We start from the raw sequence: 55,899 nt of genomic DNA, 5'->3' as shown, positions 1-55,899 counted from the left end.
CCAGCGCCCCCAGCGCCGCCCGCGCCACAGCAGGGCGAGGCCGATGGCGATCAGCAGCAGCGCCGCGTTGCCGGGCTTCGCCGGGAACCACAGCAGCTTCGAGAGGAGGTAGGTCACATCCTCCACGGGCTAGAGCTCCTCGATCCGGCCCGGCCGCAGCCGGCCGCGCAGCAGGTCGGCGAGTGCCAGCATGTTGCCGCGGAAGCGCCCCCAGCGATCGGCCCACGGTTCCGGCCGTGGGCTGCGGGCGAGGTTCATCGCGCAGTGCCGCGCCATGCTCCGCAGCGCCCGGTTCCAGGGATAGGTCCCCTTGCGGGCGAGATAGACCGGGTTGGCGATCTGCGAGTAGCCGAGCTTCAGCCCCGGCGTCCGCCCGACCTTGGCGCCGAGATGCACGCCCCGCGCCCCGCCGAGCCGGAGGATCGCCCCGTGCCGGCCGATCAGCCGCGTCACATCGAGGTCCTCGTACCAGGCATAGGCCGGCAGTGCCTCGTCGACGCGGATGCCGTGCTCGCGCACCACCGCCATGCGGAAGGCCATGTTGCAGCCATAGCCGTTGAAATGCGGATGCGCGTCGAGCTGCCCGGCGGGCGGCGCATCGGCGGCGAGCAGCGCGCGGCCCTCCTCGACGGTATAGCCCGGCCCATTGGCGCCATCGGCGATGACGGTGCCGGTGGTGACGACCACATCCGGCCGCGCGGCGAAGACCGCCTCGGTCACGGCGCAATAGCCGGGCGCGGCGAGGAAGTCGTCGTCGAGGAAGAGCAGGATGTCGCAATCCGCCGCCCGGTCCATGATGGCGTTGCGCTGCCGCGGCAGCCCGGCCGGCGCGGTGAGGTATTCGATGCCGGGCAGGGGCGCGCCGACATCCTCCGGCGTCACATGGCAGACGATGATGCGGTCGGCCGGCCGCGTCTGCCGCCCGAGCTCGCGCAGCACCTCGGCGAGGATGGCCGGGCGGCCGCGCGTGGCGATGCCGATGGCGAGCCTCATCGCGCCGCCTCCGCCAGGGGCGCCAGCGGCAGGCCGTGATCCGGCCCGGGTGCGGTGAAGCCCGCCAGCCGTCCCCGCAGCGTCGCCCAGTAGTAGCGTGCCGCCAGCACCCGCCCACGCAGCAGGCCGAGCACCGCCCCGCCGAGCGGGCGGATGAGGAAGGGCAGCCAGACCCCCGCCGGCACCCGGTGCCGCCGCAGCACGAAGCCGAGCCCGCGCCCGTAGAGCGTCGCCCGCTCCACCGCGACCGGCGTCAGCCGCTTGTCGGGATGCACGACCTGCTGCCCCGGCTCATAGCGCGCCACATGCCTGGCGCGGATGGCGCGCAGCACCAGGTCATTCCCCTCGGCCGAGCCATAGGACGTGCCCGGACCCAGCCGCTCGTCGAAGCCGCCCATGGCCAGCGCCACCTCCCGCCGGAGAAAGAGGTTGAACTCGATCACGCTGGTCCAGACATTGGCCGGCGTGATCGGCCCGGCCTCCGCACGCCAGCGGCCGGAGCCGAGCCCGCCCTCCGGCGAGGCGGCCGGCCCGGTCAGCACGGAGAGCGCCGGGTCACCATCGAAGGCCGCCGCCACCTGATCCAGCAGGCCCGGCGGGTAGGTGCAGTCGTCATCCGGGAAGCCGACGATGGCGCCTCGCGCCAGGGCCAGGCCGAGATTGCGCGCATGGCAGGCATTGGCCACCGTGGAGCGCCGCCAGAGCAGCGGCAGCCGCCCCTCATAGGTGGCCATGATGGGCGCCAGCCGCTCGTCGGCATTCTGGTCGACGACGATCACCTCGACATCCGCGCGGCCCTGGGCAAGCAGGCTGTCGAAGAACTCGGCCAGCTCGGCATCCCGCCCGCGCGTCGCCACCACCAGGGAGAAGCTCACGGCAGCAGCGCCTCCACATGCGCGCGGAGCGCGGCGCGGAAGGCCTCCTCCGAGAAGCGCAGCGCGTTGGCGCGGCAGGCCTCGGGCGCGATCGGCGCCGGCAGCGCCTCGAAGCGCTCCACCGCCGCCATCACCGCCTCGGCGCTCTGCTCGGGGAAGAGCAGGCCGGTCGTTCCCTCCTGCACGATGTCGCGCGCCCCGCCGCGGCCGAAGGCGATGAGCGGCGTGCCGCAGGCCTGCGCCTCCACCATGGCGATGCCGAAATCCTCCTCGGCGGCGAAGACGAAGGCGCGGGCCGTCTGGGTCAGGGAGATGAGCTCCGCCTGGGGCACCCGGCCGCGCAATTCCACATTCGGCGCGCCGGCGGCGGCGGCCCGCACCATGGGCTCCGACGGCCCGTCGCCCGTCACCACCAGCCTGCGTCCGGGCATGCGGCGGAAGGCCTCGACCACCAGCTCGACGCGCTTGTAGGGCACCATGCGCGAGGCCAGGAGGTAATGCTCGCCGCGCGGCGCCGTCCCCAGCCCGAAGCGCGTGACATCGACCGGCGGGTGGATCACCGCCGCCTCGCGCCGCCAGACCTTGCGGATGCGCTCGGCGATGTAGCTGCTGTTGGCGACCAGGCTGTCGACGCCCGCCGCCGAGCTGCGGTCCCACAGCCGGAGCCGGTGCAGCAGCCAGCGGGTATAGGCGCCCTTCAGCCCGGTCTCGAGCCGTGCCTGGCGGAGATACTGGTGCTGCAGGTCCCAGGCATAGCGCATCGGGCTGTGGATATAGCTGACATGAAGCTGCCCCGGCCCGGTCAGCACGCCCTTGGCGACGGCATGAGAGGAGGAGACGACAAGGTCATAGCCCGAGAGGTCGAGCTGCTCGATCGCCAGCGGCATCAGGCCGAGATAGTTGCGGAACATCCGTCGCGCGAGGGGCAGGCGCTGGATGAAGCTCGTCGTGACCAGCTTGCCGCGCAGGAAGCCGCGCTCCGCCTCCGGCAGGAAGTCGCAGACGGCGAAGACATCCGCCTCGGGCCAGATCAGCAGAAGCTGCTCCAGCACCCGCTCGGATCCCGCATAGCTGTCGAGCCATTCATGGACGAGTGCGACCTTCACGCATCCCCCTTCGGCAGCAGCGCCACCAGCCGCTCCGCCGCCGCCCGCCAGGAGAAGCCGGCGGCGCGCGCCAGCCCTTCGGCGCGAAGCCGGGCGCCGAGGCCAGGCTCCTCCAGCAGCCGCGCGAGCGCGTCCGGCAGGCGGCGCGGACCGTCATTGTCGAACCAGAGCGCCGCCTCGCCGCAGACCTCGGGCACGGCGGCGGCATGGGCGGCGACAACCGGGCAGCCGCAGGTCATCGCCTCGAGCGGCGGCAGGCCGAAGCCCTCGTAGCGCGAGGGGAAGATGAGGCAGAGCGCCGCGGCGTAGAGCGTCCGCAGCTCGGCATCCGTCACCCGGCCGAGCGGCACCACCGCCTGGCCCTCCGGGTCGCCCGCATTGCGGAAGACATTGGCATCCGCCGCCCCGGCGACCGCCAGCACCAGCCCGCGCGCGGCGAGCAAGGCCTGCACCTCGCCGAGGCCGGCGAGTCCCTTATGCGCCGCGCGCGTGCCGACGACGATGGCGAAGCGCCCCGGCTGCAGCCCGTGCCGCGCCAGCACGCCGGCATCCTCCGGCTCGCGCAGGATATGCTCGCCCCCCTCATGCACCACGCCGATCCGCTCGGGCGGGATGCCGAGGTGATGCGCGATCCGCCCGCGCGAGAATTCGGAGACGGTCAGCAGCCGCGCCCCGGCCCGCGGCAGGGCCCAGTGCAGGCTGCGGTACCAGCTGCGGAAGGCGAGGGAGTAGCTCTCCGGCGTGTCGAAGGCGCCGGCATCATGGATGACGACCGCCTGCCGCCCGCCCGCCAGCAGCGGCGCGGTATTGCCGAGATTGACCAGCACCGCGCCCCGCGCCCGCGCCGGAAGCTCGACCTGTTCCCAGGCTTGGCCGCGCAGCCGGCCGAAGGCATCGTCGGCCAGATGCGCGAAGGGGGAGGGTGGGCCCCCCGCCGGGCGCAGCAGCCGCGCGCCGGGCAGCCGCCCTTCCGCTGCCATGGCGTCGAGCGCGCGGGTGATCTCGGCGGCGAAGCGCTGCACGCCGGTGATGCGCTGGGTCAGGAAGCGCCCGTTGACGGCGATCATAGAGCCCCCGGCTTCAGCAGCAGGCGCGGCTGGCGGATCAGCGCGCCGATCCGGCCTCGCTCCTCGATGTCCAAACTCTGTAGCCCGGCGATGGCGAAGACGCCGAGCGCCAACGTCGCCGCGATCAGCAGCGGCACGAGGCCCGGCATCGGCAGCAGCAGCAGCAGGCCGAGCCCGCCGCACAGCATCGGCAGGGCGAGCCGCCGCGCCGCCTCCGCCCCTGGCGGGTAGAGCCGCGCGACCAGCACGAATTTGCCGGCGCAATCGGTCGCGGCCCGCGCAGTCCAGGCCATCGCCGCACCCTCGATGCCGATCAGGTGGATCAGCAGCGCGGCCAGCGGGATGAAGATCACGGCCTGCAGGGCGGCGAATTTCGCCGTGGCATCCGGCCGGCCGATCGCATCCAGAAGCGCATTCGGCGCGAAGGCGACGCAGGAGAAGAAGATGCCGCAGCCGAGCCATTGCAGCACCCGCGCGCTGCCCGCAGCGAAGCCCTCGCCGAGCCAGAGCCAGAGGATCTCCCGTGCCCCGCCAACCAGCACCAGGCAGGCGGGGAAGACCAGCAGCATCACCAGCAGCCCGCCCCGCCGCAGCAGCGCCGCGGTCGGCGCCGGGGCGCTGGCGAAGGAGGAGGCGAAGGCCGGCAGCAGCGTCTGCGCCACGGCGACCGGCAGGATCCAGACCCGCAGCACGAGGTCGAGCGGAGTCGCATAGAAGGCGACGGCCGAGAGGCTGAGCAGCGCGCCGATCAGGAAGCGGTCGGCATAGAGCAGCGCCTGGGTCAGCAGGCCGGAGAAGGTCATCCAGCCGCCGAGCCTCAGCAGCGGGGCGACGAGCGCGATGCGCGGCCACCGCAGCCCGAGCCCCGGCACCAGGGGCCGGATCAGCCACAGGTAGGAGAGGGTATTGGCCAGCCGGCAGGCGACGAGGGCCAGCATCACGCCGATCAGGCTGTCCCAGACCAGCAGCACCAGCACCGGGCCGAGATAGTAGAAGAGGTTCACCGGGATGGTGACGAGATTGGCCGCCCGGAAGCGCTGATAGGCAGCGAGCACGCCCCAGAGTGCCGCATTCAGCACGACCAGCGGGGCCGCCGCGGCCAGGACCCGCATGGCGCCGATCGCCTGGCCGCGCAGCTCGGGCGGCACCTGCAGCAGGCGGTCCACCAGCACCGGCACGAAGAACCAGAGGCCGATGGCGACCACGAGGCTGATGCCGAGCAGCGTCCCCAGCGCCGCCTCCACCAGCGCCGCAGCATCGCCCCCACGGCCGGTGCCGATGCGCTCGGAGATGGCACGCGTCAGCGCCTGGCCGACGCCGAAGTCGAAAACCCCGAAGACGCCCACCATCGCCAGGGCCAGGGTGAAGAGCCCCCAGCGGTCGAGGCCGAGCTGATGGATGAGGACGGGGGTGAGGACCAGGGCGAGGAGAAGCGGCAAGCCGCGCCCCAGCCCGTTCCAGACCACACCCGCGACCATGGTGCGGCCGCGGGTGCGGGACTCTGCCGGATCGGCCATGATGCTGTAGGTCCCGCTGCCTGGGCCGCGCCGTGCCAGCGCGGCCTGGTCAGGTCAAGTGGCGGTTCAGTAGGCGCCGCGCCGCAGCAGCACCGCCGCCGGGGTGCGCAGCAGGATGCGGACATCCTCGAGCAGCGAGGGGTTGGTGGCGTAGCGGACGTCGAGCGCCACGCGCTGGGCATAGCTGGTGTCCGACCGGCCGCTCACCTGCCAGAGGCCGGTGATGCCGGGCCGCACCGCGAGGTAGTGCTCGGCGGCCGCGCCGTAATGCGCGGCAAGCTCGGCGGCGACCACCGGGCGGGGGCCGACCAGGCTCATATCGCCGCGAAGCACGTTGATGAGCTGGGGCAGCTCGTCGAGGCTGGTGGCGCGGAGGAGGCGGCCGATCCAGGTGATGCGGGGGTCATGCCGCAGCTTCCGGGTGGCCTCCCACTCGGCGCGCGCCGCCGGGTCGCTGGCCAGCAGCGCCTCCAGCCGGGTGGCGCTGTCCACCACCATGGAGCGGAACTTGAGGCAGCCGAAGCGGCGGCCGCCGCGCCCCACCCGCTCATGGGCATAGAAGGCCGGGCCGCCATCGGCGCGGACCAGCAGGGCGAGCAACAGGAAGACCGGAGCGCCGAGCAGCAGCAGGGCGCCGGCGCCGGCGATATCGAGGGCACGCTTCAGCCCGGGCTGCAGGCGAGGGGCAGCCTGTTCCATCGGCCGCACCGCAAGGGGGCCGAGGCTCGATTGCGAATGCGTCAGACCGCGATAGGACTCAACGCCAAGCATGGACGACATCTGGCTCTCCTCGGTCCCGGCGCCGTGTGGGGGTTGGCGCCGGTCAGTCCACCCGGGCGGTTGGCGAACCAGACCGTTCCGGGCATTGCGACTATGGGGACCAAGGAAGTGCGGGATTGCGACGCGCTTGCGGCCGGATTGTGGCATCGCACAACAAAACGGGAGCAGTGATCCGGGCCGGCGAAGCGGCCCCGGCGCCTCTCTATCCCGGGGTGGAATTGACACCGGCCACCCCGGGCGATGCCCGAGGCGGCCGGTGGCCGGCGCGATGAGGAGGGGCCGTTCAGCCTTCGGCGGTGGTCACCCTGATATGGATTCGCCCGGCGCCGATCTGGTGCGGCCGCGGCACCAGGGCAGTGATGCGTCCGCGCAACGGCAGGGTGGTGGCGGCGATGAGGTCATCGAGCGCCGCGCGCTCGGCCGGGGGCAGGCGGCCGAGCCGGATGCCCTCGGCCGACCAGGCCTCGATATCGCGCCCGCCACGCCGCGGCCGCAGCTCGATCGGGTCCCCCACGCGGGGGGCAAGCTGTCCCGGAGCGACATCCGCCGCATCCGTCAGATAGGTAAGCAGTTCAGGATCGGCGGAAACGGCAAACTCAGGTGACACGGCGGGAGTCCTTCCTCATTGCGGCGGCCCAATGCGGGAAGGATGCCGATCGATCCATCGCAACGAGATGACAGTAGAGAGAACGGGGTCTTAGAAACCCTTCCTTACATGAATGTGAACCAAGGCGGTCATTCCGCGGCCAGTGTCTCTACCGATAGTTGGGCAAGGGCGAGGGACGCCGTCAGCCCCGGGCTCTCGATGCCGAAGAGGTTGAGCAGGCCCGGCACGCCATGCGCCCGCGGCCCTTGGAGGGTGAAGTCCTGGCCCGGCGCGCCCGGCGGGACGATCTTCGGCCGGATGCCGGAATAGCCCGGCGCCAGCGCCCCATCCTTGAGGTCGGGCCAGTAACGGCGGATGGCGGCGTAGAAGCTCTCGCCCCGGCGGGGGTCCACCTCGTAGTCGATCTCCTCGACCCATTCGACATCCGGGCCGAACCGCGCCTGGCCGCCGAGATCGATGGTGAGATGCGTGCCCAGCCCGCCCGGCACCGGCACCGGATAGATCAGCCGGGAGAAGGGGTTCTTGCCAGTGAGCGTGAAGTAATTGCCCTTGGCGTAATAGGCGGCGGGGACGAGCTGGCTCGGCATTCCGGCCAGCGAGCGCGCCAGCTTCGGCGCATGCAGCCCGGCCGCGTTGACGAAGCTGCGGCAGCGCAGCGCCATCGGCTCCGCCCCGCCGACCTCGAGCTCGACGCCGCTCTCGGTCAGCCGTCCGCCGGTCACCGGGGCGTGGAAGACGAAGATCGCCCCGGCATTCTCCGCGTCGCCCTGCAGCGTCAGCATGAAGGCATGGCTGTCGATGATGCCGGTCGAGGGCGAGAGCAGGGCCGCCGTGCAGTGCAGGGCAGGCTCCAGCGCCAGCGCCTCGGCACGCTCCAGCCGGCGGAGGTCGGGGACGCCATTGGCCGCCGCCCGCGCCTGGATGGAGGCCAGCTTCTCGGCCTCCGCCTCGTCGGTGGCGACGATCAGCTTCCCGCAATTGGCATGCGGGATGCCGCGCTCAGCGCAATAGGCATAAAGCATCCGCTTGCCCTCGACGCAGCAGCGCGCCATCAGGCTGCCGGCGGGGTAGTAGATCCCGGCGTGGATCACCTCGGAATTGCGTGAGGAGGTCTCGGTCCCGATCCCCTCGGCGGCGTCCAGCACCAGCACCTCGCGCCCGGCCAGGGCCAGGGCCCGCGCCACGGCGAGGCCCACAACCCCGGCGCCGGCGACGACGCAGTCGAACTCTTCCATCCCGTCCCTGTCCCGATTCAGTCCCGCGCCAGGATGCGGCCCGTCCCGCCCCGGCGCCAATCGCCTTTGCCGGAGGGGCGCTCAGCGCCCCTGGAAGACCGGCTTCCGCTTCTCCTTGAAGGCCCTGAGGCCTTCGCGCAGATCCTCGCTGGCCTTCGCCTCGGCCATGCGCGCCCCGAGCGCCGCCAGGTCAAGCGCCTGGTGGCCGATCTCGTTGATCGAGCGCTTCACCCCCTGCACCGCAAGCGGCGCCAGCTCCCCAAGGCGGGCCGCGATGGCATCGATCCGCGCATCCAGCGCCTCCGGCTCGACCAGGTCGGTCAGGTAGCCGATGCGCAGCAGCTCCTCCGCGCCCTGCTCCTCGGCCAGCATGAAGAGCCGCTTGGCATGGTTGAAGCCAAGCCGCGAGACGTAGCGCCGCAGCCCGGTCTCGTAATAATGCAGCCCGATCCGCGCCGCGGGCATGAACATCCTGACCGCCGGCGTGCCGACCCGGAAGTCGCAGGCCAGCGCCAGGTCGGTGCTGCCGCCATAGACCCCGGCATGCAGCCGGGCGATGGTCGGGATGCGGAGCATCTCCACCCGGTCGACGAACTCCTCGAAGCCGTGGCTCGGCTCCGCGGCGCCGCCCGCGGCCTGCTGCGCCATGGCGCCGAGATGGGCGCCGGCCGAGAAGGCGCGGCCGGTCGAGGCGATCACCAGCACCCGCACGGCCGGATCGGCCTCGACCGCGGCGAGCAGGCGCAGGATCTCGGCGATATCCTCGGGCTGGATCCGGTTCATCACCTCTGGCCGATGGAGGCGCAGCGTCGCGCGGCTGCCCTCGATGGCGAGGCTCGGCAGGCTTCCCTCATCCCTGGTCGGGGCTGCCTGGGTCTCGGCTGCGCTCATGCGGTTCCTCCGGTCCTGCCGCTTTGTGCCGGTGGCCCGCGGTGCCGGCAAGAGCGATGGGGCAGGGGGTGCTGGCGCCCCGGCGGCGGCGGAGTCACTCTCGCGGCAAATTCGAGGACGCAGCACCATGGCCGACCTGCCCCAGACCGTGGACATCCATGAGGAGGGCCCCCGCGAGGGCTTCCAGATCGAGCCCGGCCCGATCCCCTCGGCCGAGAAGATCGCCCTGATCGAGGCGCTCTCCGAGACCGGCCTCCGCCACATCCAGATCTGCTCCTTCGTGAACCCGCGCCTCGTCCCCGGCTGGGCCGATGCCGAGGTGGTGGCGGGCGGGTTCCGGCCGAGGCCGGGCATCCACTACGCCGCCCTCTGGTTCAACGAGAGCGGCATGCGCCGGGCGCTGGCCTTCCGTGACCGGCTCGCCATCACCGGCTCCATCTCGCTTTCCGCCTCGGACGCCTTCTCGCGCAAGAACCTCAACCGCGGCCATGCCGAGAATCTCGAGGCGATGCGGAAGCAGACCGCCGCCCATCTCGAGGCCGGGGTGCCGGTGACGCGCGTCGGTGTCATGGCCGCCTTCGGCTGCAACTACCAAGGCGACATCACGCCCGCGCAGGTGGTGCAGACCGTGGCGGATGGGCTGGCGGTCGCCGCCGAGGCGGGCGTCGCCATCACCGATGTCTCGCTGGCCGACACCATGGGCTGGGCGACGCCGATCCGCATCGAGCGCGGAGTCGCCGCGGTGCGGGAGCGCTGGCCCGACCTCCGCATCGGCCTGCACCTGCATGACACGCGCGGCCTCGCGGTGGCCAATGCCCATGCCGGCCTCCGCCTCGGCGTGACCAAATTCGACAGCACGGTGGGCGGGCTCGGCGGCTGTCCCTTCGCCGGGCAGAAGGGCGCGGCGGGCAATATCTGCACCGAGGAGCTGGCGCTGCTCTGCGAGGAGATGGGCATCGCGACCGGCATCGACCTCGACGCGCTGATCGAGGTCGGGCGGCTGGCCGAGCGCATCGTCGGCCATCAGCTGCCCTCCGAGCTGCTTCGCGCCGGCAGCCTGGCCGCCTTCCGCCGGAAGGCCGCGGCATGAGCGTCAAACCCCTTGCCGGGCTTCGGGTCCTCGAATTCTCCCACACCATCATGGGGCCCTGCGCCGGGCTGGTCCTGGCCGATCTCGGCGCCGATGTGGTGAAGGTGGAGCCGGCCCCGGCCGGCGACCATACGCGGCGCCTGCCCGGCTTCGCCGCCGGCTTCTTCGCCACCTTCAACCGCAACAAGCGCAGCATCGCCCTCGACCTCAAGCAGCCCGAGGGCCGCGCCGCCGCCCACCGCCTCGTGGCCGGGGCCGATATCGTGCTGGAGAATTACGGGCCGGGCACGATGGAGCGCCTCGGCTGCGGCTATGAGCAGCTGCGCGCGGTCAATCCGCGCCTTGTCTATCTGGCGCTGAAGGGCTTCCTCGCCGGCCCCTACGAGCATCGCCCGGCGCTCGACGAGGTGGTGCAGTTCCAATCGGGCCTCGCCTACATGACCGGCCCGCCGGGGCGGCCGCTGCGGGCCGGCGCCTCCATCATCGACATCCTCGGCGCCGTCTTCGGCGTGACCGCGGCGCTGGCCGCGCTGCGCGAGCGCGACGCGACCGGCCAGGGCCAGCGGATCAGCAGCGCGCTCTTCGAGAGCGCCGTCTTCCTGATGGGCAGCCACATGGCCGGCCTCGCCGCCACCGGCGAGCCGCCGCCGCCCATGCCCGCGCGCCGCGGCGCCTGGGGCATCTACGATGCCTTCGAGACGGGGGATGGCGGCCAGCTCTTCATCGGCATCACCAGCGACCAGCAATGGGCCCGCTTCACCGGGGCCTTCGGCCTGGCGGAACTCGCCGCCGATGCGCGCCTTGCCACCAACGCGCAACGGGCGAAGGAGCGGAGCTGGCTGATCCCCTCCCTGCAGGAGGCGTTCCGCCGCTTCGACCAGGCCGAGCTGGCCCGCCGCTGCGAGGCCGCCGGCATCTCCTGGGCGCCGGTCGGCCAGCCGGCCGACCTGTTCGAGGACCCGCATCTGCTGGCCGGGGGCGGGCTGCTGCAGACCGCCATCTCCGCCCTCGGCGGCGGCGCCCGGTTCGGCCTGCCCGCCCTGCCACTGGAATTCGGCGAGGCGCGGGAGCGCGTCGCCCTGCACCGCCAGCCGCCGCGCATGGGCGAGCATAATGGCGAGGTGCTGGCCGAGGCCGGCTTCGCCGCGGCCGAGATCACCGCGCTCGCCGCTGCCGGCATCCTGGCGGAAGCCTCGGCGTAGCGAGCCTCCGGTGGCCGCTCGTGGCCGCCGCCCCGTGTCTGGCCCGCCATCGCCCTGGGTGGCGGCACACGGGGCGTTAATCGCCGGCTCCAACAAAGCCCCGGGCCGATGATCTGACGCTCGCGGAGGGGAAGGCCAGAGCCCGAATGGCCGCCCCAAGGGCGAACCGCTACGCGCCTTCGACGCATCGGCGGCCGATGGCCGCTGCAGGCGCATTGGCCTGCACTCCGGTCCTTCCAGCCTTCTTGGCGGCTCGCTCGATTTCCTTCGAGCGAACTGGTTCCTGATGAGATTGCAAAACAGCGAAATTGTGACCTTGGCCTCACAAACGCGTTGACTCACATCGTATACTACGCAAAACAGGCAAATAATATAAAAATAGAAACGTTTTGACGCCGGCAATCTCAGGAATGGGATAATAACGAATATGGCAAGTGATACCCTTCTGCTTAAGGTCAGCGAAACGGTTTACGGTGCGCCGGCTCAATTCACAGTTTCGGTCGATGGTAAGCAGGTCGGTTCAACCTACCAGACCACTGCCATTCACGGCTGGAAGTCCGACACCGTTACCCTGACAGGCGATTGGGACAAGGGCGAGCACACCGTACAGATCAAATACTTGAACGATTTCAGGGATGCCGGCGGCGACCGAAATTTGTTCCTGGACAGCGCCATCTATGACGGCGTGGCCGTCCCGGGCGCCCGTCTCAATATGTGGTCGCCCTATGACCCGAACACATTCAAGGTCACCGACACGACGGCGCTGGCACCGGCCACATCGGTGCCGCCCCCAACGACCACGACCCCGCCTCCTACAACCACGACCCCACCCCCAACGACCACGACCCCGCCCCCTTCCACAACTGAACCACCGCCCTCGACCACGGCACCCACCGCCACGACGGACACGCTGGTCCTGAAGGTCAGCGCGACCGTGTATGGGGCGGCGGCGCAGTTCACCGTCTCCGTGGACGGCGTACAGGTCGGCGGGACCTATCAGACGACGGCCATGCATGGCTGGAAGTCCGATACGGTGACCCTGAAGGGCAACTGGGACAGCGGCGACCATTCGGTCTCCATCAAATTCCTCAATGACTTCAAGGATGCCGGCGGAGACCGCAACCTGTACCTGGACAGCGCGACCTATAACGGCGTGGCTGTTCCCAATGCCAAGCTGGATATGTGGTCCGCCTATGATCCGCATGTCTTCAAGATCGTCGACACGACGGCGCTGACGACGACGCCGCCGCCGCCGACGAGCACGCCGTCGACCGGCACCGAGACGCCGCCGCCGACAACAACGACGCCGTCGACCGGCACCGAGACGCCGCCGCCGACGACGACGACGCCATCCACCGGCACCGAGACGCCGCCGCCGACGACCACGACGCCATCCACCGGCACCGAGACGCCGCCGCCGACGACGACGCCGTCCACCGGCACCGAGACGCCGCCGCCGACGACGAGCACGCCATCCACCGGCACCGAGACGCCGCCGCCGACGACGACGACGCCGTCCACCGGCACCGACACGGCGCCGACAACCGGGGCTCCGGACCACCTGACGCTGCGCATGTCAGAGCAGGCCTACAACAACATCCATGCGCAATTCACCGTCACGGTGGACGGCAAGCAGATCGGCGGCACCTACACGACCACCGCCAACCACGCCAACAAGGCGAGCGAGACCTTCGACATCGCCGGCGACTGGGGGCCGGGGACGCATCAGGTGAATGTTCACTTCACCAATGATGCCTATGGCGGCTGGTCGGGCGCGGACCGCAACCTGTATCTCGACGGAGCCAGGTACAACGGCACGGAGATCATGGGCGTCGCCAAGGCGATCACCGGCGGCACGACGAACTCCGATGCGAATTTCACCTTCACCGAAGCCGCCGCCACCGCGCCGCCGCCGGTCACGACCACACCGACGCCGACGCCCGGCACCACGGTGAACCATGACGGGCTGACGGATCTGAACGTGCTGATCCGCGGCCAATCCAACGCCATGCTGCTCGACCAGTATGGCGGCGACGACGTCCTGAAGGCGGAGCTGCAGAAGGCGCTGCCCGGCGTCAGGATCAACATCCTCGACGGTGACAACAAGACGGAGTTCTCCGCCACCGCCTTCACCACCTGGGACACCGACGGCCAGCAGCAGAAGATGCACGACTACCTCAACGCGCTGCCGGCGGACATCAAGGACAACGAGACCATCACCGTCTGGATGCACAACGAGTACGACCAGAAGATCAGCGGGCTGACGACGGCGCAGTGGAAGCAGGAGGTGCAGACGGATGCGAACGGCATCCGCGACATCCTCGATGACCAGGGTGCCGCGAGCACGCCCTATCTGTTCGTGCCGATCCGCTATCCCTATGGCGGCAGCTTCCCCGCCATTCGCCAGGGCATGGATGAATTGTCCTCCGACCCGCAGTTCCATGCGGAGCTGTCCTGGGCGGCCTTTGGTTCGAACATCACCATGGCGGGTGGCCCGGAGGCGGGCTCCAACGGGTCCCACATGACCAGCGCCGACGCGGCGACGATCGGCCGTGACTTGGCGGCGCCGGTTCTCGACCTGTACCAAAGCATCGCCTGACCCGGCCTGTACCGGTCGATGGCCTGCTGAAGGTCATGAAGGGCGGGGCTGCCAGCCCCGCCCTTGTTCATGTCCGGGTCAGCGCGACCTCAGAGCGCTCCGCCAGGCGATCAGCGCGCCAATGCCGGGGAAGACGGCCAGCATGCCAAAGGCCATCGCATAGGAGTGCGTTACCGCCACCGCCGCGCCGAAGAGCGAGGGCCCGACGACCACGCCCGCGAAGGCGACCGACAGCACGCCGCCCGCCGCATCCCCCGCCTTGCCGGGAGCGGCCATCCGCGCCGCCTCGGCCAGCAGCAGGCCGTTCCAGCCCGCGGCGCAGGTGCCGAGCAGGCAGAGCAGCGCCACCAGCGGCGTGCCCGGCCCCGCCAGCGCCGCCGGCAGCAGCGCCCCGCCGAGGCAGGTGCAGACCCCGATCGCGGCCAGGGTCTTCATCCCCGAGCGCCACCAATCCGCGACCACCCCCCAGGCGATGCGGGCCCCGATGCCGACCGCCTGGCTTGCCGAGCTGACGAAGCCGGCGGCGACCGGCGTCCAGCCGCCCTCCTCGACCAGCATGGTGACGATGTAGGAGCCGAGGGCGAGCTGGAAGCCGGAGAAGCAGGCCGAGATCACTGCCAGCGCCGCCAGCCCCGGCCGCGTCCGGAGAGCCACGATTCCGCCGCCGGCCCCGGCGCCGATCGGGAAGCCCGGCTCCCGCTCGCTATCCCAATGCGGCCAGAAGGCGCCGCAGCCGAAGGCGGCGGCGGCCATCGCCAGCCCGACCGCCAGCACCGCGCCCTGCCAGCCGACGAGGCCCGCCAGCCCCGGCAGGATCGCCCCCGCCAGCGCGCCGCCGATCGGCACGCCGGTCTGCTTGATGGCGAAGACCCGGTTGCGCCGCGCCGCCGGCGTCAGCCGCGCCAGGACCTGGGAAGCGGAGGGGTTGGTCAGCCCATAGCCCATGCCGATGAGGAAGGAGCCGAGCACCGCCCCGGCCAGCCCCGCCAGGATGATGAGCAGGCAGGCCAGCGCCCCGGCCGAGAGGGCAATCTGGGTGCAGCGCGCCGGCCCGAGCCGCCGCAGCACCCCGCCCGAGAACATCGAGGCCGCGCTGGCGGCGGCATAGGTGCAGGCCACCTGCCAGCCGAGCCAGTGCGGCTCCGCGCCGATATCCCGCGCCGCCAGCGGCGCCAGCACCGGCAGGGTGAAGACGGCGAGCGTGGCGAGCGACTGCGCCCCCGTCGTCGCGGCGAGCGCTGCCCCCAACCCGGCCAGCCGCCTCAATGGATTACCGCACCCGCCGCAGGAAATCCGCCGAGAGCTGGTCCAGATCGGTGATGCCGAGCATCGCCATGTTCCGGTGGATTTCCTCCCAGAGCAGGGTGATGGCATGCCGCAGCCCGGGCTCGCCGGCCACCGCCGCCGCATAGAGGAAGGGCCGGCCGAGGAAGACGAAATCGGCGCCGAGCGCCAGCGCCTTCAACACATCCGTCCCGCGCCGGATGCCGCTGTCGAGGATCACCGCCATGCCATCGGCGACGGCCGCGATCTCCGACAGCACGCGGAGCGGCGCGATGGTGCCGTCGAGCTGCCGCCCGCCATGGTTGGAGACGATGACGCCATCGGCCCCGCAGCCACGGGCGATCTTCGCATCCTCGGCGGAGAGGATGCCCTTCACCAGCAGATGGCCGGGCCAGCGCGCCCGGATCAGCGACAGGTGTTCCCAGGACAGCCCGTCCCGCCGGCCGATGGCGCGGATCAGGTTGGCGGACAGGACGGGCGGCCCGCGCGTCGCGTCCATGTTCTCGAAATGCGGCATGCCGTGGCGCATCAGCGTCGGCAGCGCCGTGCCGAGGAGCCAGCGCGGATGGCTGATCCCCTCCCAGGCCAGGCGCAGGTTCGGCCGCAGCGGCAGGCTGTAGCCGTTGCGGACGTTGTTCTCGCGATTGGCCGAGACCGGCACGTCGGCGGTGAGGACGAAGGTGTCGTAGCCCGCCGCCAGCACCCGGTCGACCAGCGCCTCGATCCGCGCCGGCTCGCCCGGCAGGTAGGCCTGGTACCAGGCGGTCGGCCCCTCGGCCCGCACATCCTCGAGCGGGATGAGGGAGGAGGCGCTCAGGATCATCGGGATCCCGGCCGCCGCCGCCGCACGGGCGAAGACGATGTCGCCGCGATAGGCCGAGAGCGCCGAGGCGCCCATCGGCGCGATCCCGAAGGGCGCCGCGTAGCGCTTGCCGAGCAGCGTCGTGCCGGTCTGCCGCGAGGTCACATCGGCCAGCACGCGGGGGACGAAGCCCAGCTCCTCGAAGGCGGTTCGGTTGTCGCGCAGCGAGGCATCGGTCTCCGCCGCGCCGGAGACGAAGCCATAGAGCATCCGCGGCAGGTGGCGCCGCGCGGCCTCCTCGAAATCCGCGAGCGAGAGGAAGCGCCGCAGATGCGCCGGCAGGTTCGGCTCGGTCCGCCGTGCCGCGACCGTGGGCGTCGCCTCGGCCAGACTCTCCCGCATCTCCCCCTCCGGCGGCATGTCCTGTCGTCCTTCCCTGTTGGCCGACAGCCTCGGGCGAAAGTGGCGGCCGGTCAACGCGGTGCGGCCGGTTCCTCCGCATAGGCGAAGGCGGCACCGGTGACGGCGACCGACAGCACCCGCTCATCGCCGCTGACGCCATCCTCGAGCGGCGAGCCGCCGGCCCGCGAGTGCAGCCGCAGCAGCCGGCAGGGCATCGGCCCGCCCGGTGGGGTGATGCGGAGCGAGAAATGATGCGGCCCGCGCCGCTCCACCTCGACCAGGCAGGGTGCCCCGTCGAAGCTTGCCTCCAGCACTGGCGCCGGCGCGCCATAGAGATGGCCGATCTCCACCAGCGCAGCGGCGACCGGGCGAAGCGGCGCCGGGTTGCGCAGCAGCCCCTGGAGCGTCATCCAGCGGAAGGGGCCCGCCTCATCCTCCTCCGGCCCATGCCAGCCGAGGTCGAAGCCAGGGTCGCGTGGGTTCAGCACCGCCTCCGCCCCCTCGGCCGGCGCCGTCTCCGCCACTTCCTCGGTCTCGGGGGATGCCGCCGCGATCAGCCGGCGCAGCGCCGTGGCCGGCGCCTCATCCCCGGCCAGCCGGTCGAGCAGCAGGGTCGCGGCGGCGTCGATGAAGGCGTCGATCCGCTCCTGCTGCAGGCGGAGCTGGCGGTCGAGCACCGCCTGGCCCGCCAGCCGCGCCGCATCGCCCGCCTGCTCCAGCCGCAGCAGCCGCTCCTCCAGCTCGGCCAGCCGCTCCGTGCCGGGCAGGCTCGGCCCGAGGGCGAAGCGGGCGAGGATGGCACGGCTGCCCATCGCCTGCAGGGTGACGGCCAGGCCACTGCCGTTGAGGTCCGCGGCCTCCAGCGCCAGGGCGAAGCGGAAGGCGCAGCCGCCCTCGGCGAGCGGCACCGGCGGGTCCGCCTGAACCGCCCGGGCCGTGCTGCCGTTGATGATGGCATGCAGCGCCGGTTGCAGCAGCCCGTTCACCCGGTCGATCCCGGTGCCGCGCAGCATGCCGTGCTCCAGCCGCAGGTCCTCGATGCGCGGCCGGGTCGGGCCGAGCAGCGCCAGCGCCTCGGCGGCGGTGGCGACCGGCCAGGAATCGGCCAGCTCGGGCCCCTCTGGCGCGGCGGCGATGCGCAGCAGCGCGGGCAGCGGCACGCAGGGCAGGCGGGTGACGGGGATGTCGAGCACCGCCTCCGCCTCGACCGGCCCCGTCGGCACGGCCCGGCCGACCTCGATCCCGCGGCAGAAGATGCGGATGGGGCCATCCGGCGCGACCGGCCGCAGGGCGCGCAGCCGCAGCCCCTCCCGGCCGGCGCCGACCACGAGCAGGGGGGGCGTCGCGTCACTCATTGCGGCGGCGCTAGCATGCGGCGGAGCGGCCGGGCAAGCGCCGCCCGGCCCGTCAGCCGGGATGGGCCTCGGCCCATCGCGCATTCTGGGTGCGGCCGCCATAGCCATAGGCATCGCCATCGGCCGCATGGACGAGCACATAGCTCTCCTCATGCAGCGGCCCGAGCAGCGAGGCCATGCCGGCGAAGGCGGCGGCGACGAAGCGGGCCGTCTCCGCCTTGGTATTGGTCCCGGCCGTCACCTTGATGTCGAGCCAGACGGCGGCAAGGCCGGCTTCCGCCGGCCGGGTGCCGGCGATGAACCAATCCTCCGGCCGCGCCGGCTCCGCCAGCACGGCGGTGACGCCGGGGTCCTTGCCGAGATGCTCGGCGGCCAGCCGGGCGGCCAGGGCGGCGACCTCCGCCTGCAGGCCGGGCCGGGGGGCAGGGGTGACATAGCGGATGCTGATCATGGGCATGCTGGCCTCCTTGATGGCGAAGCGTGGAGGCCAGACTGCTACCCGTGGCGACCGGGTGGAACGCTATGCGTCACGCTGCTTACCATAGTATTTTCTTATGATGCTCGACCTCGACTCGGTCCGCCTCTTCGTCCTCGCCACCGAATTCGGCAGCCTCACCCGGGCCGCCGAGGCGGCGGGCACCGTCCAGCCCGTGGTCAGCCAGCGGCTGAAGGCGCTGGAGGCCATGCTCGGCCACAAATTGCTGGAGCGCACGCCGCGCTTCGTCCGCCCCACCGCCGCAGGTTCGGCCTTCCTCGAGCGCGCCCGCGCCCTGCTGGCGGCCCATGACGCGGCCTTGCGGCTGGGCGATGCGCCGCCGCTGCGCTTCGCCCTCGCGGCAAGCGACCATGCGCTCGGCCTCGCGCTGGAGCCGCTGTTCCGCAGGCTGCGCGCCGCCCTTCCGCCCGGTGCCGGCATCACCCTGCGGACCGGCCTATCCCAGGAGATGCGGGCCCGCTTCGAGGCTGGCGAGTGCGATGCCGCCGTGATCCGCCGCGAGGCCGGCGGCAGCGAGGGGGAGGTGCTGGGCCACGACCCCCTCGGCTGGCGGGGTGGGGAGGGGGTTGGCCTCGCGCCCGGCGAGCCGGTGCCGCTGGCGACCCTCGGCCCCGCCTGCGGCGTGCGCGGCGCCGCCACCCGCGCCCTTGACCGCGCCGGCCTGCCATGGCGCGAGAGCTTCATCGGCGGCAGTTGCGCGGCGCTGCTGGCGGGGGCCGAGGCCGGGCTCGGCATCGCGCCGATGGGCCGCATCGCTGCCGGCGCCGCGCCGGATCGCGGCCCGGCGCTCGCCCTGCCGCCGCTGCCCGCCTCGGAGATCGTGCTTTTCGCCCGCACCGGCACGCCTGCCCTGGCGGCGGCGGTCCGCGCGCTGGCGGCCGGCATCCGGGCAAGCCTTGGCTAAACCCGCGCTTCACGCGCAAATGCCGGCGATGGATCGCCCACCCCTCCTCATGGTCAGCCCCCTGCCGCCGGCGCGGAACGGCATCGCCGATTATGCGGCCGCGCTGCTGACCGGCCTCGCCACCCATTACGACTGCGCTGCCGCCTGCGAGGACTGGCTGGCCGAGGCGCCACCCGGCATCCCGGTCGTCGATCCGGCCCTGGCGCACCGGCTGCCGGGGGAGGGACGGAGGCTGCTGTACCAGCTCGGCAACAATCCTGGTCATGGCGGCGTGCTGTGGGCGCTGCGGGACCGACCCGGCGTGACGGTGCTGCACGATCCTGGCCTGCTACATCTCTACGAATCGACCGGGGAGGACCGCGCCAGCATCCTCGCCGGGATGCGGCATGCCGTGCCCGGCCTCGCCGCGACCTATGCGCGGCATCTCCGCGAGGATGGCGTCTCCACCCGCGCCAACCACCTGCTCTTCGACCTGGCGGGCGAGGTGCTGGCCCGCTCCCGCGCCGTCATCCTGCATTCCCGCTTCGCGCTGAACCGGTTGCGCCTCGCCCATGGGGCGGCGGCGACCGCCCATGCCGCCGTCATCCCCCATCTCCTGCCGCCCGGCAGGCCGCCCGACCGCGCCGCCGCCCGCGCCCGGCTCGGCATCGCGCCGGGCACCTTCCTGGTCGTCACCGCCGGTTTCGCCTCGCAGGCCAAGCGGCTCGACTGGGTGCTGGCGGCGCTGGAGGGGCTGCCGGCGCTGCGCTGGATCCATGCCGGGGGGGTGCCGCCCGCGCTTGCCCGGCGGATCGGTGCCCGGGCCACGATCACCGGCCATCTCGCCGAGGCGGAGTTCGACGCGCATATCGCCGCCGCCGATGCGCTGGTGAATCTCCGCTTCCCCTCGGCCGGCGAGAGCTCCGGCTCGGTCGCGCGCGGGCTGCGCGCCGGGGTCTGCTGCCTTGTCTCCGCGACCGGTGCCTTCACCGAATTGCCGCGCGAGGCAGTGATCCACCTGCCGCTCGCCGGCGGGGCGGGGGCGCTGGCCGAAGCCCTGGCCGGCCTTGCCGCCGCGCCGGAACGCGCCGCCGCCATCGGTGCCGCCGGCCGCCGCCATGCCGAGGCGGAAATGGCGCTGCCCGCCATCGCCGCGCGCTACCGCGAGGTGATCGAGGCGGCCTGGGCGGTGCCGCCGCCCGCGCCCCGGCCGCCCCCCCTGCTGCGGGTCGCCGCGGACCGGGCGCTGATCGCCGCCGCTCTGGCCGGCCGCTCCGGCCCCTGCCGCCTCCGCCTCGACGGGCCCGACCCTGGCTGGCTCGCCGAGTGCAGCCTGGCGCCGGGCGGGCTCGCCGAGGCCTTGCTGCCGCCGGGTGCCGCCCTGCGCGCGGCGCGGCTGGAGGGGACGGACCTGCTGCTCGACCTCGTCCTGCCCGCATGAGCGCCGCGCCACTGCTCGCCGCCCTGCTGGGGAGGGCATTGCCGGGCCTCGCGGCGCGGGATCTCGGCCTGCCGCTTGGCGCGCTGCTGCCCTGGCTGCCCGGTTGCCGCGCCGGCCTTGCCGAGGCCGAGGCGCTGCCGCCTGAGGAACGGGCCCTGCTCGCCGGCCTCCGCCAGTCCGGCCAGCCCCTGCTCGGCCTCGACCCGGCAGCGGATGCGGCGGCCGACCCCGCCTGGGATGGTGCCGCGGAGCGCCTTGCCTGGAGCCCGCTGCCGGACGCGGTGCCGGGTGCCACCATCACCCTCGTCGCGGGCGGCATGGGCGAGGCGGCGTTGCCCGAGGGGTTGGGCCGCATCCTGCTGGTTGCCGGGCGGGAGGATGCGCCGGAGCGGCACGACCTGCTGGTGCCCGAGCCGCGCCTTTCTGCCCTGTTCGAGCGGCTGTGCCAGGCGGCGGCGGCCCTCGCCGGGCCGGGCTGGCGTCAGGGCGGCCGTGCGCTGTCGCCCCGCCAGGCCAGCCTGCTGCTGCTGGCCCCGCCGCCCGGCCATGTGCCGGACCTGCTGCTCGCCGCCGCCGCCCTGCCGCATGACCTGCCTGGGCCGGGGGGCGCCGAAGGGCTGCCGCTCGGCGGCGTCCGGCAGATGCGCCTGCTGCTCGGCGCGCTGCCCGCCCTGCGCTGGCGGCTGCGCCTCGGCTTCGCCGGCGCGGAGCCGGGGGCGGCGGCGCTGTTCCTCGACGGGCTGCGCCATCCGGTTCGCCTTGGCTCCGGCGGCCTCGTCGCCAGCATCGAGCCGGTGCCCGGCCGTGCCCTGGTGCTCGGCCTTGCCTGGCGCGAGGGCGCGCCGCCCGGCCTCCGCCTCGTCACGCTGGAGGCGCGGCCATGACCGGACGGGCGCCGCGCCTGCTCATCCTGTCGCCCATCGCCTCCCATCCGGCCGATCAGGGCAATGCGGCGCGCATCCAGGGGCTCGGCGCGGCGCTGATGGCCCGCGGCATCCGCTGCGAATTCCTGCACCTGGCGACCGAAGGCAGCGCGCCGAGCCAGCAGGCGGCGATGGCCGGCTTCTGGCACGCGCTGCACGAGTTGCCGCCGCCCGTGACCGTGGAGCCGGGCCTGCCCGGCACCTGGGGCATCGACGACTGGTGCCCGCCCGATCTCGCCGGGCGTCTCGCCGCCCTGCAGCGCGCGCGGCGCTACGACGCGGTGCTGGTCAACTACGTCTGGCTCTCCGCGGCGCTCGACGGGGCGGGCGACGCCTTCCGCATCCTCGACACGCATGACCTGTTCGGCGGGCGCGACGCGGTTGCGCGGGAACAGGGCCTCGACCCCTCCTGGTTCTTCACGACGCTGGCCGAGGAATCGCGCGGCCTTGCCCGTGCCGACCTCGTCCTCGCCATCCAGGCGGAGGAGGCGGCCGAACTGCGCCGCCGGACCGGGCGGGAGGTCGCGGTGCTCGGGCATATGCCGCCGCTCCGATTCCTCGACGCGGCGCCGGCGCGGCCCGTCATGCCCTTCGGCTATCTCGGCAGCGCCAATCCCTGGAACCTCGCCGCGGTGCATGCGCTCGACGCCGCACTCGCGGGCGAGGCGGAACTGCCCTGGCTGCTGGCCGGCCGCATCCTGCGCCGGGCGGATCTCCGCCTCGCCTCGCGGCCGCGGCGGATGCCCAACCTCGCCGACGTGGCCGGCTTCTATGCCGCGGTCGACTGCGTGCTGAACCCGATGGCCGGCGGCACCGGCCTCAAGGTGAAGACGGTGGAGGCGCTGGCCTTCGGCAACCCCGTCCTCGGCACGGCGGATGCCTTCGCCGGCCTGCCCGCCGAGCATCCCGGCCATCGCTGCGGCGACCTGCCGGCGCTGGTCATGCTGATGCGGGAGTTCCGGCGGAGCGAGGCCTTCCGCGCCGAGCTGCGCCTGGCCTCCCGCCTCATGGCGTTGCGCCATGCAGCCGGGGTGAGCGCGGCGCAGGACGGGCTTGCGGCGCGGCTGCGCGCCGTGGCGGCATGAGCGTCTTGCGCAGCACCAGGATGACGGGCGCCAGGCCGCGGGCGGAGACGAGCTCCGTGGCGGCAGCCCCGCGCCCGAGGATGCCGCGGCCGGCGGGCTGCGTATCCGCCTTGCCCTGCCGGCGCGCTGAAGGCCGTCAGGTCACCCGGAAATTGGCGAACTGCCAGGGATCATCCCGGTCCAGCTCTTCCGGGAAGAGCCGGGCCCGGTCCTGCAGCGGCGTCCAATCCGAATAGGCGCCGACCAGCTCGCCCAGATAGGGGCGGCAGATCTCCAGCACCCGGGCATGATCGATCTCGTCCGATTCGACCACGCCGCGGCGCGGGTTCTCCATCGCCCAGATCACCCCGGCCAGCACCGCGACCGTCACCTGCAGCGAGGTGGCGTTGTTGTGCGGCACCAGCTTGCGCGCCTCGCCGATGGTGAGGCGGGAGCCATACCAGTAGGCGCCCTTCGCATGGCCCATCAGGAGCACGCCGAGCTCGTCCATGCCCCCGGTGATCTCGTCCGTCATCAGGCGCTTCTCGGCCTGCATCTCCCAGTTCTTGCCCGCCAGCTCATGCACCGACAGCACCGCGTCGTCGCAGGGGTGGTAGGCGTAATGCGCGGTCGGCCGGTACAGCACGCGCCCCCCGGCGTCGCGCAGCGTGTAGTAGTCGGCGAGCGAGATGCTCTCGTTGTGGGTGATCAGGAAGCCATGGAACGGCCCCTCCAGCGGCGTCCAGGTGCGGACCCGCGTCGAGGCGCCGGGCCGCATCAGGTAGATCGCCGCATCGCAGCCGAAGCCATGGCGGTGGCCATCGGCCGGCAATGCCTTCTCATGCGAGCCCCAACCGAGCTCGGCCGGCTGGCAGCCCTCGCCGACGAAGCCATCGACCGACCAGGTGTTGACGAATTCGCCCGGCTTCTTGGGCCGGTCCGCCACCTGCGTGTCGCGCTCGGCGATATGGATCACCTTCACCCCGAGCCCTTCGGCGATGCGCGCCCAGGCGGCGCGGTCGGCGGCCGGCGGCGGCGTGGCGACGGGCGTGCCGGTGTCGCGGGCGATGTCGAGCAGCGCCTGCTTGACGAAATGGCTGACGAGGCCGGGATTCGCGCCATGCGCCGTCACCGAGGTCGGCCCGCCGCGGGCCCGCTCGCGCAGCGCGATCGCCGTCTCCCGCATCGCGTAGTTGGAGCGCTGCGAGGGGGTGAGGGCAGGATCCGTATAGCCACCCGTCCAGGGCTCCACGACGGTGTCGAGATAGAGCACGTCGAGCTCCTGGCAGAGCTCCATCAGCGCGACCGAGGAGACATCGACCGAGAGGTTCAGCAGGAAGTCGCCCCGGCGCAGCAGCGGCGCCAGCAGGTCCCGGTAATTCTCCCGCGTCGCCGCCTCGACCACGAAGCGGATGCCGTATTCCTCGGCCACATCGCGCCCCCGCTCCTCGGCGGTGACGATGGTGATGCGCTCCTTCGGGATCTCGATATGGCGGAGGATGAGGGGCAGGACACCCTGGCCGATGCTGCCGAAGCCAAGCATGACGAGGCGGCCGGGGAAGCGGGCATGGATCATCGGAAGGCTCCTTCAAGGCACGCAGGAAACAGGGCCAGCCGCCCCACGCCGGGGCGGCCGGGTCGCAGCAACTGGAACGCGCAGATTGGCCTGGGCGGCCAGTGACACTTCCGCGTCAGCCCCTGCGGCAGGCGGCGTTCACGCCGCCTGCCTCAGCTTTGTCCGGTCATGCGATTCACGCCGCCGGCCGTTCCACCTGTGGCGATCGCATTCCAGCATCGGCCGGTCCCGGACCTCGACCAGCCGGGCCCGGTCGAAGCCGTTGAAGGCGGTGCGCAGGCAGGCGCCATAGGCCCCGAGCTGGCCGATCTCGATCCAGTCGCCCTCCCGCACATCCGCGGGCAGGGGGAAGGGGCCCTTCATGCGGTCGGCGCTGTCGCAGGTCGGGCCGAAGAAGACGAAATCCTCCTCCGGCACCGAGGCCCGCGGCCCTTCCGGCCGGATCAGCCGCACCGGGAAGGTGAAGCCCGGCACACCGGCATCGGACAGCGCGCCATAGACACCATCGTTCAGGTAGAGGTCGCGGCCGCGCCGCCCCTGCACCTGCACGACGACCGAGCCGCCGCCCGCCACCAGCGCCCGCCCGGGCTCGGCCCAGAGCACCGCGCCTGGCAGGTCGAGCGCCTCGAAGCTCGCCTCGATCTCGGCGAAGAAGGCGCCGAGTGGAGGCGGCTCGATGCCCGGATAGGCGACCGGGAAGCCGCCGCCGACATCCACCACCTCGACCGGCACGCCGGCGGCCTCGATGACCTCGCCGGCCAGCGCCATGGCCTGCCGCCAGGCCAGCGGGTCCATCATCTGCGACCCGACATGGAAGCAGAGGCCGAGCCGCGCCGCATGCGGCCGCGCCGCGCGCAGCAGCTCGGCCGCCTCCTCCGGCTCGGCGCCGAATTTGCCGGAGAGGTCGAGCATCGCCGTGCCCTTCGGCAGGCCGAGCCGGATGAAGAGGCCAAGCCCCTCGGCCGCGCCCGCACCGGTCTCGGCCAGGATCTTGTCGAGCTCCGCCGCGCTGTCGAGCACGAAATCCTGCACGCCATGCTCGCCCCAGGCGGTGCGGATCGCCCCGCGCGCCTTGATCGGGTGCATGAAGTGGATGCCGGCCTCGGGGAACATCGACCGCACCAGCGCCACCTCATTGGCCGAGGCGCAGTCGAAATGCCGCACGCCGCCCGCCCAGATCGCGCGCAGCACGGCCGGCTCCGGGTTGCACTTCACGGCATAGAGCACCTCGCCCGGGAAGCCGGCGACGAAGCCGGACGCCGCCTCGGCGATGGCGGCCGGGCGCAGGCAGTGCATCGGCTCTTCCGGCCGCTCGACGGCGACCAGCGCATCGACGGCGGGAAGGGCGGTCAGGGCGTCGTCGAGACGGCGGCGCAGCGGCGCAACCGCCGCACGGGTGCGGAGCAGGGACATGGCGCGATCCTCGGAGGCAGCAGGGCGATGGAATGCGGGCGGCGTGGCCCGATTTCAGGCGATGCGGATAGGACTTCGCATCGCGGCGACCCGTTCAAGCAACATAGGCAGATCCCTCGCGGCCCCAGCCGCCCAGGGGCGGCCGGCATGGACGAAAAGGACGCATCCCGTCGTTGCTGTGCCCGGTCTCACTCACCGGGCTCGCGGCACGTGCGATAGCGCCAGCGGCCGCCCGTCAGCGGCCGCGGCAGGAGAAATAGTGCCTCCCGGGCGGAATTGCCATGTCTTTTTTCCGGGGCTCGCCCGTTCTGCCGGCATGGCCGCCGGAAAGCCTCAAAGCTTTCAGGAATCTTGCCGGTCGAGTGCCTGCAGGGACAGGTATTCCCAGGCGAGGGTCGCGGCGGCCAGCGCCGTGATCTCCGCCACGTCATGGGCCGGCGCCACCTCGACCAGATCCATCCCGCGGAAATCGACCCCTCGCAGCCGCCGCAGCAGGGCCTGCGCCTGCCAGGAGGCGAGGCCGCCGATCTCCGGCGTCCCTGTCCCCGGGGCGAAGGCCGGGTCGAGGCAATCGATGTCGAAGGAGAGATAGGCCGGTGCGGTGCCGAGCACGGCCCGCACCCGCTCCGCCAGCCCGGCCGGGCCGATCTCCTGCGCCTGCTGGCCGGTGACGATGGTGACGCCCTGCCCGGTGGTCCAGTCCCAGGTGGCCCGGTCGACCGGTGAGCGGATGCCGACCTGGATCATCCGGCGCGGATCGACCAGCCCCTCCCGGATCGCATGGTAGAAGGGCGAGCCATGGGCATAGGCCTGGCCGAAATTATCCGCCCAGGTATCGACATGCGCGTCGCAATGCAGCAGCCCGAGCGGCCCGCCGAGCCGCCTGGACAGCGCGCGCAGCAGCGCGAGGGTGATGCCATGCTCGCCCCCCAGCGCCACCAGGTGCCGGCAGGCGGCGGCCTGCCGCTCGATCAGCGCCAGGCTGCCGGCGATGTCGCCCAGCGCGATGGCGAATTCGCCGATATCGGCGATGTCGAGATCCCGGGGATCGACCCAATGCTCGGGATGCACGCCATCCACCAGCATGCGGCTGGCGCGGCGGATCGCCGCCGGCCCGTCCCGCGTGCCGGCGCGATTGGTGGTGCCGATATCCATCGGCACCCCCGCCACGACATAGGCGGCCGCCGGATCCTGCCGCCCGATTCCGAGGAAGCCGGGCGGCGTGGCGAAGGTCGGCGGGCCGGCCATGCTACTTCACCGAGGAGAAGGCGGTCGGTGCCAGGAACAGGTTCTCCACCGAGGCGACGATCTGGCCATCCTCCTCGGTCTTGGCACGCGCGGCCAGCCAATCCGGGTCGGTGGCGAAGGTGTTCCACTTCTGCTCCCGCTCCGCCAGGCTGTCCCAGGCGAGGAGGTAGTAGAGATCCTGGTTGGAGGAGCCGACGAGGACGGTCCAGAACCCCGCCTGCCTGATGCCATGCTTCTCCCAGAGCTTCAGCGTGATGGTCTCGAAGCGCTTCAGCAGCGCCGGCAGCCGGCCCGGCACGCAGTGATAGATGCGGAGCTCATGGATCATCGCGGGTTCCTCCCATTGGACAGGCGAAGCCTAACCCGGGATTGGCGGGAGCCCTAGGCCCTGAGCTGCCTCAGGCCCTGAGCTTCACCGGCCGCGCCAGCGCCTCGAGCAGCGCCGGCACCTCCGCGGCGGGGCAGGGTTGGCTGAACAGGTAGCCCTGCACCTCGGCGACGCCCATCTCGCGCAGCAGGCCGAGCTGCGCCGCCGTCTCCACCCCCTCCGCCGTCGTCACCAGGCCGAGCGTATGGGCGAGCTCGATGATGGCCCGCAGGATCGGCGCCGCGGTTGGCGAGTGGCCGAGATCCTGGACGAAGCCACGGTCGATCTTCAGCTTGTCGAGCGGGAAGCGGCGGAGATAGGCGAGCGAGGAGTAGCCCGTGCCGAAATCGTCGAGCGCCACGCGGAGGCCCATGCCCCGCAGCTCGCGCAGCAGCGCCATGATCCGCTGGTTGTCGCGCAGCACCACCGCCTCGGTGATCTCGAGCTCGAGCCGCGATGCCGCCAGACCGGTGGCGGCGAGCGCCTCCGCCACCGTGCAGGTGAGGTCGCGGCCCTCGAGCCGGGCCGGGGAAAGGTTGACCGCGACACGGAGGGGCGAGGGCCAGCCGGCCGCATCGGCACAGGCCGTCCGCAGCACCCAGGCATCGATCGCGGCGATCGCGCCGATCTCCTCCGCGACGGGAATGAACTCCGCCGGCATGACGAGGCCCCGATGGGGGTGGTGCCAGCGCAGCAAGGCCTCGAACCCGGCCACGCCGCCGGCGGCGTGGAGGATCGGCTGGTAGCACAGCACCAGCTCGCCCCGCTGCAGGGCGCCGCGCAGATCGGCGGCAAGCCCGCGGCGGGCCTGCAGCCGCTCGGCCATCTCCCGGTCGAAGACGCGGCAGGTGCCACGCCCCGAATCCTTCGCCTCGTACAGCGCCGTGTCGGCATGGCGGATCAGCCCGTCGTTCGTCATCCCGTCCCGCGGGGCGATGGCGGCACCGATGCTGATGCCGACCGAGGCCCGTTGCCCGTCGAGGATGACATCCGCGCGGACGGCCTCGATCACGCGCCGGGCGAGCGGCAGGATCGCCTCGGCCGTCTGCAGCCCCGGCAGGATCGCGGCGAATTCGTCGCCGGCCAGCCGCGCGACCAGATCCCCCTCGCGCAGGCTGCCGCGGATCCGCGCGGCGACCTCCCGCAGCAGCCGGTCGCCCATCGCATGGCCCAGGCTGTCATTCACCTCCTTGAACCGGTCGAGATCGAGGTAGAGCACGGCGAAGCCAGCCTTGGGCAGGCCGGTGACCGCCCGGTCCAGCGCGATGCGGAACATGGCGCGGTTCGGCAGGCCGGTCAGGCTGTCATGCAGCGCCATGTGCTCGGATCGCCGGGCGAGCTCGGCACGCTCCCGCTGGGCCCGGAGCGAGGCGCGGATATCGGCATGGTGGCGGCGCACGATGGAACGCAGCGCGATGAAATAGACCAGCACCATCGTCGCCTGGGTCCAGTGCCAGGAGCCCAGCGAGACCGCGACGGCGATCTGCGGCAGCAGGATCGAGCTGATCTGCGCCAGGGCGAAGCGCGGGGTGGTGGCGTTGCGGGAGGCGATGCCGCCGACCGTCCCCATCGCCAGCGTGGCCGCGAGCGTCCGCGTCGCATCGTCATCCACCGAGGCATAGCACCAGGCGCAGAAGGCGCCGGTGGCGACCGACCAGATGATACCGACCACGAAGTAGCGCCGCGCCAGCCGCAGCACATCCGCCGGCTGCGGATCCCGTAGGCGCCGGAAGCCCAGCACCACCAGGATCCGTGCAGCGAGCAGGACCAGGTCCAGCACGAGGCAGATGATCGGCCAGGCGCTGTCCGTTCGGGTGGCGACGAAGCCGCAGAGGGCGAGTGGTGCGACATGGCCGACGCAAAGCGAGGCCAGCCGGTCGAACAACGGCGCGACCAGCGCCGCATCATCGGCTTCGTTCGGAGCCGCCTGCGTTTCGAGCCTGCTGCGGGAGGGGTCCGCAGGGGTGGGATGATGGATCACGGAACCTTCTGGCTCGGAATGAGCGGCCAAGCATGCGGGCCTTACCGTCATGACCCAAAATAGTAAATATAATGTAACAATGCGGGTAGCTTCCGATCCCCGGCCCGGCCCTTCCGGGCTTGCCGTGGCGGCGCAGCGCGGTCCAAATCATCCCGCCCGGTGTTCCCGGGCCAATCAGGAGGGGAGGAGGCTGGCCATGATGCTCTATGATTCCATCGGCCCCAATCCGCGCGTCGTCCGCATCTTCATGGCCGAGCGCGGCATCGAACTGCCGAAGACCACCGTGGACCTGCGCGGTGGCGAGAACCGCCAGCCGCCCTATCTGGCGAAGAACCCGGCCGGGCAGCTGCCCTGCCTCGAACTCGACGACGGCAGCGTGCTCGCCGAGATCACGGCCATCTGCGAGTATCTCGACGAGATCACGCCGGGCGCCTCGCTGATCGGCACGACGGCGCAGGAGCGGGCCGAGACCCGCATGTGGAGCCGGCGCATCGACCTGAACATCGCCGAGCCGATGCTGAACGGCTTCCGCTTCGCCGAGGGGCTGAAGCTGTTCGAGAACCGCATCCACTGCATCCCGCAGGCCGCCGACGACCTGAAGGTGACGGCGCAGAAGCGGCTGGCCTGGCTCGACGGGCTGATCGCCGGCCGGACCTTCATCTGCGGCGAGCGGCTCAGCCTCGCCGACATCATGCTCTTCGCCTTCGTCGATTTCGGCGCCCAGGTCGGCCAGCCGATCAACCCCGACCACCGGGCCATCGCCGCCCATCACGCGATGATGGCGGCGCGGCCCTCGGCCAAGGCCTAGAGCGGCTTCCGTTCGCCCTGGCTCACGGAAGCCGCTCTAGCCTGTTGTTTGATCGAGCAAATACCTCCGCTCCGGTGATTCCACCGGATCGGAGTTTGCTTTAGCCCTTGGTGAGGATCTGCTCCGCCAGCCGGGCCCAGTAGCTGGCGCCGATCGGGAGCACGGCGTCGTTGAAGTCGTAGCGCGGGTGATGGACCTGCGGGTCCGCCGGCCCGCGCCCGGCGCCGAGCATGATGTAGCTGCCCGCCTTGGCGTTCAGCATGAAGGAGAAATCCTCGCCGCCCATGGTCGGCTTCGGCATCTCCTGCACCTTGGCCTCGCCGGCGATCGCCCGGGCGGCGGCGACCGACAGGGCGGTGCTCTCCGGCTCGTTCACCGTGGCGGGATAGCCGCGGTCGAACACCGCCTTGGCCGTCGCCCCGAAGGCGGTGGCGATGCCGGTGGTGATTTCGAGGAAGCGCTGCTCCAGCAGGTCGCCGATCTCGGGCTTGAACCAGCGCGCCGTGCCACGCAGGAAGACCTCCTCCGGGATGACGTTCCAGGTGTCGCCGCCCTGGATCTGGCCGATGGTGATGACGCCCGATTCCGCCGGCTCGACATTGCGCGCGACAATGGACTGCAGGGCGGTGACGATCTGCGCCGCGACAACGACCGGGTCATTGCCCTGATGCGGCATGGCGCCATGCGCGCCCTTGCCGGTGACCGTCACCTCGATCTGCGCGGTCGCGGCCATGATCGGCCCCTCGCGCCACCAGAAGCTGCCTTCCGGCGCGCCCGGCCAGTTATGCATGCCGAAGACGCGCTCCATCGGGAAGCGCTCGAACAGCCCCTCCTGCACCATGACATTGCCGCCGCCGCCGGACTCCTCGGCCGGCTGGAAGATGACATAGACGGTGCCGGCGAAATTCCGTGTCTCGGCGAGGTACTTGGCGGCACCGAGCAGCATGGTGGTGTGCCCGTCATGGCCGCAGGCATGCATCTTCCCGGGCACGGTCGAGGCATGCGGCAGCCCGGTCTGCTCGAGGATGGGCAGCGCATCGATATCGGCGCGGAGGCCAATGGCGCGCCCCGTATCGCCCTGGCCGCGGATGACGCCGACCACGCCGGTCCTGGCGATGCCGGTGATGACTTCGTCGCAGCCGAATTCCCGCAGCTTCTCGGCGACGATGCCGCTGGTCCGCACCTCCTCGAAGGCGATCTCGGGATGGGCGTGGAAGTCCCGCCGCCAGGCCGTCATCTCGGCATGGTAATCGGCGATGCGGTTCAGGATGGGCATGAGGGGGCGCCTTGGCACGGGGAATGGGTGCCGCCTGCTATCGGGGCAGGCGGCACCCTGGCAAGGGGGGTCAGACGCCCTCGGGCCGAAGGAAGGCCAGGTCCGCCCCCTCGGGCGCCTGCAGCACCTGCTCATGCACCAGCTTGTCCCAGCCGCGCTTCGGCGCCGCGGGTGGCGTCCAGGCCGCCCGGCGCCGCGCCAGCTCGGCCTCCTCCACCAGCAGGTCGAGCCGCCGCTCCTTCACCGAAAGCCGCACCCGGTCCCCGGTCTCGACCAGGCCGAGCGGCCCGCCCGCCGCCGCCTCAGGCGCGATATGCAGGACGATGGTGCCGAAGGCGGTGCCGGACATGCGGCAGTCGCTCATCCGCACCATGTCCTTCACCCCGGCGCGGGCGAGCTTCTTCGGGATGGGGAGGTAGCCCGCCTCCGGCATCCCCGCCGGGGTCAGCGGCCCGGCATTCTTCAGGATGAGGATGTCCTGCGCCGTCACGTCGAGCGCATCGTCGTCGATCCGCTCGGCGAGGTCGGCGAGGCCGTCGAAGACCACGCAGCGCGCCTCGGTCTCGAAGAGGGCAGGGGTGGCGGCGCTCCGCTTCAGGATCGCCCCATCCGGCGCCAGGCTGCCGAAGAGCGAGACGAGCCCGCCGACCGGGCTCACCGGTTGGTTGCGGGCGCGGATATAGGTCCGGTCGACGAAGGGCGTCCCCGCATCGATCTGCTCGCCGAGCGTCTGGCCATAGAGGTCGATGCAGTCGAGATGCAGCAGGTCGCGCAGCTCGCGCATCAGGGCGATCATCCCGCCGGCCGCGTGGAAATCCTCCATGTAGCCCTCGCCGGTCGGCTTCAGGTCGACCAGCACCGGCGTCTCCTCCGAGAGCGCGTCGAGCCGCTTGAGGTCGATCTTCACCCCGGCCCGCCCGGCGATGGCGGTGAGGTGGATCAGCGCATTGGTCGAGCCACCGAGCGCCAGCAGCACGCGCAGCGCGTTCTCGACGCTCTTCTCGGTGATGAGCTGCGAGGGCTTCACCGGATGGGTGATGAGGCGCACCGCGAGCGCCCCGGCCTCCTCCGCCATCCGCAGCCGGTCGGAATGCACCGCCGGCGCCGAGGCCGCCATCAGCGGCATGAAGCCGAGGGCGGCGGCGATGCAGGCCATGGTCGAGGCGGTGCCCATGACGCCGCAGGTGCCGGCGCTGGTCGCCAGCTTGCCCTCGATCTCGCCGATCCGCTCGGCCGAGACATCGCCCGCCCGGTAGCGCGCCCAGTAGCGCCGGCAATCGGTGCAGGCGGCCAGCCGCTCGCCCTCGAAGCGCTGCGCCAGCATCGGGCCGGTGACCAGCATCACGCTCGGCACATCGGCGCTGGCGGCCGCCATGAGCTGGGCCGGCACCGTCTTGTCGCAGCCGCCGATCAGCACCGCCGCATCCATCGGCTGGGCCGAGAGCATCGCCTCGGTGTCCATCGCCATCAGGTTGCGGTAGTGCATCGAGGTCGGCACCAGCGAGGGCTCGCAGAGGCTGACGGTCGGGAAGGCCAGCGGCAGGGCCCCCGCCGCCAGCACGCCGCGCTTCACCGCCTCGACCATCTCCGGCACGTTGCGGTGGCAGTTGTTGTAGTCGGAGGCGGTGTCGGCGATTCCCACCACGGGCTTCTCGAGCATGGCCCGGGAATAGCCCATCGAGCTGGCGAAACTCCGCCGCAGGTAGAAGGCGAAGTCCCGGTCGCCGTAGTTGGCGGCATTGCGGGAGAGGCCATGGGGCGCTTTGGTCGGGGGGGTGGACAAGGGACGCTACTCCGGATTGAGGCCCGCACGCTGCATCAGCCTGCGGTTCGAAGGCAATTCGCGCTCGATCCGCGCCACGGCGGCGGCATTCCCCATGGCGGAAGGGGCGATGCCCTGGGTCGCCATGAAGGCCTGGATGCGGGGGTCCGCCAGGCCCTCGGTCAGCGCCCGCTCGATGCGGTCGGTGATGGCGCGCGGAGTCCCCACCGGGGCCTGCACGCCATACCATCCGGTATAGACGAAATCGGGGATGCCGAGTTCGGCGAAGGTCGGGACATTGGCGATGGCGGCCGGCCGCTCCGGCGTCGGCTGCGCCAGCCCCTTCACCCGGCCCTCCTCCAGATGCCCCTTGCAGGCGGCGTAGAGGGCGAACATGCAATCCGTCCGCCCGGCGATCGTATCGGTCAGCGCCGGTGGCGAGCCGTTATAGGGGACGTGCAGCATCTCGGCCCCGACCCGGCCGAGCAGGTCGAGCATCGGCAGATGCGCCGTGGTCCCGACCCCCCAGGTGGCATAGGACAGGGCATCGGGCCTGGCCTTGGCCGCCGCCATCAACGCCTCGAAGCTGCCCCAGCGGGGATGCGCGACCAGCACCGACAGGGTCTCGCAGACCTGGGTGATGTGGATGAAATCCGCCAGCGGGTCGTAGCCCGGGTTGCGCAGCGCCAGCGGCGTCAGGGTGAAGGTGGCGATAGTGCCGAGCAGCAGCGTCATCCCATCCGGCTTCGCCCGCGCCACGATCCGCGCCGCGAGGCTGGTCGAGGCGCCCGGCTTGTGGTCCATCACGAAGGTGCCGCCGAGTTTCTCCGACAGCACCTGGGTCACCAGCCGCCCGATCACGTCGGAGGCGCCGCCCGGCGCATAGGGGATAACGACCGCGACGGTCTGCCCCGCCGGCCAGGGCGCCTGGGCCAGTGCCGGCGCCGCCAGCACCCCGCCCGCTGCCGCGATCACCCCCCGGCGCCCGATCCCTGCGCGCAGCCCCATGGCCCGTTCCTCCTTGTCGTTGCGCCCAGGGTGCCGCCCGCGAGGGGGGGCTGGCAAGACGCCCTGGATGCTACGGTAATGGATTACCATGCCCCAAAACCCCAGCTTTCCCCTTGACCTGCGGTGCCCCGGCCGCCATAACCCGCGCCTCTAATAGACCGGACGAAGTTCCCGACCCATGCAACTCCAGACCCAGACGCGCTCGCTGAAGCCGGCCGAGGTCAAGAAAGGCTGGGTGGTCGTGGATGCGGAGGGCCTCGTGCTCGGCCGCCTCGCCACCATCATCGCCAATCGCCTCCGCGGCAAGCACAAGCCGCAATTCACCCCGCATGTCGATTGCGGCGACCATGTCGTCGTCATCAACGCCGAGAAGGTCCGGGTCACCGGCCAGAAGGCCGAGCAGCGGGTCTTCTACTGGCACACCGGCTTCCCGGGCGGCATCAAGCAGCGCACGGTGCGGGAGCGGCTCGAGGGCAAGTACCCGGAGCGCGTGATCGAGAAGGCCGTCGAGCGGATGATCACCCGCGGGCCCCTCGGCCGCCGCCAGATGGACAACCTCCATGTCTATGCCGGCGCGGAGCATCCGCATGCCGGCCAGCAGCCGGTCACGCTCGATGTCGGCGCCATGAACCGCAAGAATAAGGTGCTCTGAGCATGAGCGAGGAGACGACCGGCACACTCGCCGATCTGAAGAGCCTGGTGCAGTCCGGTGCCATCACCGGCGAGGCCCCGGTCCTGCGTGAGCCGAAGCGCGATGCCTTCGGCCGCTCCTACGCCACCGGCCGCCGCAAGAATGCCGTGGCCCGCGTCTGGGTGAAGCCCGGCAAGGGCGAGATGACCGTCAACGGCAAGCCCGTGTTGACCTATTTCGCCCGGCCGGTCCTGCGAATGCTGCTCTCGCAGCCCTTCCTGGTCGCCGACCGCTACCAGCAGTTCGACGTGATCGCGACCGTCGTCGGCGGCGGCCTCTCCGGCCAGGCCGGCGCGGTGCGCCACGGCATCAGCCGCGCGCTCACCCATTACGAGCCGGAGCTGCGGCCGATCCTCAAGAAGGCCGGCTTCCTGACCCGCGACCCGCGCGTCGTCGAGCGGAAGAAGTACGGCAAGGCGAAGGCACGACGCTCCTTCCAGTTCAGCAAGCGCTGACGGGTTCCCATCGCAGTTTTGCCAGCAAGACTGCGATGGGGTCCCCGGCCGGGCGGGCGCCGGTCGGCGCCAGCCACATGGCTGTCATACGACGAGGGGTGGGCCCGCCTGGGCCCGCCCCTCTTGCTTTTTGGGCCGCATTGGGCGGCACTGTGCCCCAGGCTGAGGGAGCCAAGGACATGGCGAAGATCCCGACGGTGTTCATCGATGGCGAGGCCGGCACCACCGGCCTGCAGATCCGCGAGCGGCTGGCGATCCTGCCCGGCCTCGCCGTGCGATCCATCGCCCCCACGCGCCGAAAGGATCCTGGCGCCCGCCGCGCGCTGATGGCCGAGGTGGACCTCGTCGTCCTCTGCCTGCCCGACGACGCGGCGAAGGAAAGCGCCACGCTGGCCGCCTCGCTCGGTGCCGACGCGCCCCGGCTCGTCGATGCCAGCACCGCGCATCGCATCGCCCCGGACTGGGTCTATGGTCTGCCGGAGCTGACGCCGGAGCAGTCCGCGCTCATCGCCGCGGCGCCGCGCGTCTCCAACCCCGGCTGCTACCCGACCGGCGCCATCCTGCTGCTCCGCCCGCTGGTCGATGCCGGGGTGATGCCCCGCGACTATCCGGTCACGGTCAACGCCGTCTCCGGCTATTCCGGCGGCGGCAACGCGATGATCGCCGAGTATGAAGGCCGCCGCGCGCCGGATTTCGAGCTCTACGGGCTTGGGCTCGGCCACAAGCACATCCCGGAGCTGCAGACCCATGCCGGGCTGACGCGGCGGCCGATCTTCATCCCCTCGGTCGGCGATTTCCGGCAGGGCATGATCGTCAGCATCCCACTGCATCTCGACACGCTGCCGGGCCGGCCGAAGCCCGCCGATATCGAGGCGGTGCTCGCCGCCCGCTATGCCGGCAGCGAGTATGTCTCCGTGGTGCCGGCGACCGCCAAGCTGGAGCCGGAGGCGCTGAACAACACCAACCTGCTCGAGCTTCGCGTCCATGGCAGCGAGGCCCATGGCCAGGCGGTGCTGACGGCGCGTTTCGACAATCTCGGCAAGGGCGCCTCCGGCGCGGCGGTGCAGAATATCGGCCTGATGCTCGGCATCCCGGTCGAGACGCGCCTGCCCGTCGCGGCGGAATAGGGCCAGGATTCCCCATGGCGCCGCGTGCCGGCGCCATGGGCACCGCATAGGGAGGAGAAGAATGCCGCACGGACCGCTCTACCCCTTCGAGGGCAAGCAGCCGGTGGTCGATCCGTCGGCCTGGGTGGCGCCGACCGCCGCCGTGATCGGCGACGTCACGATCGGGCCACGATCCAATATCTGGTATCACTGCGTCCTGCGCGGCGACACCAACTTCATCCGCATCGGCGCCGGCACCAACATCCAGGACGGCACCATCATCCACGTCAATGCCGGCAGGCAGGCGACCAGTATCGGTGATGACGTCACGGTCGGCCATGCCGCCATCATCCATGCCTGCACGCTGATGAACCGCGCCTTCGTCGGCATGGGCGCGACGGTGCTGGATGATGCGGTGATCGAGGAGGGCGGGGTGCTGGCCGCCGGCTCGGTCCTGCCGCCCGGCAAGCGAATCGCGGCGCTCGAGCTCTGGATGGGCAATCCCGCGAAGCTGGTCCGGCTGCTGACGGTCGAGCAGCGGGCCGGCTTCGACAAGACGGCGCCGCATTACGTGGAGCTTTCGGGGCGCCACCGCGCCTCGCTCGGCGGCGCCTGACGCCGAGCCCGGGCGGCTACTCCCCGACCACCGCCAGCCCGGGCATTTGCCCGGCTTGCCGAAGGGGGTAGCGGCTCGTTGTCCGGCCGCCTGGAGGTTGCCCTTAGGCTGGCCGGTAGAGCAGGCAGTTGGCCTCGTTCCAGTAGAGGTGGTCGTTGAACCACTGGACGGTGTTCGTCTTCCGCGCGCCGTTCGGGCCGCCCACCCCATCATCGGGGTCGTTGAGGTGGATCACCGTCCCGGTGATGCCGGTCACGACGATCACATGGCCGAAGCCGAACCAGTCGCCCGCGCACCAGAGCGGCCCGTAATCCATCAGCCAGCGGAACAGGCCGAATTGGTCGATGCGGTGGGCCCCGCCCGGCATCGGCACCGGCAGCAGCCCCTCGGCCCGTGCGAGCCGGCCCCAGGCGGGCTGCTGGATGCCACGATCGGCGATCCAGGCCCGCGGCAGGCCGAGGCGGGGGCCTGCCTCGCGGTAATAGGCCAGCATGCAGGCGCCGGCATACCAGCAGTCCATCTGCCGCACCTGGCCGACCAGCGGCACGTCCAGCCGCAGGGTGGGCCAGGAGCCCGCGCTGGTCACCGCGTCGCTGCGCGGCCGCCCGGCGCGGTGATTGCCGATCTGAAATCCGGAACCCGACATGGACGATGCTTTCCACAACCCCTGGTTATGGTAGCGCCATCAACCTCGCCTCGGCATGATATCACCTGGAGTTGATAGAGGGCGGGCGCGGCCACCCGTGCGGTTGCCCCGGGTGGCCGCATCGGGAGGCGCGGGGGCTCAGGCCGGCCGCACCCGCCGCGCCGGCAAGCCCGGCAGCAGGCCCCGGAGCCAGCTGATCAGCGGCCACAGCAACAGGGCGAAGCCCGCCGCCATGATCGTGCTCACCAGCCAGTTCGAGAAGAAGACGCCGAGGCTGCCTTCGCTGATCAGCAGCGACTGCCGGAAGGCCTCCTCCGTCCGGTCGCCGAGCACCAGGGCGAGGACCAGCGGCGCCAGCGGGTAGTCGAGCTTCTTCAGCACATAGCCGATGACGCCGAAGATCAGCATCAGCGTGATGTCGAACTCGGCATTGCTGACGGTGAAGGCGCCGATCGCGCAGACCACCAGGATGATGGCGGCGATGATCGAGAAGGGCACCCGCAGGATGGCGGCGAACCAGGGCACCGCCACCAGCACCACCAGCAGCCCGGCGATGTTGCCAAGATACATCGAGGCGATGAGGCCCCAGACGAAATCCTTCTGCTCGGTGAAGAGCATCGGCCCCGGCTGCAGCCCCCACATGATGAGCCCGCCCAGCAGCACCGCCGCGGTGGGCGAGCCCGGCACGCCGAGCGTCAGCATCGGCAGCAGGGCCGAGGTGCCGGCGGCATGCGCCGCCGTCTCGGGTGCGATGACACCCTCGATCCGCCCCTTGCCGAAGCTCGCGCCGTTCTTCGACATGCGCCGCGCCACGCCGTAGGACATGAAGCTGGCCGGGGTCGCGCCGGCCGGGGTGATGCCCATCCAGCAGCCGATCAGCGCCGAGCGCATCGCCAGCAGCCAGTGCCGCGGCAGGCTGGCCCAGACCCGCAGCACCACCTTCAGGTCGATCTTCGCCCGCTGCCCCTTGAACCGCAGCCCGTCCTCGATCGAGCAGAGGATCTCGCTGATGCCGAAGAGGCCGATGACGGCGACGAGGAAGTCGAAGCCGCGGATCATCTCCGTGCTGCCGAAGGTCATGCGCAGCTGGCCGGTGACGGTATCCATGCCGACGGCGGCCAACAGGAAGCCGAGCATCATGGCGCAAACGGTCTTCAGCGCCGGCCCCTTGCTCATGCCGACGAAGCTGGCGAAGGAGAGGAACATCACCGCGAAGAATTCCGGCGGCCCGAAGCGCAGCGCGAAGCCCGCGATCACCGGCGCGATGAAGGTGATCATCACGATGGCGACGAAGGCGCCGACGAAGCTGCTGGTGAAGGCCGCCGTCAGCGCCTCGGCGGCCTTGCCCTGCTGCGCCATCGGGTAGCCGTCGAAGGTCGTCGCCACGCTCCAGGGCTCGCCCGGGATGTTGAACAGGATCGAGGTGATGGCCCCGCCGAACAGGGCACCCCAATAGATGCAGGAGAGCATGATGATCGCCGAGACCGGCGGCATGGCGAAGGTCAGCGGCAGCAGGATGGCGATGCCGTTCGCGCCGCCGAGCCCTGGCAGCACGCCGATCAGCACGCCGAGCACCACGCCGACCAGCATCAGCAGCATGTTCTGCGGCTCGAGCGCCACGGCGAAGCCCTGCATCAGCAGGCCGAATTCTTCCATGGCTCAGTACCCCAGCGCGGTTTCGATCGGGCCCTTGGGCAGGGCGACGAGGAACCAGATCTCGAAGACGAGGAAGGTGACGAGGGCGGTGGCGAGGCCGGCCGCCACCGAGCGCCCCCAGCCGAAGCCGCCGAGGCGGTGCATGAACCAGGCGACCAGCGCCGCCGAGGCAAGGTAGATGCCGGTGATCGGGATTGCGGCGACGAAGATCGTCGTCGGCACCAGCACGGAGGCCACCAGCCGGAGCTGGTCCCAGGTGACGAAGAGCCCGCTCTCCTCCCGCGCCCGCACCGCCTGCACCAGCGTCCCGATGCTCGCGGCCACGAGGAAGAGGCCGATCCAGAAGGGGAAGGTGCCGGATTGCGGCCCCTCCGCCCCCCAACCGGCACCGATGCGCCGGCTGTCCCAGATCGCCGCGGCGCCGGCGAGGGCGAAGGCGAGGGAGGTGCCGATCTCGACCGCGCCCGTGCGCAGCCCGCGTTCCATGCTCATGCCACGAAGCCCGCTTCCTGCATCAGCCCGCGGTGCCGCGCCTCCTCCCTGGTCAGCCAGGCGCGGAAGGCCTCGCCGGTCAGGCTCGTCGTGTTGAAGGCGCCCTGCTGCATCAGCTCGCGCCATTCCTGCGTCTCGCGCACCTTGCCCAGCAGGTCCTCGTAGAAGGCGAGCTGCGCCGGCTGCACCCCGGCCGGCATGAAGATGCCGCGCAGCATCAGGTACTCGACATCCATCCCCGATTCCTTCGCGGTCGGGATGTCGGACCAGGACGCCGTCTCGGTGATCTTCTCCGTCCCCGCGAGCCGCTGGCCGTCGAAGACGCAGAGCGGCCGCAGCGCGCCGGAGCGCCAATGCGTCACCGCCTCGATCGGGTTGTTCACCGAGGCATCGATATGCCGGCCGACCAGCTGCACCGCGACCTCGCCGCCGCCGCGGAAGGGCACATAGGTGAGGTTCGCCCCCGTGGCCTTGGCCATGGCGACGCCGATGATCTGGTCCTCCTGCTTCGAGCCGGTGCCGCCGAGCTTCAGCCGCTCCTGCTTCGCCGCGGCGATGAATTCCTGCGCGGTCTTCCAGGGCGATTCGGCATTCACCCAGAGCACGAACTCATCGAGCGCCAGCATGGCGACCGGCGTCAGGTCCCCCCAGGAGAAGGGCACGCCGGTCGCCAGCGGCGTGGTGAAGAGGTTCGAGAGGGTGATGACGATCATGTGCGGGTTGCCCCGCGCGCCCTTCGCCTCGAGGAAGCCCTCCGCCCCGGCGCCGCCCGCCTTGTTCACCACGACCATCGGCTGGCGCATCAGCTTGTGCTTCGAGACGATGCCCTGGATCACCCGCGCCATCTGGTCCGCCCCGCCGCCGGTGCCGGCGGGGACGATGAATTGCACCGGCCGCGTCGGCTCCCATGCCCGCTGGGCGAGGGCAGGGGTGGCGAGAACGGCGGCACCAGCCCCGATCAGCAGCGAACGGCGAGAGCATCCCATGAGCGTCATTGCATCGTTTCCCTGGCCAAGCGTTGCGGTCCTGGAACCGCGCGATATGGCCTGGGTTGCGGCGGAAAGTGAGGTAAAGCAACGAAAAGCGTGTAAAGCGGGCAGGGTAGGTCGCGCCTCCCCGCTTGCCCGGCGATCGCGGCTGATGCAGAGAAAGGCCGAGCCGCCGGAGGAAACCACCCGCATGTCCGCCATCCGCACCCTTGCCGAATTGCTCGCGGCCGGTGCCGCCGACCGGCCCGCCATCCGCGCGCCCGAGCGCCCCGCGCTGACCTATGCCGGGCTGCGCGCGCTGACCGAGCGCAGCATCGCCAGCCTCAACGGCATGGGCATCGGCCGCGGCGACCGCGTCGCCATCGTCCTGCCGAACGGGCCCGAGATGGCCGCGGCCTTCGTCGCCATCGCCGGCGGCGCCACCACTGCGCCGCTGAACCCGGCCTACAAGGACGAGGAATTCGAGTTCTACCTGACCGACCTGAAGGCCAAGGCCCTCGTCGTCCAGCAGGGGATGGAGACGCCGGTCCGTGCGGTGGCCGCGCGCCTCGGCGTGCCGGTGCTCGAGCTCATCCCCGGCACCGCGGCGGGCGAGTTCACCCTCGAGGGCGGCACCGCCGCCTCAGCCACCCATCCCGGCGCGGCGGAGGCCGATGACATCGCGCTCGTCCTCCACACCTCCGGCACGACGGCCCGGCCGAAGATCGTGCCGCTGACGCATACCAACGTCACCGCCTCGGCCGGCAACATCGCCCGCACGCTGCAGCTCGGCCAGGCGGATGCCTGCCTCAACGTCATGCCGCTCTTCCACATCCACGGGCTGATCGCGGCGACGCTCGCCTCGCTCGCCGGCGGCGGCGCGGTGATCTGCACGCCGGGCTTCAACGCGCTGCGCTTCTTCGGCTGGCTCGATGCCGAGCGCCCGACCTGGTACACGGCGGTGCCGACCATGCACCAGGCGATCCTCCAGCGCGCCGAGCGCAACAAGGAGATCATCGCCCGCGCCCCGCTGCGCTTCATCCGCTCCTCCTCCGCCTCGCTGCCGGCACAGGCGATGAAGGATCTCTCGGTGGTCTTCGGCGCGCCGGTGATCGAGAGCTACGGCATGACCGAGGCGAGCCACCAGATGTGCAGCAACCCGCTGCCGCCTGGCCAGCAGAAGCCCGGCATCGTCGGCCTGCCCGCCGGCCCCGAGGTCGCCATCATGGCGGAGAACGGCACCATCCTGCCGCAGGGCGAGATCGGCGAGGTCGTCATCCGCGGCCCCAACGTCACCAAGGGCTACGAGGCGAACCCGGAGGCCAATGCCAAGGCCTTCACCAATGGCTGGTTCCGCACCGGCGACCAGGGGATGTTCGACACGGACGGCTACCTGATGCTGACCGGACGGCTGAAGGAGCTCATCAAGCGCGGCGGCGAGCAGGTCTCGCCGCTCGAGGTCGATGGCATCCTCTCGGAGCATCCGGCCGTTGCCCAGGCGCTGACCTTCTCCATCCCGCATCCGATGCTCGGCGAGGAGGTCGGCGCCGCCGTCGTGCTGCGCGAGGGCATGGAGTGCTCCGAGCGCGAGTTGCGCGATTTCGCGGCCAGGCACCTGGCGGACTTCAAGGTGCCCCGCAAGGTCGTCTTCCTGCCCGAGATCCCGAAGGGCGCGACGGGCAAGCTGATGCGCATCGGCCTCGCCGAGAAGCTCGGGATCACGGCGTGATCCGGTCGCGGAGCACCGGAGCGTAGCGAGGAGCGAAGCGTGAATCGGATCACCAGACCATGAAGATCTGCATCTACGGCGCCGGCGCCATCGGCGGGCTGATGGCGGCGAAGCTGGCCGCCAAGGGCGAGACGGAGGTCACCGTGATCGCCCGCGGCCCGCATCTCGCCGCCATGCAGGCCAATGGCCTCAAGCTGATCAGCGAGGGCGAGGAAAGCATCACCCGGCCACGCTGCGTCGCCACCGCCGAGGAGGCCGGGCCGCAGGACTATGTCCTCATCACGCTGAAGGCCCATTCGCTGCCCGGCGTCGCGCAGCAGATGCAGCCGCTGCTCGGGCCGGAGACCACCATCGTCTCCGCCGTCAACGGCATCCCCTGGTGGTATTTCTACAAGCTCGCCGGCCCCTATGAGGACCGCCGCGTCGCCAGCGTCGATCCCGACGGCGCGCTGTGGGAGGCGCTGCATCCCTCCCGCGTGCTCGGCTGCATCATCTACCCCGCCGCCGATGTGCCCGAGCCGGGCGTCATCAACCACACCTATGGCGACCGCTTCAGCCTGGGCGAGCCGGATGGCAGCCGCTCGGAACGCGCCTCGCGCCTCTCCGCCGCCCTGGTCTCGGCCGGCTTCAAGGCGCCGGTGCGGCCGAAGATCCGCGACGAGATCTGGGTGAAGCTCTGGGGCAACCTCGCCTTCAACCCGCTCTCGGCGCTGACCGGCGCGACGCTCGACGTCATCACCGGCGAGGGCGAGTTGCGCGCCGTCTGCCGCGCCATGATGCTGGAGGCGCAGGCGGTGGCCGAGGCGCTCGGCGTGCGCTTCGCCATCGATGTCGACAAGCGCATCGCCGGCGGCGCGGAGGTCGGCGCGCACAAGACCTCCATGCTGCAGGATCTCGAGCGCGGCCGGCCGATGGAGATCGACGCGCTGCTCGGCGTCATCGTCGAGCTGGCCGGGCTGGTGGACCGCCCGGCGCCGACCTGCCGGACGGTGCTCGCCCTGCTTCGCACCCGCGCCCGCCTCGCCGGCTGCTACTAGGCAAGCTGAAGCGGAAGCACGTCGGCGGCGGGGTTCGGCAGACGGCCTGGAACCTTGGGTTGCGTCACTGTCACGGCCGCGCCCATAGTCCTGCCGTCGGCGCCAGCGCATGCTCGGCCACCGGTGGGACGGGGCACGGCCCCGACCCTGGCTATTGGGGGATGCCCACCATGCTGAGAACCGTTCTGCCGCTCGCCACCATGCTCGCCCTCGGGGCCTGCGCCCTGCCGCCGCCGGAGACCGCCAGCCTGCCGGCCGATGCCGTCATCGGCGCGGGCGATCCGCTGCGCAGCGCGGTCGCCAATACCTCGTTTGCCTTCTCGAGCCAGTCCCTCCTGGCCGGCCGCCCGGCCCAGGCCGCCCGCGCCGTGGCGCAGATGGAGTGGCTCGCGGTCGAGATGCCGACCAACCCGCGCCTCACCAGCGTCTCGCCCAGCATCATCGGCCAGATGACGGCGGCGCGGGCGGAATGGCGCGCCGCCCTCGGCATCGCCCCGGATACCGAGGCCCAGCCCGTCATCAACTCGCTCTATGCCGCGGCCCGCGCGCTCGGCACCGGCGAGGCCAATGCCGTCGCCGCCTCCGCTCTCGACAGCGCCGTCTTCCCGCGCGGCGGCCAGGCGACGCTGACGCGCCTCGCCGCGTTGCCGAGCCTGCCGCTGACGAATTCCGCTGCCGTCACCGCCTCGGAGGCCATCCGCGAGCGCGACGCCACCGCGAGCCGCCGGCTTTGATCCGCGGCGCCGGCCTGCTTCTCCTGCTCGCCGCCGCCGGCTGCGCGGAGGTCCGGCAGCGCCCGCCCGCCCCGCCGATGGACCTCGCCGCCGGGGCCGCGGACCCGGCGCGCCAGGCCATCCAGGGCGCAGCCCAGGCTTTCGCCGATCGCGGGCGCGGCCTCTCCGGGCAGCCGGCCGCCGGTGCCCTGGCGGCGGCGCAGCTCGAATTCGCCACCGACGCACTGGCCCGCGACCCCCGCTTCGCCCCGGTGCCCGAGGCGGTACGCCGGCAGATGGAACTCGCCCGGACCGAGCTGCGCGACGCCCTCGGAGTGCAGGAGGCGGCACCGCCCCGCCCGGTGATCGACGGCCTGCTGGCCGCCGCACGCGCGCTCCGCGCCAACAACCAGTCGGCGGCCGCACGGGCCCTGCCGGCGCCGGTCTTCCGCCCCGGCGGCGAACGCTCCGTCGCCCGGCTCGGGGAGCTTGGCCCGCTGCCGCAGGCCTCCAACGCCACGGCGCTGCTGGCCCAGCAGATCGCCCAGCTGGATGCCGAAAGCGGCTGGAACGGCACCCGTCAGGCCGAGACCAGCGGCGTCAACATCACCACCTTCGGCCTCGGCGGCCAGGGCGGCGTGGGCTACTAGCGGCCCCGCCTGCGCACGCCTATCCTCCGCCGCAAATCCCCGGGGGAGGAGCCCAGCATGACCGCCACCATCGTCTCGCCGCGCCTGATGCGCATCGGCGGCGGCAGCGTCGGCCAGGCCGCCGAGGTGCTCGGCCTCTTCGGCCTCTCGCGCCCGCTGGTGGTGACCGACCCCTGGATGGTCTCCTCCGGCACGGTGGAGCGTGCGCTGCTCGCCCCGCTGCGTGCCGCCGGCCTCCGCCTCGAGGTGTTCAGCGAGACCGTGCCGGATCCGACCGACACCGTCATCGCGGCCGGCGCCGCGATGCTCCGCGGCGGCGAATTCGACTGCCTGATCGGCTTCGGCGGCGGCAGCCCCATGGATACCGCCAAGGCCATGGCCATCCTCGCCGCTGCCGCGCCGGGCACCCCGATGCGCAGCTTCAAGGTGCCCGCCCAGGCCGATCGCGGCCTCGTCCCCGTCATCTGCATCCCGACCACCGCCGGCACCGGCTCGGAGGCCACGCGCTTCACCGTCATCACCGATACCGAGACCGACGAGAAGATGCTGATCGCCGGGCTCGGCGCCCTGCCGCTCGCCGCCATCGTCGATTACGAGCTGACCTTCAGCGTCCCACCGCGCACCACCGCCGATACCGGCATCGACAGCCTGACCCATGCGCTGGAGGCCTATGTCTCGAAGCGCGCCAACCCGCATGCCGACAGCCTGGCGCTCTCCGCCATGCAGCTCATCGGCCGGCATCTCCGCCCGGCCTACCACCAGCCGCGCAATGCCGCGGCGCGGGAGGCGATGATGCTCGGCGCCATGCAGGCGGGCCTTGCCTTCTCCAACTCCTCGGTCGCCCTGGTGCATGGGATGAGCCGGCCGATCGGCGCGCATTTCCACGTTCCGCACGGCCTCTCCAACGCCATGCTGCTGCCGGCGGTGACGGAGTTCGGCCTGAACGATGCCCTGCCGCGCTATGCCGAGGCGGCCCGCGCCATGGGCGTCGCCACCCGCGAGGACAGCGACGAGGCCGCCGCCTCCAAGCTGCTGGAGGAGCTGCGGGCGCTGAACCAGGAGCTCGGCGTGCCGACGCCGAAGGATTACGGCATCGGCGGCAACCGCTGGGAGGGGCTGCTGCCCCTGATGGCCCAGCAGGCCCTTGCCTCGGGCAGCCCGGCCAATAATCCGCGGGTGCCAAGCGAGGCGGAGATCATCGATCTCTATCGTCGCGTCTACGCCTGAGGGATCAGGCCCGAGGCCGCGGCGTCAGGCGGGGCCGCCCCGCCATTGCCCATGCCAGGCGGCCAGCGCGGCCGCCGGCAGCGGGCGGCTCACCAGATAGCCCTGGGCGTGGTGCACGCCGAGGCTCCTCACCATCTGCCAGAGGCGCTGGTCGGAGACGCCTTCCGCGATCACCTGCCGCCCGCCGCGCTCGGCCATCCGCACCATCCGCCGCACCTCCCGCCGCGCATGGGCACTGCGGGGCAGCTGCTCGACCAATGAGCGATCCAGCTTGAAGGCGCCGAAAGGCAGGCCAAGCAGCCAGTCCCGCTCGTCATGCAGGACGATATCGTCGAGCAGCACCCGGTGGCCGGCACGGCGCAGCCGCATCAGGGCGCGCCGCAGGGCGGAGCGGTCCCGCACCTCGGTCGTCTCGGTCAGCTCCAGCGCCACCTGGCCGGGATGCAGGCCGCCCACCCGGAGGGCGCGGTGCAGCCAGGCCGGCAGGTCCGGCAGCAGCAGCTGCCCGAGCGGCAGGTTGACGGAGATGGTGAGGCGCAGCTGCTGCCAGAGTGGGCCGAGCTCCGTCGCCGCCTGCGTCGCCACGACCATGGACAGCGCGCGGACGAGGCCGCTGCTCTCGGCCAGCGGCACGAAGCTGCTGGGCGAGACGAGGCTGGGTGGCCGGTGCCAGCGCGCCAGTGCTTCCACCATCACCGGCTTCCGGTCCCGCAGCCGCACCACGGGCTGGTAGTGGACGGACACCTCGCCATTGGTGAGGCCAGCCGCCAGGGCTGCCGCATCCCCATGCAGGGTCGAGGCCGGCATGCCCTGGAGGTTGTGAACCAGCCGTCGATTCGCTGGCCCGGCCGGCCGCATCATGATCAAGACATCTTCCTGACTGTCTGCCATCACGTTACAGAGTGAGGGCCCGGCGTACCATTCCTAAATTGGAATTTCTTCACGCTTTATTGAGACTGTCGAGGAAATTTCGATGTCGTGCCTGTAAGCCACGATTGACACATGGCCGGCTCCGAGCCCTCGGCGCCCGGCCCGGGTCAGACCCCGGCCGTAGCGCGCTTGGCCGGCGTCGTCGGCGCGGCCGGCGCATCGCCACCCCGCCGCAGCCGGTTCTCGCCCGTGTAGAGCACGATCGGCGCCGCGATGAAGACCGAGGAGGAGGCGCTGACGACGATGCCGAACAGCATCACCCAAGCGAAGCCCGCCAGCGTGTCGCCGCCGAACAGCGCCAGCGGCACCGCCGAGAGCAGCAGCGTCATCGAGGTGCCGAGCGAGCGGTTCAGTGTCTCGTTGATCGACTGATCGACCAGCTGCCGGAGCGGCATCTGCTTGTACTTGCGCAGGTTCTCCCGCATCCGGTCGAACACCACCACCTTGTCGTTGGCCGAGAAGCCGATGACGGTGAGGATCGCCGCGACCGTCGTCAGGTTGAACTCGACGCCGAACAGAACCATGAAGCCGACGGTCTTGGTGGTATCCAGCACCAGCGTGACGATGGCGGCGATGGCGAACTGCCATTCGAAGCGGAACCAGATGTAGATCAGCATCGCCAGCAGGCTGATCCCGAGGGCGATCATCCCGCCCAGGAACAGCTCGTCCGAGACCCGGTTGCCCACCGCCTCGACGCGCAGGATGCGCGCCCCCGGCGCCACCTGCTCGACACTCTCGCGCACCTTGTTCACCGCGGCCTGGGTGCCGCCCTCATCGGCCTGCACCGGCAGCCGCACCAGCACCGTCTCGGCATCGCCGAATTGCTGCAGCCCCACATCCCCGAGATCGAGGCCGGAGACCCTGGCGCGCAGTGCCGCGAGGTCGGCCGGCCCCGGCGTCCGCACCTCCATGACGATGCCGCCCTTGAAGTCGATGCCCTTCTCGAGCCCCGGATAGAAGGCGCCGGCGAGCGAGGCGGTGGACAGGATGGCCGAGACCAGCAGCCCCGCCCGCGCGCCCTTCATGAAGGGGATATGCGTCACATCCGGGATCAGCCGGAACAGCGGCCGCGCCAGCCTGCCCCAGAAGCCGCGCCCATCCTCCAGAACCGGGAGGGCCTTCGGCCGCGTCCAGCGGTACCAGGTCGAGACCATCAGCCGGACCAGCGTCGTCGCGGTCCACATCTGCACGATGGTGCCGATGGCGACCGTCACCGCGAAGCCCTTCACCGGCCCGCTGCCGAAGCCATAGAGGCAGGCCATGGCGATCAGGTTGGTGAGGTTGCTGTCCATGATGGTGCCGGAGGCCTTGGTGAAGCCCGCCTCCAGCGCCGAGAGCGGCGGCCGGCCGTTCTTCACCTCCTCGCGGATGCGCTCGTTGATGAGGATGTTCGCGTCGAGCGCGGTGCCGAGGGTCAGCACGATGCCGGCGATGCCCGGCAGGGTCAGCGTCGCCTCCATCACCGACAGGGCGGCGAGCAGGAAGACGATGTTCACCAGCAGCGCCAGGTTGGCGAACCAGCCGAACAGCCCATAAGCGAGGCCCATATAGAGGAAGACGAAGACGGCGCCCGCCGCCAGGGCCAGCATGCCGGCGCGGATCGCATCCGCCCCGAGCTCCGGCCCGACCGTCCGCTCCTCCACCACGGTGAGCGGGGCGGGGAGGGCGCCCGCCCGCAGCAGCACGGCCAGCTCATTGGCCGAGCGGGCGTCGAAACTGCCGCTGATCTGGCCGCGCCCGCCGGTGATCGGCTCGCGGATATTGGGGGCGGTGATCACCTTGTTGTCGAGGACGATGGCGAAGGGCCGCCCGACATTCTGCCGGGTGACATCGGCGAAGCGCCGCGTCCCGGTCGAGTCGAAGGTGAAATTCACCACCCACTGGCCGTTCTGGTTGTCCTGCCCGGCCCGTGCATCTGTCAGGTTGGCGCCATCCACCTCGACGCGGCGCCGCACCGCGTAGCGCTGCACCGGCTGGCCGGGGCGCGCCTCGCCATCGAGGAACTGCACCCCCGGCGGCGGGGTCGGGGAGGCCGGATTGGCCGCTTCGTCCAGCAGGTGGAAGGTCATCCGCGCCGTCTGGCCGAGCAGCTGCTTGATCCGGTTCGGATCCTCGACGCCGGGCAGCTGCACCAGGATGCGGTTCTGCCCCTGGCGGGCGATCAGCGCCTCGGAGACGCCGGTCTCGTCGATCCGCCGCCGGACGATCTCGATCGACTGCTCCACCGCCCCGGTGGCCTTGGCCCGCAGCCCCACCTCGGTCAGCGTCGCGGCCACCTGCCCCTCGGGCGTGGAGGTCACCTCGATATCCGGCGTCGTCGCGCCGAGGCTGGTCGGGATCTGGTTCGCCTGCTCCCGCAGCAGCGCCATGGCCGCCTGCACCTGGCCCGGGTCGCGGACCCGCAGGGTGACGCGGCGCTGCGCCGGCTCGGCCGCCAGGTTGACATAGCCGATATTCGCCGCCCGCAGCCGGCCGCGCGTGGCATCGGCCAGGCTCTCCAGCCGCTCCTTGACCACCGCCTCCATATCCACCTCGAGCAGGAGGTAGGAGCCGCCGCGAAGGTCGAGGCCAAGCGAGAACTGCCGCGCCCAGCTCGGCAGGGAGGCCTTGGGGAAGAGGTTCGGGGTGCAGAGCAGCACCCCCAGCAGGCAGACCGCCAGGATGGCCAGGGTCTTCCAGCGGGCGAAGAACATCATGATCGGGTGCTACTCATCGGAATGCGGGAACCGCCGGGAGGGGGCTCCGTCCCCGGTGTCGTCCCCTTTGGCGATTGGGCCGGAATGTGACGATGCCCGGCCAGCGATGCAACCCTGACGTCCCGCTGGTGTTCAGCGCCGGAATATACGTACCCCGATCCGAAGCGGAGCACGTCCATGGCCAGTATCCGGTCCCGGCGTTAGAGCCAGCGCGTAGGTTGCGGCTGCAACTAACGGCGCCACCTGTGTTTTCCAGTCTCTGCACTCTTCCGTGTCCCGTAAAAAGGCATACACCTGAGCCATGTCCGAGACTCCAGGCAGCACCCCGTCCGAACTGGCCGCCGAGCAGGCGCGGATCGGCGCGGAGTTGCTCGGTCTCGATGCCAGCACGGACCCGTTCGTCTCCGCGGTGCGCGCCACGCGCATGCCGATGATCATCACCAATCCCCGCCTGCGCGATAACCCGGTCGCCTTCGCCAACGACGCCTTCTGCCGCCTCACCGGCTACAGGCGGGAGGAGATCCTCGGCCGCAATTGCCGCTTCCTCCAGGGGCCGGAAAGCGACCCTGCCACCATCGGGCGGATTCGCGCGGCGATCGAGGCGGAGGAGTCGATCGAGATCGACATCCGCAACCACCGCAAGGACGGCACGGCCTTCTGGAACCGCCTGCTGCTCGCCCCGGTGCGCGATGCCGCCGGGCGCCTTGCCTATTTCTTCGCCAGCCAGCTCGACGTAACCCCGGAGCGGGAGCGGATGGCCGGGCTCGAGAGCCATAATGCCGCCCTTCTCGCCGAACTCAGCGAGCGCCTCCACTCGCTGGAGGAAAGCGAGGCCCGGCTCCGCTTCGCCACCGAGGCCGGCCGGCTCGGCATCTGGGAGCTTGACCTGCGGAGCGGCGCCATGACCGCCTCCGCCACCTGCCGCGCCGATTTCGGCATCGGCCCGGAGGTCGCCTTCACCTATGAGGTGCTGCGCGCCGCCATCTATGCCGCCGACCGCCCCCGGCTCGAAGCCGCCATCGGCGACTGCCTTGCCTCCGGCAGCGAATTCGGCCTCGAATGCCGGGTCGGCCGCCCCGATGGCCGCCCCGGCTGGATCGAGTTGCGCGCCCGCATCCTGCGCGACGAGGATGGCCGCCCGCTGCGCATGGCCGGTACCTCCCGCGACATCACCGGCCGCAAGCAGGCGGAGGCGCAGGACCGCGCGCAGCTCGAACTCGCCGACCGCTTCCGTGGCCTTGGCGAGCCGGCCGAGCTCGCCATCGCAGCCGCCGAGGTGCTCGGCCGCACGCTCGGGGTCAGCCGAGCGGGCTATGGCACCATCGATGCGGCGACCGATACGGTGACCATCGCACGCGACTGGACCGCGCCGGGTGTCGCCAGCGTGGCCGGCCGCCACGACCTGCGCCACTACGGGTCCTTCATCGAGGAGCTGAAGCGCGGCAGGATGGTCGCCGTCGCCGATTGCGCCGCGGATCCACGCACCAATGGGCGCCTCGACGCCCTGCGCGCCGTGGGCGTCATGGCCCTCGTCAACATCCCCGTCTCGGAGCGGGCCGGTGCCATCGCGCTGCTGATCGTCAACCATGCCATGCCGCGCGACTGGCAACCGGAGGAGCTGGCCTTCATCCAGGACGTGGCGGAACGGACCCGCCTGGCCATGGCCCGCCGCCAGGCGGAGCAGGACCTCCGCGCCCTGGCCAACTCGCTCGAATCACAGGTGAATGCCCGCACCGCGGCCCTGATGGAGACCGAGGCGGCGCTCCGCCAGTCGCAGAAGATGGAGGCGGTCGGCCAGCTCACCGGCGGCCTCGCGCATGACTTCAACAACCTGCTCGCCGGCATCGCCGGCAGCCTCGAGCTGATGAAGACGCGGATCGCCCAGGGCCGGCTGTCCGAGGTGCATCGCTACCTCACCGCCGCCCGCGGCGCCGCCGACCGCGCCGCGGCGCTGACCCACCGCCTGCTCGCCTTCTCCCGCCGCCAGACGCTGGAGCCGAAGCCGACCGACACCAACCGCCTGATCGCCGGGCTGGAGGAGCTGGTGCGCCGCACCGTCGGCCCCGCCATCACCGTCGAGGTGGTCGGCGCCGCCGGGCTCTGGACCGTGATGGTCGACCAGAGCCAGCTCGAGAACGCCGTCCTCAACCTCTGCATCAATGCCCGCGACGCCATGCCCGGTGGCGGGCGGCTGACCATCGAGACCGCCAATCGCTGGCTCGACGACAGGGCGGCCGCCAGCCGGGACCTGCCGACGGGCCAGTATGTGGCGCTCAGCGTCAGCGATACCGGCACCGGCATGTCGCCCGATGTCATCGCCAAGGCCTTCGATCCCTTCTTCACCACCAAGCCGCTCGGCCAGGGCACCGGCCTCGGCCTGTCGATGATCTACGGTTTCGCCCGGCAATCCGGTGGCCAGGTGCGGATCTATTCCGAGCTGGGCCAGGGCACGCTGGTGAGCATCTACCTCCCGCGTCATTTCGGCCCCTCCGAGGAGGCCGAGGCCGTGAGAGGCAGCAGTGACCCTCCACGCGCCGAGCGGGGCGAGACGGTGCTGATCGTCGATGACGAGCCCACGATCCGCATGCTGGTCGCCGATGTGCTGCTGGAGCTCGGCTATACCGCCATCGAGGCCGAGGATGGCGCCGCCGGCCTCAAGGTGCTGCGCTCCACGGTGCACATCGACCTGCTGGTGACCGATGTCGGCCTGCCGGGCGGCATGAATGGCCGCCAGCTCGCCGATGCGGGCCGCGACCTCCGCCGGGGGCTCAAAGTTCTCTTCATCACCGGCTATGCCGAGAACGCCGCCATCGGCCATGGCCATCTGGAGCCGGGGATGCATGTGCTGACCAAGCCCTTCGCCATGGAGACGCTGGCCAGCCGCATCCGCGAGATGATCGCCGCGCGCTGACCCCGGCCCCCGCTGCCGCCAGGGCGCACTCCGTCCGACGTGGCTCACGGAACGCACCCTAGCTTGTTGTTCGGTCGAGCAAATTACCCCGATCGGGTGGTCCCGCCCGATCGGGGTTTGCTCTAGAACCCCCGCTCCAGACCAGGGTGAAGCAGATCATGCCCCTTCGCATCGGCGTCCTCGGCACCGGCCATTTTGGCCGCTTCCACGCGCTGAAGCTTGCCGCCCGCGGGGCGCTCGCCGGCATCGCCGATGCCGACCCGGCCCGCGCCGCCGCCATCGCGGCCGAGACCGGCGCGCCGGCGCTCGCGCCCGAGGCGCTGCTCGCCGCGAGCGACGCCGTCGTCATCGCCGTGCCGACCGCCCATCACCATGCGCTGGCGATGCAGGCCATCGCCGCCGGCCGCCACCTCTTCATCGAGAAGCCGATCGCCGCCACGCTGGAGCAGGGCCGGGCGCTGGTCGCCGCCGCCCGCGCCGCCGGCCTCGTGCTGCAGACCGGCCATATCGAACGCTACTCGGCCGCCATCCGGACGCTCCGCGCCAGCGGGGCAGGCGAGGGGGCGCTGAGCTTCGAGGCGACGCGCGTCGCCCCCTTCCGCCCGCGCAGCCTCGATGTCTCGGTGGTGCTGGACCTGATGATCCACGACCTCGACCTGGTCCTCAGCCTCGCCGCCGCCCCGCTGGCCGAGGTGCGGGCGACCGGCGCGCGGGTGATGTCGGACCACGCGGATTTCGCCGTCGCCCATCTCCGCTTCGAGGGCGGCGCCCGCGCCACCATCACCGCCAGCCGGGTCAGCGTGGCGATGGAGCGGCGCCTCCGCATCCTCGGCCATGCCGGCGAGACGCGGGTCGATTTCCTCGCCCGCAGCCTGGAGCGCGTCCATCCCGGAGGCGCGGAGCCGGTCGCCACCATGCCGGGATGGGGCATCACCCGCGCCACCTGGACCGAGCATGACAGCCTGGAGGCCGAGCAGGCCGCCTTCATCGCCAGCATCGAGGCGGGTGCCCCGGTCGAGGCGAGCGGTGAGGTCGGCCTCGCCGCGCTCGACGCCGCGCTGCGGGTCGAGGCGGCGATCGCCGAAAATGCTGGCTGAACCGGTGTCGTTCCTATAACGTTCTCGGGTCGACACCAGACCTGCGGCCACGGCACGGCTCAATCCCTCAAATCTTCAAATTCCGCGGCAAAGCGCCCGATTTCAGACGCTTGGGTCGCATTGCTTCAAGTGGTTTGAGAGGAATTGAGCGGAGCGGCCTCGATCATCGCCAGCACCGCCGAGGCTGCCGCCTCGCTCGGCAGCCCCTCCGGTGGACGCAGCAGGCCGAGCATCTCGGCGAAGCCCGCCCGCTGCGCTGCCGCCGCCTGCGGCTCGCGCAGCAGCCGGATCAGCGCCTCGGCCAGCAGGGGCGGGGTGCAGCGTTCCTGGATGAATTCGGGCACGATCTCGCGCTCCGCCAGCAGGTTCACCAGCGAGGCGTGCGGCACCTTGATCAGCCGACGGACGATGGCGGCGGTGACCGGGTTGACCCGGTAGCCCACCACATGCGGCACGCCGCCCACCGCCACTTCGAGGCTGGAGGTGCCCGACTTGATCAGCCCCGCCGAGGCCGCGGCGAAGGCATCGTATTTGTCCGCATTCTCCCGCACCAGGATGGGCGGCACCGCCCAGCCGGCGCTGCCCTCGCGCACCGCCGCCTCGACCGGCCCGGCCAGCGCCACCACCGGCCTGAGGCCCGGCACCGCCTCGCCGGCCCGCCGCAGCGTCTCGCCGAAGATGCCGAGCAGCCGTCGCACCTCGCCCCGCCGGCTGCCCGGCATGACCAGCACCACCGGCACATCGGGCCCGAGGCCATGCGCCGCCCGGAAGCGCGCCGCATCGCCCGCATCGGCACCGCTCTCCAGCACGGGATGGCCGACGAAACTCACAGGGATGCCCGCCGCCTGGAAGAAAGGCGGCTCGAAGGGCAGCAGGGCGAGGATGCGGTCCACCTCCTCGGCGACGCGGCGCACCCGCCCCGGTCGCCAGGCCCAGACCTGCGGCGCCACGTAATGCAGCACCGGCACCCCCTTCGGCCGCACCCGCCCGGCGAGGCGCAGGGTGAAGCTCGGCGCATCGATGGTGACGAGCAGCGCCGGGCGGCGGGCCAGTACATCCGCCTCCGCCTCCGCCATGCGCCGGGCGAGGCGGCGGAGATTGGGCAGCACCTCCAGCAGCCCCATCAGCGACAGCTCGCGCATGGGGAAGAGGCTGGCGACGCCCTGCCCAGCCATACGCTCTCCGCCGATCCCGGCGAATTCGAGGTCGGGCCGGCGCCGCCGGAGCGCCGCGATCAGCCGCGCTCCGAGGATGTCGCCGGAGGCCTCGCCGGCCGCCATGTAGATGAGGGTCATGCGAACTCCGCAGCCAGGGGCGCGTCCAGCGGCCCTGCCGGCCAGTCCCGATGGTTCAGCACGGCGCCCTCGCGCCGCACCCGCTCGATCCCTGCGGGGTCGAGGGCGGCGAAGGTCCAGCCGGGCGCATCCAGCGCGCCTTGGGCGATGACACCATCCTCGGGGAAGCCGCGGTCGACGGGCCCGTAGATGGCGGCGCAGCCATGGTTCTCGTCGAGCGCCGCCGACCAGGGGGCAAGGCCCACGGTCGGCGCCACGGCGACGAAGCACTGGTTCTCCAGGGCCCGCGCCTGGGCGGAGAAGCGCACCCGGTTGAAGCCCTGGACGCTGTCGGTGCAGGCCGGCACCAGCACCAGCCAGGCGCCGGCCTCGACCTGGGCCCGGACATGCTTCGGAAATTCCGCATCGTAGCAGACCGAGAGGCCGAGCCGGCCCCAGGGCGTCTCGAAGACCGCGGGGCCGGTGCCGGGCGAGACGCCCCAGCGTTCGGCCTCGAAGCGCGTCATCATCCGCTTGTCCTGGAAGGCGAGGCGGCCGTCGGGGGCGATCAGCGGCGCCCGGTTCACCACCCGGCCGCCGGCCGCCATGGGCAGGCTGCCGGGAGCCAGCCAGACGCCGTGCCGCCGGGCCACGCCGCGCATCGCCTCGACCACGGCGGGGGCGATCTCCACCATGGCGCGCAGCTCCGCCGCCTCGTCGGCCTGCCCACCAACGATCTCCATCGGCGCGTATTCGGGCATGAGCAGCAGGTCGGCCCGCGGCGCCGCCTGGGCGACGAAGGCGTCGAGCCGGGCCGCATAGCCCTCGATCCCCGCCGGCCGTCCGACGGGCCAGGCGAGGGCGCCAAGGCGCAAGGTCGTCACAGCGGATCCTTCACCCAGAAGCCGAGTGCGTGCGGCGTCTCGGCCGCATCGCCATGCTCGCGCCAGCGGA

At 71.5% G+C, this 55,899-nt stretch carries 50 protein-coding genes (2 of these 50 cut by a window edge); 19 read left to right on the top strand and 31 right to left on the bottom strand.

Features of this window, described 5'->3' with window-relative positions:
- The 10 genes from BLR02_RS05590 to BLR02_RS05545 form a co-directional block, all read right to left on the bottom strand.
- On the bottom strand, positions 1–126 hold the 5' portion of the coding sequence (locus BLR02_RS05590) for a YdcF family protein (protein WP_090661232.1). The gene continues 675 nt to the left of window position 1, outside the view; only the first 126 of its 801 coding nucleotides appear in the window; its start codon is at positions 124–126; the stop codon falls past the left edge of the window.
- Between the two features lie 3 nt (positions 127–129).
- Positions 130–993 (bottom strand): glycosyltransferase family 2 protein, encoded by an 864-nt coding sequence (locus BLR02_RS05585; protein ID WP_090661230.1) that lies wholly within the window; start codon positions 991–993, stop codon positions 130–132.
- The gene (locus BLR02_RS29295) at positions 990–1,868 is read right to left on the bottom strand and encodes a glycosyltransferase family 2 protein (RefSeq protein WP_176849388.1); all 879 of its coding nucleotides are present in this window, start codon (positions 1,866–1,868) and stop codon (positions 990–992) included. Before BLR02_RS29295 ends, BLR02_RS05585 begins: the two co-directional genes overlap by 4 nt.
- Positions 1,865–2,974, bottom strand: coding sequence for a glycosyltransferase (locus BLR02_RS05575; RefSeq protein WP_090661227.1), 1,110 nt, complete (start codon positions 2,972–2,974; stop codon positions 1,865–1,867). Before BLR02_RS05575 ends, BLR02_RS29295 begins: the two co-directional genes overlap by 4 nt.
- A complete protein-coding gene (locus BLR02_RS05570; RefSeq protein WP_090661224.1) occupies positions 2,971–4,041 on the bottom strand; it encodes a glycosyltransferase family 4 protein in 1,071 nt (356 codons plus the stop codon). Before BLR02_RS05570 ends, BLR02_RS05575 begins: the two co-directional genes overlap by 4 nt.
- Positions 4,038–5,558 (bottom strand): flippase, encoded by a 1,521-nt coding sequence (locus BLR02_RS05565; RefSeq protein ID WP_090562045.1) that lies wholly within the window; start codon positions 5,556–5,558, stop codon positions 4,038–4,040. Before BLR02_RS05565 ends, BLR02_RS05570 begins: the two co-directional genes overlap by 4 nt.
- A gap of 66 nt (positions 5,559–5,624) precedes the next feature.
- Positions 5,625–6,338, bottom strand: coding sequence for a sugar transferase (locus BLR02_RS05560; protein ID WP_176849387.1), 714 nt, complete (start codon positions 6,336–6,338; stop codon positions 5,625–5,627).
- A gap of 283 nt (positions 6,339–6,621) precedes the next feature.
- A complete protein-coding gene (locus BLR02_RS05555; protein WP_090562049.1) occupies positions 6,622–6,945 on the bottom strand; it encodes a hypothetical protein in 324 nt (107 codons plus the stop codon).
- 128 nt (positions 6,946–7,073) lie between these two features.
- A complete protein-coding gene (locus BLR02_RS05550; protein WP_090562051.1) occupies positions 7,074–8,180 on the bottom strand; it encodes an NAD(P)/FAD-dependent oxidoreductase in 1,107 nt (368 codons plus the stop codon).
- 81 nt (positions 8,181–8,261) lie between these two features.
- A complete protein-coding gene (locus BLR02_RS05545; RefSeq protein ID WP_090661218.1) occupies positions 8,262–9,071 on the bottom strand; it encodes an enoyl-CoA hydratase/isomerase family protein in 810 nt (269 codons plus the stop codon).
- 127 nt (positions 9,072–9,198) lie between these two features.
- Here BLR02_RS05545 and BLR02_RS05540 point away from each other — a divergent pair, with 127 nt between their 5' ends.
- From BLR02_RS05540 to BLR02_RS05530, 3 genes are all read left to right on the top strand, one after another.
- Positions 9,199–10,161 (top strand): hydroxymethylglutaryl-CoA lyase, encoded by a 963-nt coding sequence (locus BLR02_RS05540; RefSeq protein ID WP_090661215.1) that lies wholly within the window; start codon positions 9,199–9,201, stop codon positions 10,159–10,161.
- Positions 10,158–11,363 (top strand): CaiB/BaiF CoA transferase family protein, encoded by a 1,206-nt coding sequence (locus tag BLR02_RS05535; protein ID WP_090661212.1) that lies wholly within the window; start codon positions 10,158–10,160, stop codon positions 11,361–11,363. The genes BLR02_RS05540 and BLR02_RS05535 overlap by 4 nt, the downstream gene beginning before the upstream one ends.
- A 427-nt stretch (positions 11,364–11,790) precedes the next feature.
- A complete protein-coding gene (locus BLR02_RS05530) occupies positions 11,791–13,962 on the top strand; it encodes a carbohydrate-binding domain-containing protein (RefSeq protein ID WP_090661209.1) in 2,172 nt (723 codons plus the stop codon).
- Positions 13,963–14,040: 78 nt separating this feature from the next.
- Here BLR02_RS05530 and BLR02_RS05525 read toward each other — a convergent pair whose 3' ends face one another.
- From BLR02_RS05525 to BLR02_RS05510, 4 genes are read right to left on the bottom strand one after another with little or no spacing between them, the layout of a single operon-like run.
- On the bottom strand, positions 14,041–15,228 hold the full coding sequence (locus tag BLR02_RS05525; RefSeq protein WP_176849386.1) for an MFS transporter: 1,188 nt from the start codon (positions 15,226–15,228) through the stop codon (positions 14,041–14,043).
- 4 nt (positions 15,229–15,232) lie between these two features.
- Positions 15,233–16,468, bottom strand: coding sequence for an alpha-hydroxy acid oxidase (locus BLR02_RS05520; RefSeq protein ID WP_245704620.1), 1,236 nt, complete (start codon positions 16,466–16,468; stop codon positions 15,233–15,235).
- A gap of 53 nt (positions 16,469–16,521) precedes the next feature.
- The gene (locus BLR02_RS05515) at positions 16,522–17,805 is read right to left on the bottom strand and encodes a hypothetical protein (RefSeq protein ID WP_090661200.1); all 1,284 of its coding nucleotides are present in this window, start codon (positions 17,803–17,805) and stop codon (positions 16,522–16,524) included.
- Between the two features lie 52 nt (positions 17,806–17,857).
- Positions 17,858–18,262: a 4-oxalocrotonate tautomerase gene (locus BLR02_RS05510; protein ID WP_090661197.1), complete on the bottom strand. Its 405-nt coding sequence runs from the start codon at positions 18,260–18,262 to the stop codon at positions 17,858–17,860.
- A gap of 100 nt (positions 18,263–18,362) precedes the next feature.
- On the opposite strand from BLR02_RS05510, the gene BLR02_RS05505 reads away from it, so the two are divergent.
- Genes BLR02_RS05505 through BLR02_RS05490 form a run of 4 tightly spaced genes read left to right on the top strand, consistent with a single transcriptional unit; the run spans position 18,363 to position 22,633 of the window.
- Positions 18,363–19,205, top strand: coding sequence for a LysR family transcriptional regulator (locus BLR02_RS05505; RefSeq protein ID WP_090562847.1), 843 nt, complete (start codon positions 18,363–18,365; stop codon positions 19,203–19,205).
- A 28-nt stretch (positions 19,206–19,233) separates the two neighbouring features.
- Positions 19,234–20,625, top strand: a complete 1,392-nt coding sequence (locus BLR02_RS05500; protein WP_176849385.1) for a glycosyltransferase family protein — start codon at positions 19,234–19,236, stop codon at positions 20,623–20,625.
- Positions 20,622–21,509, top strand: a complete 888-nt coding sequence (locus BLR02_RS05495) for a hypothetical protein (RefSeq protein WP_090661191.1) — start codon at positions 20,622–20,624, stop codon at positions 21,507–21,509. The genes BLR02_RS05500 and BLR02_RS05495 overlap by 4 nt, the downstream gene beginning before the upstream one ends.
- Positions 21,506–22,633: a glycosyltransferase family protein gene (locus BLR02_RS05490; RefSeq protein WP_090661188.1), complete on the top strand. Its 1,128-nt coding sequence runs from the start codon at positions 21,506–21,508 to the stop codon at positions 22,631–22,633. Before BLR02_RS05495 ends, BLR02_RS05490 begins: the two co-directional genes overlap by 4 nt.
- Positions 22,634–22,769: 136 nt before the next feature.
- Here the strand turns inward: BLR02_RS05490 and BLR02_RS05485 are convergent, their stop codons facing one another.
- The 5 genes from BLR02_RS05485 to BLR02_RS05465 all read right to left on the bottom strand — a co-directional run bounded on the left by BLR02_RS05485 (position 22,770) and on the right by BLR02_RS05465 (position 29,197).
- The gene (locus BLR02_RS05485; RefSeq protein ID WP_090661185.1) at positions 22,770–24,188 is read right to left on the bottom strand and encodes a homospermidine synthase; all 1,419 of its coding nucleotides are present in this window, start codon (positions 24,186–24,188) and stop codon (positions 22,770–22,772) included.
- A 138-nt stretch (positions 24,189–24,326) separates the two neighbouring features.
- A complete protein-coding gene (locus tag BLR02_RS05480) occupies positions 24,327–25,601 on the bottom strand; it encodes a type III PLP-dependent enzyme (protein ID WP_090661182.1) in 1,275 nt (424 codons plus the stop codon).
- A 342-nt stretch (positions 25,602–25,943) separates the two neighbouring features.
- Positions 25,944–26,849 carry an agmatinase gene (speB, locus tag BLR02_RS05475; RefSeq protein ID WP_090562074.1) on the bottom strand — a complete coding sequence of 302 codons (906 nt, stop codon included), beginning with the start codon at positions 26,847–26,849 and terminating at the stop codon, positions 25,944–25,946.
- Between the two features lies 1 nt (position 26,850).
- A complete protein-coding gene (locus tag BLR02_RS05470; protein WP_090562077.1) occupies positions 26,851–27,177 on the bottom strand; it encodes an NIPSNAP family protein in 327 nt (108 codons plus the stop codon).
- Between the two features lie 70 nt (positions 27,178–27,247).
- Complete coding sequence (locus BLR02_RS05465) at positions 27,248–29,197, bottom strand: putative bifunctional diguanylate cyclase/phosphodiesterase (RefSeq protein ID WP_143018041.1); 1,950 nt, start codon at positions 29,195–29,197, stop codon at positions 27,248–27,250.
- A gap of 196 nt (positions 29,198–29,393) precedes the next feature.
- On the opposite strand from BLR02_RS05465, the gene BLR02_RS05460 reads away from it, so the two are divergent.
- A complete protein-coding gene (locus BLR02_RS05460; RefSeq protein ID WP_090562081.1) occupies positions 29,394–30,005 on the top strand; it encodes a glutathione S-transferase family protein in 612 nt (203 codons plus the stop codon).
- 100 nt (positions 30,006–30,105) lie between these two features.
- On the opposite strand, the gene BLR02_RS05455 is transcribed toward BLR02_RS05460, so the two are convergent.
- From BLR02_RS05455 to BLR02_RS05445, 3 genes are all read right to left on the bottom strand, one after another.
- Entirely contained in the window at positions 30,106–31,281 is a 1,176-nt protein-coding gene (locus tag BLR02_RS05455) for a M20 aminoacylase family protein (RefSeq protein ID WP_090562083.1), read from the bottom strand.
- Between the two features lie 70 nt (positions 31,282–31,351).
- Positions 31,352–33,064 carry a dihydroxy-acid dehydratase gene (locus tag BLR02_RS05450; RefSeq protein ID WP_090661177.1) on the bottom strand — a complete coding sequence of 571 codons (1,713 nt, stop codon included), beginning with the start codon at positions 33,062–33,064 and terminating at the stop codon, positions 31,352–31,354.
- A gap of 6 nt (positions 33,065–33,070) precedes the next feature.
- Positions 33,071–34,051 carry a Bug family tripartite tricarboxylate transporter substrate binding protein gene (locus tag BLR02_RS05445; RefSeq protein ID WP_176849384.1) on the bottom strand — a complete coding sequence of 327 codons (981 nt, stop codon included), beginning with the start codon at positions 34,049–34,051 and terminating at the stop codon, positions 33,071–33,073.
- Positions 34,052–34,229: 178 nt separating this feature from the next.
- On the opposite strand from BLR02_RS05445, the gene rplM reads away from it, so the two are divergent.
- The 4 genes from rplM (at position 34,230) to BLR02_RS05425 (ending at position 36,919) form a co-directional block, all read left to right on the top strand.
- Entirely contained in the window at positions 34,230–34,703 is a 474-nt protein-coding gene (rplM, locus tag BLR02_RS05440; protein WP_090562088.1) for a 50S ribosomal protein L13, read from the top strand.
- A gap of 2 nt (positions 34,704–34,705) precedes the next feature.
- Positions 34,706–35,197, top strand: a complete 492-nt coding sequence (gene rpsI, locus BLR02_RS05435) for a 30S ribosomal protein S9 (RefSeq protein WP_408735466.1) — start codon at positions 34,706–34,708, stop codon at positions 35,195–35,197.
- A gap of 179 nt (positions 35,198–35,376) precedes the next feature.
- The gene (gene argC / locus BLR02_RS05430; protein ID WP_090661173.1) at positions 35,377–36,324 is read left to right on the top strand and encodes an N-acetyl-gamma-glutamyl-phosphate reductase; all 948 of its coding nucleotides are present in this window, start codon (positions 35,377–35,379) and stop codon (positions 36,322–36,324) included.
- A 61-nt stretch (positions 36,325–36,385) separates the two neighbouring features.
- Positions 36,386–36,919, top strand: coding sequence for a gamma carbonic anhydrase family protein (locus BLR02_RS05425; protein ID WP_090562093.1), 534 nt, complete (start codon positions 36,386–36,388; stop codon positions 36,917–36,919).
- 103 nt (positions 36,920–37,022) lie between these two features.
- On the opposite strand, the gene BLR02_RS05420 is transcribed toward BLR02_RS05425, so the two are convergent.
- The 4 genes from BLR02_RS05420 to BLR02_RS05405 form a co-directional block, all read right to left on the bottom strand.
- Positions 37,023–37,565: a papain-like cysteine protease family protein gene (locus BLR02_RS05420; protein ID WP_090562095.1), complete on the bottom strand. Its 543-nt coding sequence runs from the start codon at positions 37,563–37,565 to the stop codon at positions 37,023–37,025.
- Positions 37,566–37,703: 138 nt separating this feature from the next.
- Positions 37,704–39,221, bottom strand: a complete 1,518-nt coding sequence (locus tag BLR02_RS05415; protein ID WP_090562097.1) for a tripartite tricarboxylate transporter permease — start codon at positions 39,219–39,221, stop codon at positions 37,704–37,706.
- A gap of 3 nt (positions 39,222–39,224) precedes the next feature.
- Positions 39,225–39,713 (bottom strand): tripartite tricarboxylate transporter TctB family protein, encoded by a 489-nt coding sequence (locus tag BLR02_RS05410; RefSeq protein ID WP_090661170.1) that lies wholly within the window; start codon positions 39,711–39,713, stop codon positions 39,225–39,227.
- Positions 39,710–40,708 (bottom strand): Bug family tripartite tricarboxylate transporter substrate binding protein, encoded by a 999-nt coding sequence (locus BLR02_RS05405; RefSeq protein WP_090661168.1) that lies wholly within the window; start codon positions 40,706–40,708, stop codon positions 39,710–39,712. The genes BLR02_RS05410 and BLR02_RS05405 overlap by 4 nt, the downstream gene beginning before the upstream one ends.
- A gap of 184 nt (positions 40,709–40,892) precedes the next feature.
- Here BLR02_RS05405 and BLR02_RS05400 point away from each other — a divergent pair, with 184 nt between their 5' ends.
- The 5 genes from BLR02_RS05400 to BLR02_RS05380 all read left to right on the top strand — a co-directional run bounded on the left by BLR02_RS05400 (position 40,893) and on the right by BLR02_RS05380 (position 46,037).
- Entirely contained in the window at positions 40,893–42,410 is a 1,518-nt protein-coding gene (locus tag BLR02_RS05400) for an acyl--CoA ligase (RefSeq protein ID WP_090661165.1), read from the top strand.
- A gap of 59 nt (positions 42,411–42,469) precedes the next feature.
- Positions 42,470–43,447 carry a 2-dehydropantoate 2-reductase gene (locus BLR02_RS05395; protein WP_090562105.1) on the top strand — a complete coding sequence of 326 codons (978 nt, stop codon included), beginning with the start codon at positions 42,470–42,472 and terminating at the stop codon, positions 43,445–43,447.
- A gap of 170 nt (positions 43,448–43,617) precedes the next feature.
- Positions 43,618–44,181, top strand: coding sequence for a hypothetical protein (locus tag BLR02_RS05390; RefSeq protein ID WP_090661162.1), 564 nt, complete (start codon positions 43,618–43,620; stop codon positions 44,179–44,181).
- A complete protein-coding gene (locus BLR02_RS05385) occupies positions 44,178–44,810 on the top strand; it encodes a hypothetical protein (protein ID WP_090562108.1) in 633 nt (210 codons plus the stop codon). The genes BLR02_RS05390 and BLR02_RS05385 overlap by 4 nt, the downstream gene beginning before the upstream one ends.
- Positions 44,811–44,867: 57 nt before the next feature.
- Positions 44,868–46,037, top strand: coding sequence for an iron-containing alcohol dehydrogenase (locus BLR02_RS05380; RefSeq protein WP_090661159.1), 1,170 nt, complete (start codon positions 44,868–44,870; stop codon positions 46,035–46,037).
- A gap of 24 nt (positions 46,038–46,061) precedes the next feature.
- Here the strand turns inward: BLR02_RS05380 and BLR02_RS05375 are convergent, their stop codons facing one another.
- Together BLR02_RS05375 and secD are read right to left on the bottom strand one after the other, a co-directional pair.
- Entirely contained in the window at positions 46,062–46,844 is a 783-nt protein-coding gene (locus BLR02_RS05375; RefSeq protein WP_176849383.1) for an EAL domain-containing protein, read from the bottom strand.
- A gap of 230 nt (positions 46,845–47,074) precedes the next feature.
- A complete protein-coding gene (secD, locus tag BLR02_RS05370; RefSeq protein ID WP_456303793.1) occupies positions 47,075–49,660 on the bottom strand; it encodes a protein translocase subunit SecD in 2,586 nt (861 codons plus the stop codon).
- 304 nt (positions 49,661–49,964) lie between these two features.
- On the opposite strand from secD, the gene BLR02_RS05365 reads away from it, so the two are divergent.
- Both BLR02_RS05365 and BLR02_RS05360 read left to right on the top strand, forming a co-directional pair.
- The gene (locus BLR02_RS05365; RefSeq protein WP_090661154.1) at positions 49,965–52,574 is read left to right on the top strand and encodes a PAS domain S-box protein; all 2,610 of its coding nucleotides are present in this window, start codon (positions 49,965–49,967) and stop codon (positions 52,572–52,574) included.
- A gap of 158 nt (positions 52,575–52,732) precedes the next feature.
- Positions 52,733–53,671, top strand: coding sequence for a Gfo/Idh/MocA family protein (locus tag BLR02_RS05360; RefSeq protein WP_090661151.1), 939 nt, complete (start codon positions 52,733–52,735; stop codon positions 53,669–53,671).
- Between the two features lie 125 nt (positions 53,672–53,796).
- Here the strand turns inward: BLR02_RS05360 and lpxB are convergent, their stop codons facing one another.
- The 3 genes in view from lpxB to BLR02_RS05345 are tightly spaced (each overlapping or abutting the next) and all read right to left on the bottom strand, a layout consistent with a single transcriptional unit that may run on beyond the window.
- Entirely contained in the window at positions 53,797–54,966 is a 1,170-nt protein-coding gene (gene lpxB, locus BLR02_RS05355; RefSeq protein ID WP_090661150.1) for a lipid-A-disaccharide synthase, read from the bottom strand.
- On the bottom strand, positions 54,963–55,829 hold the full coding sequence (locus BLR02_RS05350; RefSeq protein ID WP_090661147.1) for a carbon-nitrogen hydrolase family protein: 867 nt from the start codon (positions 55,827–55,829) through the stop codon (positions 54,963–54,965). Before BLR02_RS05350 ends, lpxB begins: the two co-directional genes overlap by 4 nt.
- A protein-coding gene (locus BLR02_RS05345) for a GNAT family N-acetyltransferase (protein WP_090661144.1) crosses the window boundary here: on the bottom strand, positions 55,826–55,899 show its final stretch. It continues 520 nt past the right edge of the window; 74 of the gene's 594 nt are visible here — the last part of the coding sequence; its start codon lies off the right edge, out of view; it ends in the stop codon at positions 55,826–55,828. The genes BLR02_RS05350 and BLR02_RS05345 overlap by 4 nt, the downstream gene beginning before the upstream one ends.

Source organism: Belnapia rosea, from assembly GCF_900101615.1.
In the GTDB taxonomy this organism is placed as follows: Bacteria; Pseudomonadota; Alphaproteobacteria; order Acetobacterales; family Acetobacteraceae; genus Belnapia; species Belnapia rosea.
Note: the sequence above shows the minus strand (reverse complement) of the source record. Positions and strands in the feature narration are given on the sequence as shown.

What these genes read in the sequence shown, in the direction of transcription:
- BLR02_RS05585 (WP_090661230.1), bottom strand. Translation starts at nt 993, where the DNA reads ATGAGGCTCGCCATCGGCATCGCCACGCGCGGCCGCCCGGCCATCCTC.
- BLR02_RS05570 (WP_090661224.1), bottom strand. Translation starts at nt 4,041, where the DNA reads ATGATCGCCGTCAACGGGCGCTTCCTGACCCAGCGCATCACCGGCGTG.
- BLR02_RS05565 (WP_090562045.1), bottom strand. Translation starts at nt 5,558, where the DNA reads ATGGCCGATCCGGCAGAGTCCCGCACCCGCGGCCGCACCATGGTCGCG.
- BLR02_RS05560 (WP_176849387.1), bottom strand. Translation starts at nt 6,338, where the DNA reads ATGTCGTCCATGCTTGGCGTTGAGTCCTATCGCGGTCTGACGCATTCG.
- BLR02_RS05550 (WP_090562051.1), bottom strand. Translation starts at nt 8,180, where the DNA reads ATGGAAGAGTTCGACTGCGTCGTCGCCGGCGCCGGGGTTGTGGGCCTC.
- BLR02_RS05545 (WP_090661218.1), bottom strand. Translation starts at nt 9,071, where the DNA reads ATGAGCGCAGCCGAGACCCAGGCAGCCCCGACCAGGGATGAGGGAAGC.
- BLR02_RS05540 (WP_090661215.1), top strand. Translation starts at nt 9,199, where the DNA reads ATGGCCGACCTGCCCCAGACCGTGGACATCCATGAGGAGGGCCCCCGC.
- BLR02_RS05535 (WP_090661212.1), top strand. Translation starts at nt 10,158, where the DNA reads ATGAGCGTCAAACCCCTTGCCGGGCTTCGGGTCCTCGAATTCTCCCAC.
- BLR02_RS05530 (WP_090661209.1), top strand. Translation starts at nt 11,791, where the DNA reads ATGGCAAGTGATACCCTTCTGCTTAAGGTCAGCGAAACGGTTTACGGT.
- BLR02_RS05520 (WP_245704620.1), bottom strand. Translation starts at nt 16,468, where the DNA reads ATGCCGCCGGAGGGGGAGATGCGGGAGAGTCTGGCCGAGGCGACGCCC.
- BLR02_RS05515 (WP_090661200.1), bottom strand. Translation starts at nt 17,805, where the DNA reads ATGAGTGACGCGACGCCCCCCCTGCTCGTGGTCGGCGCCGGCCGGGAG.
- BLR02_RS05510 (WP_090661197.1), bottom strand. Translation starts at nt 18,262, where the DNA reads ATGCCCATGATCAGCATCCGCTATGTCACCCCTGCCCCCCGGCCCGGC.
- BLR02_RS05505 (WP_090562847.1), top strand. Translation starts at nt 18,363, where the DNA reads ATGCTCGACCTCGACTCGGTCCGCCTCTTCGTCCTCGCCACCGAATTC.
- BLR02_RS05500 (WP_176849385.1), top strand. Translation starts at nt 19,234, where the DNA reads ATGGATCGCCCACCCCTCCTCATGGTCAGCCCCCTGCCGCCGGCGCGG.
- BLR02_RS05495 (WP_090661191.1), top strand. Translation starts at nt 20,622, where the DNA reads ATGAGCGCCGCGCCACTGCTCGCCGCCCTGCTGGGGAGGGCATTGCCG.
- BLR02_RS05490 (WP_090661188.1), top strand. Translation starts at nt 21,506, where the DNA reads ATGACCGGACGGGCGCCGCGCCTGCTCATCCTGTCGCCCATCGCCTCC.
- BLR02_RS05485 (WP_090661185.1), bottom strand. Translation starts at nt 24,188, where the DNA reads ATGATCCATGCCCGCTTCCCCGGCCGCCTCGTCATGCTTGGCTTCGGC.
- BLR02_RS05480 (WP_090661182.1), bottom strand. Translation starts at nt 25,601, where the DNA reads ATGTCCCTGCTCCGCACCCGTGCGGCGGTTGCGCCGCTGCGCCGCCGT.
- speB (WP_090562074.1), bottom strand. Translation starts at nt 26,849, where the DNA reads ATGGCCGGCCCGCCGACCTTCGCCACGCCGCCCGGCTTCCTCGGAATC.
- BLR02_RS05470 (WP_090562077.1), bottom strand. Translation starts at nt 27,177, where the DNA reads ATGATCCATGAGCTCCGCATCTATCACTGCGTGCCGGGCCGGCTGCCG.
- BLR02_RS05460 (WP_090562081.1), top strand. Translation starts at nt 29,394, where the DNA reads ATGATGCTCTATGATTCCATCGGCCCCAATCCGCGCGTCGTCCGCATC.
- BLR02_RS05455 (WP_090562083.1), bottom strand. Translation starts at nt 31,281, where the DNA reads ATGCCCATCCTGAACCGCATCGCCGATTACCATGCCGAGATGACGGCC.
- BLR02_RS05445 (WP_176849384.1), bottom strand. Translation starts at nt 34,051, where the DNA reads ATGGGGCTGCGCGCAGGGATCGGGCGCCGGGGGGTGATCGCGGCAGCG.
- rplM (WP_090562088.1), top strand. Translation starts at nt 34,230, where the DNA reads ATGCAACTCCAGACCCAGACGCGCTCGCTGAAGCCGGCCGAGGTCAAG.
- rpsI (WP_408735466.1), top strand. Translation starts at nt 34,706, where the DNA reads ATGAGCGAGGAGACGACCGGCACACTCGCCGATCTGAAGAGCCTGGTG.
- argC (WP_090661173.1), top strand. Translation starts at nt 35,377, where the DNA reads ATGGCGAAGATCCCGACGGTGTTCATCGATGGCGAGGCCGGCACCACC.
- BLR02_RS05425 (WP_090562093.1), top strand. Translation starts at nt 36,386, where the DNA reads ATGCCGCACGGACCGCTCTACCCCTTCGAGGGCAAGCAGCCGGTGGTC.
- BLR02_RS05420 (WP_090562095.1), bottom strand. Translation starts at nt 37,565, where the DNA reads ATGTCGGGTTCCGGATTTCAGATCGGCAATCACCGCGCCGGGCGGCCG.
- BLR02_RS05415 (WP_090562097.1), bottom strand. Translation starts at nt 39,221, where the DNA reads ATGGAAGAATTCGGCCTGCTGATGCAGGGCTTCGCCGTGGCGCTCGAG.
- BLR02_RS05410 (WP_090661170.1), bottom strand. Translation starts at nt 39,713, where the DNA reads ATGAGCATGGAACGCGGGCTGCGCACGGGCGCGGTCGAGATCGGCACC.
- BLR02_RS05405 (WP_090661168.1), bottom strand. Translation starts at nt 40,708, where the DNA reads ATGACGCTCATGGGATGCTCTCGCCGTTCGCTGCTGATCGGGGCTGGT.
- BLR02_RS05400 (WP_090661165.1), top strand. Translation starts at nt 40,893, where the DNA reads ATGTCCGCCATCCGCACCCTTGCCGAATTGCTCGCGGCCGGTGCCGCC.
- BLR02_RS05395 (WP_090562105.1), top strand. Translation starts at nt 42,470, where the DNA reads ATGAAGATCTGCATCTACGGCGCCGGCGCCATCGGCGGGCTGATGGCG.
- BLR02_RS05390 (WP_090661162.1), top strand. Translation starts at nt 43,618, where the DNA reads ATGCTGAGAACCGTTCTGCCGCTCGCCACCATGCTCGCCCTCGGGGCC.
- BLR02_RS05380 (WP_090661159.1), top strand. Translation starts at nt 44,868, where the DNA reads ATGACCGCCACCATCGTCTCGCCGCGCCTGATGCGCATCGGCGGCGGC.
- BLR02_RS05375 (WP_176849383.1), bottom strand. Translation starts at nt 46,844, where the DNA reads ATGCCGGCCTCGACCCTGCATGGGGATGCGGCAGCCCTGGCGGCTGGC.
- secD (WP_456303793.1), bottom strand. Translation starts at nt 49,660, where the DNA reads ATGTTCTTCGCCCGCTGGAAGACCCTGGCCATCCTGGCGGTCTGCCTG.
- BLR02_RS05365 (WP_090661154.1), top strand. Translation starts at nt 49,965, where the DNA reads ATGTCCGAGACTCCAGGCAGCACCCCGTCCGAACTGGCCGCCGAGCAG.
- BLR02_RS05360 (WP_090661151.1), top strand. Translation starts at nt 52,733, where the DNA reads ATGCCCCTTCGCATCGGCGTCCTCGGCACCGGCCATTTTGGCCGCTTC.
- lpxB (WP_090661150.1), bottom strand. Translation starts at nt 54,966, where the DNA reads ATGACCCTCATCTACATGGCGGCCGGCGAGGCCTCCGGCGACATCCTC.